A 55,626-nucleotide genomic window follows, 5' to 3' on the forward strand; every position below is an offset into this window, starting at 1 on the left:
GCGCGTTCTCAGTACTCCCGCCGATCCGGCTTGATCTCCTGCAGGATCGTGGTCGCGATCTCCTCGATCGACTTGGTGGTCGAGGACAGCCAGCGGATGCCTTCGCGCTTCATCATCAGTTCCGCTTCGTTGACCTCGTAGCGACAATTCTCGATCGACGCATATTTACTGCCGGCGCGGCGCTCGTTGCGGATCTCGGCCAGGCGCTCGGGGGTGATGGTCAGGCCGAAGAGCTTGTGCTTGAACGGCGGCAGCGAGGAGGGCAGCTTGCCGCGTTCGAAGTCGTCGGGAATCAGGGGATAGTTGGCTGCCTTGATCCCGTACTGCATCGCGAGATACAGCGAGGTCGGGGTCTTGCCCGAGCGCGATACGCCGACCAGGATGACGTCGGCCTCGGCCAGGTTCTTGTGCGACTGGCCGTCGTCGTGGGCCAGCGAGAAGTTGATGGCCTCGATGCGATTCTTGTATTCCTCGGAGTCCACGACATTGTGGATGCGGCCGATCGTGTGGGTCGATTTCACGCCCAGTTCCATTTCCAGCGGTGCGACGAAGGTCTGGAACAGGTCCATGTGCATGCCGTTGGAAGCGCGGATCACGCCCGACAGGTCGTGCTTGACCAGCGTGGAAAACACGATGGGGCGCTGGTTGTCGATGGCGTAGACTTCGTTGATGCGCCGCGCCGCGTCGCGCGCCTTGTCGAGCGTGTCGATGAAGGGAATGCGGATCTGGCGGAAACGCATTTCGAACTGGCTCAGCACTGCGTGGCCGAAGGTTTCGGCCGTGATGCCGGTGCCGTCGGACACGAAGAATACGGTGCGCGTGGGCGGGGGAAGGGTCGGGCGGCTCTCTGCGGTCATGATGAAATTTTCGCTAATGCTGACAAGAATGCAGGTTTGTGCGCTGTAAATCGGGGTCGCACGCGGTAAAATGCTCTGCAACGGATTCGCATTGTGCTGCACGACGCCCAGAATAACAAGAAAACACGCGCCCTCTGCCCAGCGCCTGCCCGACAGATTTCTATCATCAAGTAAGGGTGTTTTACCATGACTAACCTGTCTCAAGCAGCTTCATTGAAGGAACCCGAACAGGGCAATGGCGTCTACGTTGCCTCGTTCGAGAACCTGCGCATGACCGATGTCGAATCGGTCGGCGGCAAGAACGCCTCGCTCGGCGAAATGATCAGCCAGCTCGCCGAAGCCGGCGTGCGCGTGCCGACCGGCTTCGCCACCACGGCCCAGGCCTTCCGCGACTTCCTCGGCCATTCGGTCGACGGCGGTCCGTCGCTGGCCGACCGTATCGCCACGCGCCTGGAAGGCCTGGACATCGACGACGTGCGCTCGCTCGCGGCCGCCGGCCAGGAAATCCGCCAGTGGATCGTCGAGACCCCGTTCCAGCCGCGCCTGGAACAGGAAATCCGTTCGTTCTACGAGCGCCTGGTCGCCGATTCGGAAACCGAAATGTCCTTCGCCGTGCGTTCCTCGGCCACCGCCGAAGACCTGCCGGACGCCTCGTTCGCAGGCCAGCAGGAGACCTTCCTGAACGTGGTCGGCATCGACAACATCCTGGAAGCGATGAAGCACGTCTTCGCCTCGCTCTACAACGACCGCGCGATTTCCTACCGCGTCCATAAAGGCTTCACCCACGCCGAAGTGGCGCTGTCGGCCGGCGTGCAGCGCATGGTCCGTTCGGACACCGGCGCCTCGGGCGTCATGTTCACCATCGATACCGAATCAGGCTTCAAGGATGTGGTCTTCATCACCTCCAGCTACGGCCTGGGCGAAACCGTCGTGCAGGGCGCGGTCAATCCGGACGAGTTCTACGTCCACAAGCCGATGCTCGAGCAGGGCAAGTCGCCTGTCATCCGCCGCAACATCGGCTCGAAACTGATCAAGATGGAGTTCACCGACGAGGCGAAAGCCGGCCGTTCGGTGCGCACCGTCGACGTGCCGATCGAGCTGCGCAACCGTTACTCGCTGACCGACGCCGAAGTCGTCGAGCTGGCGAAGTACGCCGTCATCATCGAGAACCACTACGGCCGTCCGATGGACATCGAGTGGGGCAAGGATGGCCGCGACGGCAAGCTCTACATCCTTCAGGCGCGTCCGGAGACCGTGAAGTCCCAGCAGAAGGCCACCGACGCCCAGCAGCGCTTCTCGCTGAAGGGCACCGGCACCGTATTGACCAGCGGCCGCGCCATCGGCCAGAAGATCGGCGCCGGTCCCGTGCGCGTCATCACCGATCCGTCGGAGATGGAACGCGTGCAGCCGGGCGACGTGCTGGTGGCCGACATGACCGACCCGAACTGGGAACCGGTCATGAAGCGCGCCTCGGCGATCGTCACCAACCGCGGCGGCCGTACCTGCCACGCGGCGATCATCGCCCGCGAACTGGGCGTACCGGCAGTCGTGGGCTGCGGCGACGCGACCGAGGCGCTGAAGGACGGCACCTTCGTCACCGTCTCCTGCGCCGAAGGCGACGAGGGCAAGATCTACGACGGCCTGCTGGAAACCGAGGTCACGGAAGTCTCGCGCGGCGAACTGCCGCCGCTGAAGACCAAGATCATGCTCAACGTCGGCAACCCGCAGCTGGCCTTCGACTTCCAGTCGGTGCCGAACGCCGGCGTCGGCCTGGCGCGCCTGGAATTCATCATCAACAACAACATCGGCGTGCACCCGAAGGCCATTCTCGAGTACCCGAACATCGACGCCGACCTGAAGAAGGCGGTCGAGTCGGTCGCCCGCGGCCATGCTTCGCCGAAGGCCTTCTACGTCGACAAGCTGGCCGAAGGCGTGGCGACGATTGCCGCCGCGTTCTGGCCCAAGCCCGTCATCGTGCGCCTGTCCGACTTCAAGTCGAACGAGTACAAGAAGCTGATCGGCGGTTCGCGCTACGAGCCGGACGAGGAAAACCCGATGCTGGGCTTCCGCGGCGCCGCACGCTACCTGGCCGAGGACTTTGCCGAGTCCTTCGAAATGGAATGCCTGGCGATGAAGCGCGTGCGCGAAGAGATGGGCCTGACCAACGTCGAGCTGATGATCCCGTTCGTGCGCACCCTGGGCCAGGCCGAGAAGGTCATCGAGCTGCTGGCCAAGTACGGCCTGAAGCGCGGCGAGAACGGCCTGCGCGTCATCATGATGTGCGAAGTGCCCTCGAACGCCATCCTGGCCGAACAGTTCCTGCAGCACTTCGACGGCTTCTCGATCGGCTCGAACGACCTGACCCAGCTCACCCTGGGCCTGGACCGCGACTCCGGCATGGAGCTGCTGGCCAAGGACTTCGACGAGCGCGACCCGGCGGTGAAGGCCATGCTCTCGCTGGCAATCAAGGCCTGCCGCGCGCAGGGCAAGTACATCGGCATCTGCGGCCAGGGCCCGTCGGACAATCCGGACTTCGCGGTCTGGCTGATGGAGCAGGGCATCGAATCGATGTCGCTGAACCCTGACTCGGTGATCGAGACCTGGCAGAAGCTGGCGGCCATGTAATTCGGCTCCAGGCTCCAAACAAAAACCCGTCGGCCCATCGGCCGCCGGGTTTTTTTTATTCCTTCACCGGCCGCGCCGACGGAGGCCATGATGGTGCCGATCAAGTGTGGCGGCACTCTATCAGGCACTGGCGCTCGGCTAGCTGGCATCCGGCGCCGCCTTCCGCCCGACAGGTCTGGCGTTCGCTTGCGCAATACTCACGGCACGCGAAATCATCCATATGCCTTGCGCGGGCGGATGCGGCCAGGCCGATGGCGAACAGGAACATGGCGATTTTCTGATTCATTTTTGTCTCCGATAATAAATGGTACGAATCCGGGGATCCGCTCGTTATGGTCATCAGCGATACATCGCCAAATTACCCATTCGGGATGCCGGCCTTGGCATTCGATCCAGCTGCAAGATATGAAATTAGCCGTAAAGCAACAAATTAGTTGACTCGGCTCTGGAAATTGTTAGACTTTTGAAAACCCTCGTCAGCCTGTGCGGCGGCGGGGGTTTTTTCGGTGCGAGAGGAGAATAGAGAATGAAACGCTTGTTGCTTGCCCTGGGTTTGGTTGGCGTCGTTCTGTCGGGCGCCGCTGTTGCCGATGATACTGGTTTGTGCAGGGCCGAATGCAATTCGGCCAGGGCGCAGTGCAAGGCCAATACCGGCAAGGCGTCCGGCGACGACGCGGTGTTGCTCCTGAAGAGCGAGGAAACGAATCCGCTGGCGCGTGCCGCGCAAAGCGCCGTGACCCCGAGCGGGACCCTGGCTCTCGAGCGCAGCGGCCAGCAGAATCGCCGCGCGCAGCAGCTTGGCATCTGCGACGATACGTACCAGCGCTGCACCCGTGCGTGCTCGGCTCAGGATAACAGCGGCTCACCGCTGATCCGCAAGCGCTCCAGCGCGGACTGAGCAAGCAGTGCATGCCGATTGCTTGCCATTGATGAGGAGATGAGATGACGGACTGGGTCAACTGGATGGTCGGCGCCGGCATCCTGGTGGTGGCGGAGCTGTTTACGGGAACGTTTTACCTCTTGATGATCGCCATCGGCCTGGCCTGCGGCGGCCTCGCCGCGCTGCTGGGCTTGTCGGGGCCGGTGCAGACCCTGATCGCGGCGCTCACCGGGCTTGCCGCGACCAGCATCCTGCACCGCAGCCGCTTCGGGCGCCCGGCCAAGACGCAGGCGACGCGCGACCAGAACGTGAACCTCGACATCGGCGGACGCGTCACCGTGCACGCCTGGAACAATGGCCGCGCGCGCGTCATGTACCGCGGCGCCCTGTGGGATGTGGAACTGGGCAGCGGCGCCATTGCCGAGGCCGGCGACTTTCGCATCGTGGAAGTGCAGGGTAACCGCCTGATCGTGGCGAATTCATAAGTAAAGCTGATACAAGATACTCATCTATAAGGGATGCTCATGGAACTGTCCTTCGGTGTAGTGGCGCTGGTCATTTTCGTTATTGCCATCGTGTTCGTGTTCAAGACCATCAACGTGGTGCCCCAGCAGCACGCCTGGGTGGTCGAGCGGCTCGGTAAATTCCACGCGGTGCTGGCGCCGGGCTTGAACATCGTCGTGCCTTTCGTCGACCGCATCGCCTACAAGCACGTGCTGAAGGAAATCCCGCTCGACGTGCCGCCCCAGGTCTGCATCACGCGCGACAACACCCAGCTCCAGGTCGACGGCATCCTCTACTTCCAGGTGACCGACGCGATGCGCGCCTCCTACGGCTCGTCGAACTACATCCAGGCCATCACCCAGCTGGCCCAGACCACGCTGCGCTCGGTGATCGGCAAGATGGAGCTGGACAAGACTTTTGAGGAGCGCGACCACATCAACACCACCATCGTCAACGCCATCGACGAGTCGGCCGCGAACTGGGGCGTGAAGGTGCTGCGCTACGAGATCAAGGACCTGACGCCGCCGGCCGAGATCCTGCACGCGATGCAGCGCGTCTCCCCCCTGGTTTATAACTAGTTATTTAAAATCAATGAGTTAAAATAGTACGCTGTACTAAGTAGTAACTAATTCGCGACTTCTAGCCTCTAGCAAAGCTCTCGCGGTCTGCTGCACCACAGTTACGCGACCTAGACGATTCGCTAACAGTACAAGCCCGCTACGAGGGGGCTGATGCAATGAACGGTAGGTGTGGTCCCTGCCAAAGGTGAAGAGACAACGAACAAGAACATGGAAAATATCGAATCCAGCGCTCAACTTGCTAGTGAGTCGTATGAGTAGGCTAAAGTCCGCTTACTGGGAGTATTCGAGAGACGCACATGCCTTTGCAACCGTACTCTGGACATGAACTGGCAGGTGACCGCTCGACACCCCGGGGCGTCTAGGGGATATCTATGAGCAACCGCAGCGTTGTGAAGACACTGTAAAAGTCAGACAGAAATCGGAATGGTGGAGGCTTTTCTGCGATCGCAAACTGGCTTTCCCCTAGCCACCTGTTTCGCCTTATCAAATTGGGCCTAGCATTGAATCTATGGAGAGGAGCGCCGTAGTTTGTTTAACAAAGCTTTATGGAATTCGCTAATTCGTTTCATCTCGATAGACGACTACCCTAAACTACCCTGTCCAAATTGCAGTACCGTAGCGCTTGAGTTGGACGGGCACACTTTCGAATATCGTATTTTGCCGCATGGCGCAATCTCCGAAGACTATCTCGCTCGTATGCTTCCGTTGGGCGGGCAAGGATTAAGAGAAATCTATGAGCAAAATAATGTACTAGGGGTGAGCAGGGAAAACGGAAAAAATCGGGCGTTAAGCCTCTGGGAGCTGAGGTACGGGTTTGAGGTATTGGTACAGGGTCTCCCGACTGATGCCGAACTCTCGAGCAAGCGTGGCTTTTGGCTCGCCGGCACCCGCGCGGCGGCGCAGCTCGACAACTTGGTCATCCACCAGGGCTTTCTTACGCCCGCGGTATGCGCCGCGCTGCTTGGCCAGCGCGATCCCCTCTCTCTGCCGCTCCCGGATCAGCGCCCGCTCGAATTCGGCAAAAGCCCCCATCACCGATAGCAGCAGGTTCGCCATCGGCGAATCCTCGCCAGTGAAGGTCAGGCACTCCTTCACGAACTCGATGCGGATGCCTCGCTTGGTGAAATGCTGCACTAGGCGGCGCAGGTCGTCCAGATTGCGGGCCAACCGGTCCATGCTGTGCACCACCACCGTATCTCCCTCGCGCACGAATGACAGCATGGCATCGAGCTGCGGCCGCAGAGTATCCTTTCCCGACGCCTTGTCGATGAACTGCCTATCCACCTGGACGTTATCCAGTTGGCGTTCCGGATTTTGGTCGAAACTGCTGACCCTGATGTAGCCGATACGTTGACCATGCAAGATAGGTCTCCAAGTGGCGAAAGTGTCAGGGCAACTCTATGACCCTTCGCAGCACCTGTCAAGAAATTAAGAATCGCACTCTATCCTGACTAAGCCATTTAGGCTGGCCTGACATCAGGTTAGGGTATAGCTCATCCTGACGGCGGCAACTCGCAAACGTTCGGCGGTCGGCATGGCAGCAAGCTGCGCGTCTAGGGCAGCCAGCGCCTCGCGCCGGCGTTCACCGAGCTGACGCAACACGGCAAGCTGCGCGGCGGCTTGGTCGCCGTCCGCCGCATCGAGCGCCCGGCACAGCCGCGCCAGGACGTCCAGACCGATACCGGCTTCAAAAGCGGCGCGCACGAAGCACAGGCGCTGCAAGGCGGCAGTGTCGAACAACCCATAGCCGCCCGTGGTGCAGGCCACCGGCCGCACTAAGCCACGCACCAGGTAGTCGCGCACGGCATGCACGCTCACCCCGGCGTCATGGGCCAGTTGCGACACCGTGTAGGCACTCATCGCACACCTCCATGTCGTCACCCGGCGCAGCAAGAAAGCTGCTTTACATCCTTGTTGAACGTCTGCGCCGCCAGCTTCAGCCCTTCGACCATCGTCAGGTACGGGAACAACTGGTCGGCCAGATCCTGCACCGTCATGCGGTTGCGAATCGCCAGCACTGCCGTCTGGATCAGCTCGCCCGCTTCCGGTGCGACCGCCTGCACGCCAATCAAGCGCCCGCTGCTGGCATCGGCCACCAGCTTGATGAAGCCGCGGGTGTCGAAGTTGGCGAGTGCCCGCGGCACGTTGTCCAGTGTCAGGGTGCGGCTGTCGGTCTCGATGCCGTCGTGGTGCGCTTCCGCCTCGCTGTAGCCCACGGTCGCCACTTGCGGGTCGGTGAACACCACGGCCGGCATCGCGGTCAGGTTCAGGGTAGCGTCGCCACCGGTCATGTTGATCGCGGCGCGGGTGCCGGCTGCTGCCGCCACATAGACGAACTGCGGCTGGTCGGTGCAGTCGCCGGCAGCGTAGATGTCGGGTGCGCTGGTGCGCATGCCTGAGTCGATGACGATAGCGCCTTGCGGGTTGACCGTGATACCCGCTGCGTCCAGCGTCAGGCCGCGCGTGTTGGGCGTGCGGCCGGTGGCAATCAGTAGCTGGTCGGCGCGCAGTTCGGCGTGCGCCGTGGTGAGCACGAATTCGCCATCCGCATAGGCGACCTGGCTGGCCTGCGTGTGGTCCAGCACCTCGATACCCTCCATGCGGAACGCGGCAGTGACGGCTTCGCCGATGGCCGGGTCTTCGCGGAAGAACAGCGTGCTGCGCGCCAGGATTGTCACCTTGCTGCCCAGCCGGGCGAAGGCTTGCGCCAGTTCCAGGGCGACCACCGACGAACCGATCACGGCCAGCCGCTCGGGAATCTTGTCGCTGACCAGTGCTTCGGTGGAAGTCCAGTAGGGTGTGTCCTTCAAGCCGGGAATGGGTGGAATCGCCGGGCTGGCACCGGTAGCGACCAAGCAGCGATCAAACGTCACTTCGCGCTCGCCGCCATCCGCCAGGCGCACCGTTAGGGCGTGCCCGTCCTTAAAACGAGCATCGCCGCGCAATACGGTGATGGCAGGATTGCCGTCCAGGATGCCTTCGTATTTGGCATGGCGCAGTTCATCGACGCGCGCTTGCTGTTGGGCCAGCAGCCGCTCGCGCAGGATCGCCGGAGGTGTGGCGGCGATGCCGCCATCGAACGGGCTTTCCCTGCGCAGATGGGCAATGTGGGCGGCGCGAATCATGATTTTGGACGGCACGCAGCCGATATTGACGCAGGTGCCGCCGATGGTGCCGCGCTCGATCAGGGTCACGTGCGCGCCTTGTTCAACGGCCTTGAGCGCCGCCGCCATTGCGGCCCCGCCGCTACCGATCACTGCGACATGCAGTGCATTGTTATCGCCGCTCGCCTTGTCGTCGCTGCTCAGCCACTCGCGCATCTTGCCGAGTAACCCGCCGGGCGTCGAAGTGGGCGGGGCATCGGCAAGCGTGGCCCGGTAGCCGAGTCCTGCTACGGCGGCGGTCAGCGCATCCGGTGATGTGCCCGACAGGGTGGCAAGTTGCGCCGTGCCCTTCGGATAGGACACCAACGCCGACTGCACGCCAGGCACTTTTTCCAGCGCTTCCTTGACATGCACCGCGCACGAGTCGCAGGTCATGCCGGTGATCTTCAAGTAAGTCATGAATTCATTCCTTTTCTATATTGGCTGCCGGCTCACGCCGTCAGCCTTGTTTAGCGGGGAGTTCGCAGCCGTCCGGGTCGCAACGGCGATGCGCCGGCGACACAAAATCCCAAATCGACACCCCGACCATGAAGGCTAGGCCAACGTAAAGCAAAGGCGCGGTCGGCAGGCCGTAGAACCGCATCAAAATCGCTGCGAGCAACGCGAGCAGCGGCCCGATGGCGCCAAGCGCGGTGCGCTGCCACTGCCGGTGACTCCACCAGCCCAGCGTATTGGCCAGCAACGCCAGCGCAGCAAACAGCGGCAACAGTGTTGTAATGAACAGGTGCTCGTACTGGCTCAAGAAGCCCAGCCCGATGGCTGCGCCAAAGCTGGCGAGCGCCGGAAAACAGGCCGTGCAGCCCATCGCGGAAACGACCGTGCCTAGTGCGCCGGCCTTGTCGCCAATACGTGTTATCAGTCCCATAATGTTGTGCCCTGGTCCGGTTCAGAGGATCATTACTTGACGCTGGACCGATAGCCCGCGTCCTCGGTCGCCTTGGTCAGCCTCTGCACACTGGTCTTGGTGTCGTCAAAGGTGACGACCGCTTCACGTTTCTCGAAGGTCACGTCAACTTTGCTGACACCTTCAACCTTGGAAATTGCCTTCTTGACGGTGATCGGGCAGGTGGAGCAGGTCATGCCAGGGACGGACAGCGTGACGGTCTGAGTGGCGGCCCATACGGGGGCAACAACAGCAGCGAGGACGAGGGAGGCAAACAGTTTTTTCATGATGAACTCCGGTGATTAATAGAAAAATGGCATGACGTAGGGAAATCCGAGCGCGACCAGAACCAGCGCGGCCACGATCCAGAAAATGAGCTTGTAAGTAGCTCGCACTTGGGGAATCGCACACACATCCCCTGGTTTGCAGGCTTGCGTCGGTCGGTAAATGCGCCGCCAGGCGAAGAAAAGCGCCACCAGCGCCACGCCGATAAAGATGGGGCGATAGGGTTCCAACACCGTCAAGTTGCCGATCCAAGCGCCGCTGAACCCCAAGGTGATCAGAACCAGCGGCCCCAGGCAGCAGGCCGAGGCGAGGATGGCGGCCAGTCCGCCGGCGAAGAGTGCGCCGCGCCCGTTTTGTGGTTCAGACATACGCTTGTCCTTTCGAATCTAAACTGGATAGGGTAAGCTTACTTCCGTAGTTATGTACGGAGTCAAGCGAAATGGAAAGCAATTTGGAGAATTTGACCATTGGCGTTTTTGCCAGGGCGGCTGGGGTCAACGTGGAAACGATCCGGTTTTATCAGCGCAAGGGCTTGTTGCCCGAGCCGGACAAGCCCTATGGCAGCATTCGCCGCTATGGCGAGGCGGATGTAACGCGGGTTCGGTTCGTGAAATCGGCCCAGCGACTGGGCTTCAGCCTGGACGAGATTGCCGAGCTGCTGCGGCTGGACGATGGCACCCACTGCGAGGAGGCCAGCAGCCTGGCCGAGCACAAACTTCAGGATGTGCGGGAGAAGATGGTCGACCTGGCGCGCATGGAGGCCGTGCTATCCGAGCTCGTGTGCGCCTGCCACGCGCGGCAAGGGAACGTTTCCTGTCCGCTGATCGCGTCGCTGCAAGGGGATAAAGAACCACGCAGTACCGACGCTGAGTAGCCGAGAGTAGCTGCACGCCTTAGCGTGCTTTATTTTCCGTTTTCTGAGGCGACCCCACGAAGAACGCAATGCTCAGTCGCCTGCCCTGGAAAACTGCCGCCGGCAATACCCAGGGCTCAATCTGGCCACACCAGGCTGGCAGGGCTTGGTTTATTTAGAGAAGCTAAGAATCTTACGTGAGGGGCGGGGAAATCGATTCACGCAGCCGCGAACTGAATCTTCCCTTTTCTAGAATATTTCCTACTCTTGGGGCTTGCGCAGCTCCCTGAACCCGCCTTCGGCTATACGCTGCTGGCGCCACACATAGTCCCCGGTCAGGTTGATGTGCTCCCAGCCCAGCGGTGACAAAAATTGCAGCATACCGTCGTCTGGCAACTTGCCTTTCTCACGTAAGGCCTGCGTCGCCCGCTCCAGGTAGACCGTGTTCCACAGTACGATTGCGGCCGTCACCAAATTCAGGCCGCTGGCGCGGTACCGCTGCTGCTCAAACGACCTGTCGCGGATCTCGCCCAGCCGGTGGATGAATACCGCCCTGGCCAGCGCATTGCGCGCTTCGCCTTTGTTCAAACCGGCGTGTACGCGTCGGCGCAGCTCGACGTTCTGGAGCCAGTCCAGGATAAACAGCGTGCGCTCGATCCGCCCCAGCTCGCGCAGCGCGATCGCCAGGCCGTTCTGGCGCGGGTAGCTGCCTAACTTGCGCAGCATGAGCGACGCTGTGACGGTGCCGTGCTTGATCGAGGCGGCCAAGCGCAGCACGTCGTCCCAGTGTGCGCGCAGATGCTTGACGTTCAGGCTGCCGCCGATCATCGAGCGCAAGGCGGGGTGATCGCCCACTTTGGCCGGCACGTACAGCTTGGTGTCTCCCACATCGCGGATGCGCGGCGCGAAGCGGAAACCCAGCAGGTGCATTAGCGCGAACACGTGGTCGGTGAAGCCGGCGGTGTCGGTATAGTGCTCCTCAATGCGAAGGTCCGATTCGTGGTACAGCAGGCCGTCGAGCACATAGGTCGAGTCGCGCACGCCGACGTTGACCACTCTGGTGCTGAACGGCGCGTACTGATCGGAAATATGGGTGTAGAACAGCTTGCCGGGCTCGGCGCCGTACTTGGGGGTTGATGTGGCCCGTGCTCTCGGCCCGGCCGCCCGCGCGGAAGCGCTGGCCGTCCGACGACGACGTTGTGCCGTCGCCCCAGTGCGCAGCGAAGGCGTGCTTGAACTGGGCGTTGACCAGTTCAGCCAGGCCGGCCGAATAGGTTTCGTCCCGGATGTGCCAGGCCTGCAACCAGGACAGTTTCGCGTAAGTGGCGCCGGGACTCGATTCCGCCATCTTGGTCAGGCCGAGGTTGATGGCGTCGGCCAGGATCGCGGACATGAGGAACGTCCGGTCCTTGGCCTGCTCCCCGCTCTTAAGATGGACAAAGTGGCGCGTGAAACCGGTCCAGTCGTCCACGTCCATCAGCAGTTCGGTGATCTTGATCCGGGGAAGCATGCCGCTGGCGAAGTCAATCAGCGCCTGGGCCTCGTCCGGCACGACGGCGTCCTGTGGGATGATCCTCAGTCCTGTCTCAGTAATGATCGCATTGGGCAGTTCGTTCGTCAGCGCGAGCCGGTTGGCGGTGGCCAGTTGCTGTTCGAGCAAGAGCAAGCGGTCGTGCAGGTACTGGTCGCAGTCCTGGTTGACCGCGATCGGCAGCTCGCGCGCTGATTTCATCGCCCAGAACTTTTCCGTGGGTAGCAGGTATTCCTCGAAGTCCCGGAACTGGCGCGAACCCTGCACCCAGATGTCGCCCGACCGCAACGAATTCTTCAGCTCCGACAAGACGCAAATCTCGTAGAAGCGGCGGTCAAGACCGTCGTCGGTGATGACCAGGGGCTTCCACCGCGCCTTCACGAACGCGATCGGCGCATCGTCCGGCACCTTGCGCGCCCCGGTCATGTTCATCTCGCGCAGGACGTCGATCGCGTCCAGCACCGCTTGCGCCGCTGGCGCAGCTTTAAGCCGAAGCACATCGAGGAACTCAGGCGTATAGCGCCGCAGGGTGCTGTACTGCTCTCCCACCAGGTGCAGGTGGTCGAACGTCTCGGGCTGGGCCAGTTCTGCCGCCTCGGTCACGCTTTGCGTGAAGTCTGTCCACGGCAGCACGGCCTCGATCGCGGCATACGGGTCCATGCCGGATTCCTTGGCCTCGACCAGCGCGCGCCCGATTCGGCTGTACAGGCGCACCTTGTCGTTGATGGCCTTGCCCTGCTTCTGGAAGTCCTGCTGATGCTTGTTCTTGGCCGCGCTGAACAGCTTGATCATGATGCGGTCGTGCAGGTCGACCAGTTCGTCCGTCACGGTGGCCATGCCTTCGATGGCCAGCGCCGCCAGTGTCGCATAGCGCCGCTCATCCTCGAACTTCGCCAGGTCGCGCGGCGTCATCTGCGCACCCTCGCGCGCCATCTTCAGCAGGCGATTCTGGTGGATCTGGCGGCCAAGCCCCTCCGGCAGTGCCAGAGACTGAAACACCTTGAGCCTTTCGATGTGTTCGCGCATGTAGCGGGAATTGGGCTTGAGCGGAGACTGGCGCAGCCACACAAGCCAGGTGATGCTCATGTCAGGCGCCACGTTGAGCAGGTTGTCAAGCGAGCGCTTGTGGTGCCGCTCCAGCGGATCGATCAGCGCGCGGTAAATGCGCCGGTTGGCCCGCGTCACGGCCTCGGCGCAGGCCCGCTCGATGACAGTGAGCGCCGGCAGGATGATGCGCTTCTGGCGCAGCGTTTCAAGGGAATGCGCGGCGAGGACCATCGCCTTGTCGGTCTGCATAGCGAGGTCGGCCAGGCTGTCCACCAGCTTGCGGAAGTCCGGCAGGCCGAAGACTGACAGTCCCAGGTAGGCGCGCAGCTCGTGCAGGTGTTCGTTGCGCGTCTTCTCCCGCTCGCCGTATTCCGGCCAGGCGCCGGCGTCGCTGCGCACCTGCTTGGCGATCCAGTGCAACACCGAATCCGGCAGCGCGGTGTCGCTGGCAAGCGCGTAGCCGGGATAGCGCAACAGGCACATCTGGACCGCAAACCCAAGGCGATTCGCTGCCCCGCGCCGCTGCCGGATCAACGCCAGGTCGGCATCCGTGAAGCTGTATTGCTGAATCAAATCATCCTGACTTTGTGGCAATACCAATAAGCTGTCGCGTTCGGTATCGGACAGCAGTGAGCGGCGTGGCATTCGGTCCGATCCTTCGCTGAAAGGTTTGTGTGGTGCGCCGGTAGAAGGATCGCCCTGACAATGGTTCGCATCATTCGAACCCATTAAATTTAAAAAGGTAAAGCGCTTTACGTTTTTGTCTTCCGTGTTTTCGGACTGGCTCCGGCGGGTTTCTTTTTCAAATCCGCGTTCTCGCCCTCCAGCTCGCTAACGCGAGCCTCCAGCCGCTCATTCGCCTGGTGGGCATGCTCCAGGCGTTCCACCACCATTTCCAGTTCAAACTGCCTGCTGCTAGCTAACTCGCGCGTCGCCGTCAGTCCTTCCGTGGCCTCGTACAGCTTGCGGGCTTGCTCCCTGGCCGCGTCTCGCTGCTCGTGCAATGTGTGTTCCAGCTGGGCCTTCTCGCTCCGCAGCACGGCCAGCGCCTCGCGGCCGTCCTGGAAGTTGGCGCGCAGCGTGGCCGCCTCCTGTTCGGCGCGGGCAATCCGCGTTTCGTAGGCGTGCTTGTCATCCTGCCGCTGGGCCGCGCTCGCCTCCTGGAAGTGCTCGAACTGGCGCCGCGCCTGCGCCAGCTGGTCCGCCAGCTCCCGGACCTCGGCCGTGCGGTCGGCCAGGCGCTGGGCCTGCCCCGCCTTTTCTGATTCTAGGGCGGCGATCGCCACCGCATCTTGATGCCGGGCAGCCTGCTCGCGCGCGAACGCCGCCATTACGCTGTGCAGTTCGGCTTTCAGGGCTTCGCGCTCTATGCCAAGCTGGCGCACCTCTTCGCGCAGCGCCTCCGCCGCTTGTGCGACTTTATGTGCCGCCAGCTGGTGCTCAATGCGCAGCTGCTCGACCTGAACCTGCGCGCCTACCTGCACCCGGTCGTAGACGCCCTTGATCGCCTCCAGCAGATCGGCCGGCACGCCCGCGCCCGCCGCCGCGACCTCGCCTTCGTGCTGCGCCTTCCATTGTTTAAGCATTGGCGCGATCGTGCTCTTGCTGCCGGTGCCGCCCAAGGCCTCGCGCACGGTGTCGACGGTGGCGTTCTTGCCGGCGGCGGTCAGCTGGGCGGCCGCCTTGGCGACGTGGGAGTACAGGATACCGGCTCTGGCCATGATCGCTCCTTGGATAAGATAACGTGCGGTGTAATACGTAATGGTACGTTATATTACGATATAAAATCGATCCGAAATGATTCAGTAATTAGGCTCGATAATGTAGATTATCGACACCGATGCCGATCCGCAGCGTGCTATCCTGCGTAACCCCCGTTACAAGCCCGACCGCGAGCAACACAGCCATGGCCACCCCCGAACCCGCCGACAACGGCGCCGAAAATAACGATGCACACCCAGCGTCGGCGCTGCACTCTGCCGTTACAGCTGTGGACGCCGTGCTCGCAGCCCAGCACCGCGCCGTCCTGGCCGCCGCCACGGCCGACAACACGCGCCGGGCGTACCGGTCCGCCGTAAACCACTACCTGACGTGGGGCGGCGTGTTGCCGGCCGACGAAGCGGCGATCATCCGATACCTGCTCACCTACGCGCCGACCCTCAATCCCCGCACCTTGGCGTTGCGCCTGACGGCACTGTCGCAGTGGCACGTCCACCAGGGCTTCCCCAATCCGGCTTCGACACCGACCGTACGCAAGACACTGACGGGGATCGCACGCACGCACGGCCGCCCGAAGAAGAGGGCCAAGGCCCTTCCAATCGAGGACCTGGAACGTATCGTGGTGCAGCTGGTCAGCGCCGGCACGTTGAAGGCGACGCGCGACAACGCACTTTTGCAGATCGGTTTTTTCGGCGGATTGCGGCGCAGCGAGCTGGTCGCCATCGAGGTCGGACATATTGGCTGGACACCCGAGGGCATCGAGATCATGCTGCCGCGCTCGAAGACTGACCAACTGGGCGAAGGGATCATCAAGGCGATCCCGTACAGCGACGGCCCTTGCTGCCCGGCGGCGGCGTTGCGCGCCTGGCTCGACGCCGCCGACATCATGGCCGGACCGGTGTTTCGGTCTATCAGCAAGTGGGGGACGGTGGCCAGCGCCGCTCTGGGCGTGGGCAGCGTGAATACGATCCTGGAGGATTGCGCGACACTGGTCAAACTCGACTACGTGCTAGACCTGTCTAGTCACAGTCTGCGGCGTGGCATGGCCACCAGCGCGCACCGCGCCGGCGCCGACTTCCGCGACATCAAGAAGCAAGGAGGCTGGCGCCACGACGGCACGGTCCATGGCTACATTGAGGAGGCCAGCCGGTTCGAGGATAACGCGGCCGGCAGTCTGTTGCGTAAGCGGGTCAAACCGGCCTGATTTGTCTCAGCGCCCGCTTGCCCGTTGTTGAAAAGCAGCACCGGCCGGCCCCCGACTGTGCCGGGGCGAGCGACGGCATGGCGCGAAGCACGTCCCCGGCGGGCATGCTCAGTAAAGGCGTCTACAGGAAGGGGATGGCATCAAATTCATTGCGCCAGGACATAATGCGCCAAGGCCATCGCTTCGCCCTCGCTCAGTTGGGGGAAAGCTGGCATCGGTACAGGCCCCCATTTGCCAGCGCCGCCCGCTCGAATATTCCTCGCCACCAGTGATACCGCGTCTGCCTTGCCCTTGTACTTTGCCACCACTTCCTTGAATGCCGGCCCGACGACCTTTTTGTCGATCGAATGACATCCCATGCAAGCATTTGCGGCAAGCAACGCTTTCGTATCGATTGCTGCGGTGGCGCCGGCCTTCGGTGCAACTGCAGCTGGCTTTATCGCCGCGTTCGCAATCGGCACTGCGTTACTGCGTTCGGCACCGTAGGTCTTGACCAGGTAATCGACCATGTCCGGGATATCCGCGTCTGAGAATTGCGCACCGAACGGTTTCTTCATCTTTCTCACGGTGGCATCCCAGTAGCCGCGCGGCGATGTCGTGGGCTGCGACTGGATGTAATGGACCGAGTGACATGTCATGCAGTTGCGCTGGGCCAGCGCATATCCCGGCAACTCGCTGGGTTTGAAGACAGCAGTTTCAGGCGGAAGCTGAATGTCGAGGGCGAAAGCTGGGGCCGCAGCCATCAGACTGATGGTGAACAGAGAGCAAATCAGTGGATGTTTCAATGTGGTTCCCCTTATACCGCGACGACGCGCGTCGATTCGACCACATTGCGCATGTAGCCGGCAGGGTTCCACAGGGCGCTCGCGGGTTGGCCTTGACCGATCCGGTTGCCCGCCCGAACCAGCAGTTCGTGGTTTCCTTTTTGTTTCGGCGTGAACGCCGCGCTCCACTCTCGAAAAGAGTAGCGCCCCAGGTCCTTGCCCAGTTGTGCGGCTTGCCAGTTCTTGCCACCGTCGGACGAAAACGCCACCTCATTCACGCCGTAGCCGCCGTCGAACGCAATCCCGCGCACCACCGTCTGGCGCCCGACCTTGACGTGCATGCCGTCGGTCAGGCTGGTCACGAACGAGCGCACGTTGAGGCGATTGATCGGGACGGTCTTGGTCGGCGCCTTTCCCGGCTCGGTACAGGCGCACTGATTGTCGGGGATGCGATAGGCCGTGCTCATCCAAAATCCGTCGAATACCTTGTCGGTCACGGTAATGTCGGACAGATGCTTGACCCAATAGGTGCCGTAGTAGCCGGGCACCACCAGGCGCAGTGGGTAGCCATTCAACATCGGCAGATCGGCACCGTTCATTTGCCAGGCCAGCATGACTTCGCCGTCGAGCGCATGGTCGATATTGAGCGCCTTCATGAAATCGGGCCCGTCGCCAACGGGCGGCGTGTCAAGGCCGTTGAACGAGACCTGTACCGACCCGGCCTTGACGCCGGCCTTTTCCAGCACCTTGCGTAGCGGCACGCCAGTCCAGCGTGCGTTGCCCATGGCACCATTCGATAGCTGGCCGCCGTTGGCGCGCGGCGACAGGTGGCCGCGGCTGTTACCGGAACACTGGTTCACGGCAACCAGTTCGGTGGCGTCAGCCATTTGTTTGAGGTCGGCGAGCGAGAGCTCCAGCGGCGTATTAACATTGCCGCCGACTTTGAGACGGTATGTTTGCGCATCGATCGCGGTGGGAATGCCGCTCCAGTGATATCGGACGAAAAACGCATCGTTCGGCGTAATCACCGATTCGTTGAACACACTGAACGGAGTTTCCAGCTGCGGCGGACGGGCGGTCAGCAGGATCAGCGGCCGCTTTTGAGGATACACGACCAGTTCGCGCTCGCCGTTTTCAAACGGCAGCGTGACGTGGCCTGCCTCCGCCGCGAGCGCGCTCAATACCGGACTGCCGAACACGCCGGCGGCACCGAGCGTGCCGGCCTGCCTCATAAAGGAACGGCGCCGCAACGCCTCCGCCGTCAATATCAACGAGTTCTTCGCCATACTGGTCTCCGTTATTATTGTGAAATCGGCTAGCTCGATACTGCCACAGTATTGTCGTGATTTGCTTACTGCACGCTACTCAATACGGCTTTTTGTGGATCGACGGCCACGTCCCCTTCCATCACCAGGATGCGACTCGCCGTCGCGGCCTTGTCGTTGAGGCTGTTGCTCACGGCGCGCATCGGTCCGATCGCAGTGCCGTTCGCCATCCCCATCGGATTCGTCTTGAAACTGGCCACCGGCGCGGCTTGGCCGGTGACGTACACGCTGTACGCGGTCTGCGGCTTGAGTTTGAACAGCGACACTTCCAGCGCGTCCACCACGCCCAGGTTACGGGCCACAACGAATCCCTTGGCCTCGCCGGCAGCGGGTTTAAGCGCAATGTTGATTGGCTCGCTGTTGGCGCGCGGGACCAGGTTGGTCATGCCGTCGCCGTGCGGCACGGCGTTCGAAACGTACACCAGTGCCTGCGGCGCCTGGCCGACCGGTGCGCGCGCAATCACCTTGTTGGTGGCGCTGTCGATGACATCGACCGCGTCGCCGTTTTCAAGTCCCACATACAGACGTGTGCCGTCGTCGGAGGTCCAGATGCCGTGGGGCAACGCGCCGGTAGGGATCGTCGCAACCAGCGTCGGCGTGGCGTCGGTGGTGTACACCTTGACGACATTCTCACCGCCGATCGTTACGTAAGCACGGGTGCCAGCCGCAGTCTTCGCGAACGCCAAGTGGTTGGTAATGAAGCCGGTATCGATGACGCCCTTTACTTCCAGGCTGGCAGTATCGATGCGCGTCACTTTGCCGGCATCCTTGTGCGTCATCCACATTTCCTTGAAATCAGGGGTGAACTGAAGGAACGGCGAGAACGGGCTGACGACCTTAATGTGCTTGATGACCTTGTGCGACTTCATGTCGATCACGTCGACCACGGGATTGAAGCTGGAGACGACGAACGCCAGCTTGCCGTTCGGCAGGAACTGCACCATGCCGGGGCCGGCGGTCGTCTCGATCCGCTTTTTCTCCTTGAAGGTGACCGGGTCGATCACCGAGATGTAGTCTTCGCCGCGCACCACCGCCCAGACTTCGCGGCCGTCGGCAGTGAAAAACCCTTCATGGGGCGAGCGACCGATATAGGTGATTCCTTTGACCTTGTTGGTCGCCGTGTCGATGAATGCCACCGAGTTAGAGCCGTTTGAAATGGCAATCAGGGTCTTGTGGTCGGGCGAAAAGCCCAGGCCGTGCACATTGATCTCGCCCTTGTATAGCGGCGACAACACGTCCGGACGCTGGTTGCCCAGTTTGATCTGGCCGAGCAGCAAATTGGTCGCCGGGTTGATCACTGAAACGGTATTGGTATTCTGGTCAGCGGTGTAGACGCGGTCTTGCGCGCCAGGAGCGGCAAACGCGGAGGCGGTGAGCAGGCTGCTGACGGTCAACGAGAAAACGCAGTGACGGAGTTGCATGATTTATTCTTTCTTGGTGGTCGAAGTGGGAGCAACTTTTGCCTGAGCCGATTGGTAGCGCTGCAACCAGGCCCGCATAATGTTGATTTCGTTTTGCTGTTCCGTGATGATGCCTTGGGCGACGTTGCGCAATTCAGGATCCTTGGTGGTGAGCAGGAGCGCTTTCGCCATGTCGATGGCGCCCTGGTGGTGCGGAATCATCATCGTCACGAAATCATGTTCCGCAACGCCATTCATTGGCGCGCGCTTCATGCCGTCATCCATGACGGCCATGGCATCGTCCGTCAGCGCGGCAAACGGCTTGGCCGTGCTGGCGATAAATACGGGGGGCTTTGCCGCTGGCGATTGGCCATGATGGTGGGCCATGGCCTGTCCGAGAGCACTAGCGCCAATCAGGGCGGCAACGGCGAAAGTGGCCAAGCGTCGAAGGTACAAGGGACGGTTCATTAAGGTCATGACGGTTTCTCCAGTTGGTCGTACACGGCGGTGGCAACGCGCGCCAGTTCGCCCTTGTTAATTCCAGCCGACAGCGCATAGCCGAATTTGCCGTCGATCCAATAAAACACATTCACCGGTCCCTCCTGGGCGAAGCGAAAACCTGTGTCCTTGTTGTGCGCCTGGTCGGTCGACACGTACAAGGTGAGGCGCTGCCCGGTCGCGTCGTGGTACATGAACTGCGCCACCGCGCCTTGGGCGCCAGGGAGCAGGCGACCACCGATCAGCTCGTAGCCGAGTTTGCCCAGCCGGGGTGGCCGAATTGCCGTGCCGAGGCGTTTGGACAGCCATGCCACTAGCTGCTCTTCCTGGTCAGCCCCGATTTCCACCGGCCGCTTGACATCCGGGCTATAGACAACGTGGGCGATTGCGGCCTGATGGGCCAAGCCGGCAACGTACAGCGCCGGCCTGGCCTGCATGGAATCACCTTGGGCGTACTGAATCTCGCCTGCCTGCTGGCCATGCAGCAGCCACCCTGTCGTGCCGCTGAACAGGGCGATGGCAAGACCGGCTACCAGCCGCTGCCATTGCCACTGGCGCGGTCGCGCTGCGCTTAAGCGCTCCGGCACCGCTTCGTCGAGCACGGGATTGAAAAGCGCGCGCAGTTCATCGTTTTGCGCTGTATAGGCGCGCAGCCGCTCCGCCTCTTCCGGGCGCTGCTCCAGATAGGCGTCGACCTCGAGTCGGCGCGCGGCAGGCAGCTTGCCGTCGACGAAGGCGTGCAAGTCGGCTTCCGTGATGGGTAGGGTATTCATTTGACCACCTTCAAGGGTGCGATGTACGCTCTCCCTTCCATATTCGCGCGCATTTTTTCACGCGCGCGCGACAGGCGCGACATGACCGTACCGATGGGAATCTTGAGCGTTTGCGCGACGTCGTCGTAACTCATTTCTTCCAAGGCCACCAGCAGCAGGATTTCACGCTGTTCCTCTGGCAGCGCACGCAAGGCCGTTTCCATGTCGCGCAGTTCGAGTCCGCTTGAAGGACTGCCAGGTGCTAGTGCCATCGATGTCTCCTCGTTGAGCGCTTCCGTCGGCACTGAAGGCCGCCGCGCCTGGTCGATACGCACGTTGTGCATGATGCTGAACAACCATGCGCGCATATCGCTACCACCCTCCCATGACGCCAGTCTCCCCCATCCGCGCTCGACCGTGTCCTGCACCAGGTCGTCGGCGCCGGCCCGATCGCCGACCAATGCCCGCGCATAGCGGCGCAGACGGGGAATACAGGCCAGCAGCTGGTCGCGCGAATTGGGCATGGATGTCACTGGAGTATCGGTCGATTAATCAATAAGCTGCTGCGGTCAGTTTCGGATCGATCTGCCAGGTTTCGTTGACCAGCTTGCCATCGCGGTAGGTCAGCACATAGCGCACATTGACCTGTGCCTTGCCTTCGAACTGCACCTTGGCGACGATCGTCGCGCCCTTTGGGTTCGCCGATTCCTCCAGAGCAAGCACAGTCACGCGCGCCGGCCCGACAGCCTTGCCGAACTTTTCCCAGGTGGCGCGAATGGCATCGGAACCGGCGTACATGCCGTCAAGCGGCCCGCCGACCCATGTCAGCTGGGCGTTGTCGGCATAGCCACGCATGATGACGGACGTGTCACCGGCGCCAATGGCGCTAAAGTGAATCTGCGCGGCATCGCTCATCGGGCTGGCGACAGCGCTGCCGATCGAAGCACTAGCGAGGATGACGGCGAAGATCGCTTGTTTCATGAAATTCTCCCTGGTTGGGTCAGTCGGACGGAAAAAACCGGTGTTATCGAGGTGAACGGATCTGCGGATGATTTATTCCATCTATTTCAAATTAATTTTCGCAGGCGTTTCGTCGCGCGCTATTTGGGAGAGGCGGATCATCGCTTCCAGCGCCAGAGATGCCTTTGTCTTGTACCGTTCGGGATGGCGCAACATGTAGAACGCGCGCTCCGGCAAGTCGATGTTTGCTTTCGCCAGCAAACCTGCCCGCAGATGCGAGGCTACTACCAGTTCCGACATGGCGGTGGCGAACTTGCCGGCCATCACAGCGGAGCGGACCGCTTCGTTGGACGGCAATGTGAGTGCGATATCTAGTGCATCGAAGTCGACATGCATCGCCTGAAGTGCGCACTCGAGCGCCGAGCGCGTGCCGGACCCCTTTTCGCGCAAGATCCACTGTGCCTCAAGAAGATCCGCGTGCAGCAGCCTCCTCCCTGAAGCCCATGGATGGTGCGCTGCGACTACAGCGACGATCTGGTCGGATGCGATGGCATCGACCGATAGTGTCGGCTCGTCGATGACGCCCTCGACAAAGCCAAGGTCGGCGCCCCCCTGAAGCACTGCTTGGGCGACATTATGGGTGTTATCGATGGTCACGCTCAGTGCGATCGCCGGATGCGCTTGGCGAAATTGCACGAGGTACTCGGGTAGCCAATAGCTGGCGATAGTCTGACTCGCATGAATGGTCAGCGTGCCACGTTTCATTCCACCCAGCTCGGCCAATGTCAATTCGGCGGCGCGCGCGCTGGCGATCGTGCGGCGTGCTTCTATCAGGAAAATACGGCCCGCTTCGCTGATCTCGATGCCGCGGCCGACGCGATTGAATAGGGCAGTACCATAGCGTTCTTCCAGCACCTTGATCGAAGCACTTACCGCTGAAGGGGTGAGCGCCAACACTGCGGCGGCCTGGGTCAAATGCTGTCGCTCGGCGACTTCAACAAAAATCCGCAATTGTTCTAGTGTCATCTGATTGTTCAATTCTATTGAACGATATATTCGATATTGTAAGATGGACATAACAATCTGTCGACTTGATAATCGTTCTATTGAATTCGAGAATCAGGAGCGGCAAATGGTCAAGCAACCACTAAAACTCGTTCGCAACGCGCTGCCAGGCTTGGCACTTTGCGCTGTGGTTACTGCGATAGCTTACGCAATGGAAAACATCGAAAGCGCTTTATTTGGCCACGCATGGCTCGAAAGCCTGGTGCTGGCCATTCTTCTAGGCACCGCCGTGCGGACGGTGCATCGGCTCGATACTCGCTTCGAAGACGGCATCCAAGTCGGTGCGAAATTATTGCTGGAAATCGCGGTCGTGCTGCTGGGCGCTTCGGTCAGCGCCGGTGCGCTGCTCGAAAACGGCATCGGTCTGATGAGCGGCATCGCGGCAGTGGTCGCCATCGCGATTGCGCTCAGCTTTGCCCTTGGCCGTGCTTTTGGTCTGCCGCGCAAGATGGCCATCTTGATTGCCTGCGGCAATTCGATTTGCGGTAACTCTGCCATTGCCGCGGTGGCCCCGGTTATCGATGCGGATGGAAAGGACGTCGCTGCGGCGATCGCCTTCACTGCCGTGCTTGGCGTTGTCGTGGTGCTGGTGCTGCCGCTAATGGTGTCACTGTTGTCGTTTTCACCAACGCAGTTCGGTGTCTTTGCCGGGCTGACCGTCTACGCGGTGCCCCAGGTGCTGGCCGCGACCTCATCGATATCGCTTAGCAGCGTCCACATCGGCACCCTGGTGAAACTGGTGCGGGTGCTGATGCTGGGCCCAGTCGTGCTGGTACTGTCGCTGATTGGTCGGCGCGAAGGTGGTCGTCGTCCTGCGCTGTCGCATATGGTCCCGTGGTTCATCGTCGGCTTTTTGCTACTGCTGACCTTGCGCTCGTTCGGCGCCATTCCAGAGGCGGCAATTGCGCCGATGCACGTGACGGCGAATTTCCTCACCATTATGTCGATGGCCGCACTCGGACTCGGCGTCGATGCGCGCTCAGTCATGCGGGCCGGTTGCCGGGTCGCCGCAGTTGTCGTGTTGTCGCTGCTGGCGTTGGCAGTCATCAGTTTTTTCCTGATAAAAATGCTCGGCATCGTTTGAAGCACTGCCCGATTAGCGGCTACCGTTAGAAATCGAGGATCTGTATTTTTTTAATACGAGAAACTTGGTGGTATTGCAGAAAGTTACAGTCTGATACGCTTGGCAAGCAGTCGCGCAATGCGCTTGCCAGAGCGGTCTTGATTCATCGCTTAGGTGATATGTGCGACCGCGGCTTAAACCTGGTGACGGGCGCCATCGTTCTTTGGCATGCGGTGTTTCTGGAGCGGGCGACACAGGTTGCGCGCGGTCCTGGCAGCACCCCGACGCCAGTATGCTGCAGTTTCGTGTCCTCGTTGGCCTGGGAGCACATCTACGGGACCGGATATTACATTTGAAGGAAGAGCAAGAAGGTTGATGAGAAAAATATCGGCCGCTGCGGACTTCAAGAATCGGTAACAGGGCTTAGCGCCCGATTTTTTCCGTTTTCCCTATTCTCCCCTACTAGGTCTACTGATGGGTGTCGGCGCGGCGCTTGAAATGGCTAAGTTTAGTCCTGCCAAGTTCACATGTTTCCTCGAATGTAAAGCTTGTCAACGACACGTTTCCGCAACAGGTACAGCGGCTATACCGAATCAGCCAAAACGGCACGAACGCCCAAAGATCAAGATCGAGTACTTTTCGCCGACAGTTGACTTATTTCCGCTTCAACGATGGACGCCAGCATCAATTAGTGTCGAATTGCGCCGCGCATTCAGTTATTTCCATTCTGATCTCACCGCTTCTGGCGCAAAGATTCGGCGTGCTGTCGAGCAATTCTGCATAGAACTTGGTTATAGCGAAGGAAATTTGCACAAGCGAATTCAAAAAATGGCAGATCAGTATCCACAGGAGGCTCAATGGCTCCAGAGCTTAAGGTGGTTTGGTAACGAGGCAACGCACGCAGACAATATTAACGAGGCGGATCTGTTGCATTCTTTCGAAATTCTTGAAGAGCTGCTGGACGTTTTCCGGAGGGTTAGCCGATTAGAAGCAGTGCAAGCCGCATCGCTTAAGCTTGAGCAAAAATTCAAAAAGTGAATGTCTGCGGCCTACCTATGGATATTCCATTTCAGCGAATGCTGTAGTATGTGAAAACATGATTATGCGCGAGCTTCTTGGCATTTTTAATCGATAATGCGGTCGGGGCTTGTCGCTCGCAACTCTCGCTAGCCACGATACGACGGAACGAACTCAGAAGTTCCATGACGATACGATTGCCCCACGCAGATTAGCCTAGACAAGTCAGGTTAGGTACTAAGCAGCATACGGCCCGACAAAATTCGCGTATCATGCGGTTAACCGGTGCTGTCGGCCCCGTGTTGTCTTCGCGGCAACGCAGTCCTCCGGATCCGACATAGGCCCGAATGTGATCATTCGGGCCGCCTCCTCGCTAATCTTCCAAAATCGGTATTCAGTACGCCCTATACTCAAGGTGTCGGCATGAGTAAAGAGTGCAATTGCTATCGTTCCAGAGACTTCTAGTTTTTCAGTTGGACTGCGACCGGATCTGCTTCACCGCAGCATGCTTGCCGATTCAGAAAACAGGGCCTCGTCGACACCGCGAGTCCTAGAGTTCCTCATGTAGGTTGCTGTCATAAGGATCGGGTACAAGTACGAATTAGTCGCCTCTGCCGCGACCGTAGCCTTCGACGCGAGATCGGAACAACGTAAGCGCTTTCTGGGCGGCCAGCTCGTCGCCCGATTGGCCGAGAACTCCAAGGACTGAGAGCGCCAAGATCATCTCGACGAAGTGCAGCACCTCCAGTACCTCGCTGCGGCCATAGTGCGGCTCTATACTTCCCTCGGTCAGCCAGCGCTGCACGTGGATGCCGCCAGTGTGGGTGTAGCCACACAAAGAGTTCCACCGCGCCTTCTTAATTCCCGACAGCTGCTTCCCTTCGAAGCCAGCGGTAGACTCCAATGCGTCAATGAGGATCTGAAATTTTGGAAGATCTTTATCGTGCAAAAAGCTTTCGATTTGTACATCGGAAGCACAAGTGCCGAGCCATTCCCCACGCACGTATGACTCGAACATCGGGCGCACTAGTGCGAATGCCGGAGCATAAAGGGAAGCCGACAGTAGCAAAAGAATGCCGTGGTGGTGTTCCTGAGCGATACCAAGACAACTTGCAGAGGCGTTGGACCTCGGAGTAGCCGGCAACTCCTGATTGTGTACCAGCTGACGGAGCGATTCGCCATAAGCGCTTGCGGCCGCGATCTCGGCCGATGTAAGGTGGTTCATTTGCTGTCCTCCGATGCTGGAAGCTCCGTTAAGTGAATCGAGTTTCGAATACCTGCCGTTGAAAATGCACTGTTGCTAAAATTCGTGTGTTTATGGCCGAGAGTGGGGCTCTACAAAGATCGGGTCCTAAGACAAATTTCTGATCTGTCCCTCTTTGCGCTAAGGCCCGGTGAAAACAGGATGGTCCTGGGGGGGCTCAGCGGTCAGCGGATGGGCGCAGAAACTCCACATGTACCTAACGGACTGCCCGGTTAGCTGCTCGAATGATGTATTCCCATCTCCAAGTACCTTATCGAGGAGGATGCTAGTCATCCACGATTCCGTGATCAGTGCGGGGCGCCGCCAAGGATGTATCGGCCTGCTGTTGGCGATGCGGTAATCGAAGTAGCGCCGTATTTGCCCTGGAATCATGTTGTAGACGTGTTGGCGTGCATAAGTCTTTTCTTGCGATAACGCTGCTAGATCCTTAAGAACGTAGTAGATGACGTTCCACACCTGTCCGATTGAAAAGTGGGGCAAATAATCACGCACGGCATCCGCGACTTTTGCAGAGTATATGTCCGGTTTGAGGAAGTGGTACCGATCACACTGCTTTAAGAAGTATTTCCGACATTCGCTTTCGGCCACGAGGAACCAGAGATGTTCTACGGCTTTTGGCTCCGGGTCGTCGAGCCGCGTGAGCAGTAGGGAAAAAACGTCGTTCATCGTACGCCCAGTTGCATCCGGGGCAAGCTTCCAGCTAACGGCCCCAAATGCAAAGTCGGCAGTTCCATCCTCATCGGCCATGTGGAATGTACTCAGGTCGGTCGCGGGGTCAGGGAAAATGATTTTTTGTTCAAACAGTGTCTTGTAGGCGAGCGCCGAGAGGTCTCGTGTGGGCGCGAGCTCTCCAGGATGCGTGTCTGGTCGGGTAAGTCGGTTACCTTGCCACCCAGAATTGGCTGCGACCAACACGCAGTAGAGGAAAAACGATGTTACATAACTGATCGCTGAGTAATCGACCGGAGTGGCGCTTTCTAGGGTACGTGACAGAAACTGTTTGACCTGTACATGCCGGCCCTCCGGTGCCACCGCAGCAGGCTTCTTATGTATCGAAAACGCTATATCGGCGCAAGTTCTGCAACGGTATCTTGAACGATAACGAGTACGGGTAAGGGCACCGCTTACTGGCGAGTAGCTACTCCTATTTTTCACCTCGGCCGGGCGGCCGCATTCGTTGCAGCGAAGGTCAAGCAGGTAGGCATTGCAACTTGACTTTACGATGCCCAGCATATCCCACTTGCCGAGTCCTGACTCTTCAAGCATCACCTCAAATTTCTCAGCCCAGGCGCCATTGCTGACCTTCCAATATCTGCGGCAGAAATCCTGATGTAGGACGTTATCGGTCAAGAAGCACAGGAAGGGGGCAGTGGGTGACATTTTGATCAAGAGAGCGAAAAGCTAGTGCCAGCGGACTTCTGCGCCCAGCTGACGCTGAGAAGCCCACACAAAAGTATGAAAATGATGACTATAGTCCGAAGACGGGATAATACAGTAGCGACATGATTTCTCCTACGTAACAGGAGAAATCTTTGGATCCAGGGCTAGCTTTTGGCAAGGTACTACGTGCGGTGCGAAAGGAGGCCGGCCTCACGCAGGAAGAACTAGGTCTCGCAGCGGAAATAGATCGAACGTTTGTCAGCATGATGGAGCGTGGCGAGCGGCAGCCAACCGTACGCGTACTTTTCAGGCTGTCCGCTGCTTTAAAGTTGCCGCCAGCGCGACTAATCGAACTTACTCAAGAACAGGTGGAGCGGTCCTCTCCGTAAGAACTGTCGGAGATGCGCTGCAGCCGGATATTACACAGTTAGGCGCAGGACGGTGCAGTCGGCCGATCGTAGGGTAGCTCAGGCAGCCCGATGTCGGCATGATCGCAATGTTCATTCCTCTTCGCCGCCGCCGGGATTGTTCGCCTGTTCGGCACGCATCATCCTGTGAAAGCCCTGAAGAACCAGTGCGAGGATCAGCCACCAGGCGTACGCCTACATTATGTCCATTCCCGCAGTTGGCGGCCTGGCGCACAGCTCTGCTATCGATTTGGCATAACAGTGCTGCCGGCTGATGCTCGAGCCATCCTTGTCTGCTTGGGCGATCCAACTCTTGGCTACGAGGATTTGTGCGGCTGCGCGTTGCTCGTTATCGCGCGCGCGGCTGAACCAAAACTGCGCGCACTCGATGATTTGCAACGTGCTGAACGGATCTCCATCGTGCAGCTGCCGTAGGGCGATTTCCCCGAGCGCGGATGAAATTAACTTCGTTCTTGACCAACCTTTCAGCCTGTAGCGGTCGAAGGTAACGCAGCGCGCTTCCCTGTTCGTCTGCGTCGACGATGCGGCGGTAACTTGTGCCAACTGGTCACCATGCGAGATGGATTCGATTTAACGAATCATCGGTATCGTTTCACGCTTGCGTTACAAAAAGTTGCTTGTTCGTAAATTTCCATTGTGTATAGTTATCTCGACTGCGCGATCACACGATTTCAGCTGCAGTGAGAACGACAACAACATACTGGGGATGCAAGCATGGCGACGGCGAAAAGAGCGGCAAACGTTGAACAAGAAACTGCACCACGAGCGCGCCTACACAGACTGACCATATCGAACTTCCGGGGCATCGGACAGATTCCCGTAACGATCGAACTAGACGAAATTGTCGTCCTGGTGGGGCCAAACAACGCAGGGAAAAGCTCCATTCTCAGGGCCTACGAGGTAGTGATGCAAAGTGGGAGCCAGGGACATCTGGAGCTCGACGATTTTCCGAATGGCGTCCTGCCTGATGCAGAGTCGGAAGTGGTTCCCACCATCGAGCTCGAAACGGTTCTGTACGCGGAAAGCAAGCCGCCTGCTGCGCATTGGATCGCCGAAAAGCCATCCGGCGAGCGTCACGTGCGAGAACGGTGGACGTGGAAGAAGCCTGGTGCGCCGAAAAAAGTAGGTTTTAATGTCGAAAAAGATTGTTGGGATGACGAACACGGGCCATGGGGAGCTGCAGGTGTGGCCCAAGTCAACCGGCCGGAACCTCATCGAATCGAAGCGTTCGATAATCCGGCCACACAGGCTGCGGCAATCATCAGTCTGCTCGAGGAAGCCATCAAGCAAAAGGTGAAGGAGGTCACCGGCTCGAAGAGCGAGGAAGGACAAGAAAAAAGCTCTTACGAGAAGCTCCTGGATTCCGTGAAGACCTTACGGAAGGAGGTAGCCGAAGATGCTGCAACTGCAATCGACGACGTCAGAAAGAGCCTGAATGAATCGCTGGCTGAGGTATTCCCTGGCTATGCGATCGCTCTGGATGCCAAGGCGGAGGATGACGTCGAAAAAACTATCTCCTTGTTCAAGATTGCGCCGTCACTCCGGATGGGGCCAAATGACGGCTATCAGTCGTCGCTTGAACGGCAGGGAAGTGGCGCACGCCGGACCCTGCTCTGGACAGCACTGCGCATTCTAGCTGAGCATAAAAGGGCGCCCGCCAAGAAGGACGGTGCCGCGTCCGAACGGCCGCACCTGCTCTTGCTGGACGAACCAGAAATGTGCCTGCATCCGAACGCCATCCGCGATGCATGCAACGTCTTGTACTCCCTGCCATCAACGAAGAAGTGGCAGGTGATGGTTACGACCCACTCGCCCGTCTTCATCGACCTCTCTCGTGACAACACATCGATTGTGCGAGTCGAGCGCGCGACGGGAGGCAACGTAACCGGGACAACGATCTATCGTCCAACCAAGGCGAAGTTGAGTCCCGACGAAAAGGAGGAACTCAAGTTGCTCAACATGTACGATCCCCATGTGGCCGAGTTCTTTTTCGGCGGGCGTACGGTCGTCGTCGAGGGCGATACCGAGCATTCGGCATTCAAGGAGATTATTCAGGCCAACAAGGAACGATTCAAGGACGTGCACGTTGTGCGGGCTCGCGGCAAGTATACGATCATCGCGCTGTGCAAGATTTTGAACCAGTTCGGCAATCCCTACGCCGTTCTTCACGATGCCGATACCCCGACAATCACCACCAAAAAAGGGGAGGCAAAAAACCCGGCCTGGGCGGCAAATCAGCAGATCAAGGACATCGCAGGGGAAGCTCCATGTGGCGCAGTCGTCGTTGCGTCGCTTCCCAACTTCGAGTGCGCCATGTTCGGGAAGCCGGCAAAGGGCGAGAAGCCTTACGCAGCGTGGGAGAAGGTCAGGAAGAGCGAGCAAGGCAGGGCAAAGGTAACCCAGCTGCTGTCGTGTCTGGTGGAGGGGACAGGCGAACTACCGGCAGGTACAGTTAAGTGGGGAACGCTGGATGAGCTCAAGACTGCAGTTTCGGTGTATTCGAAGAAGTTGGATGTCATGGATGCCGCAGCAGCCGTCGAAGCTGCTGTCGCTGCGGCTATTGAAGACGTAGCGAAGTTGCAGGACTAATAACGGTCCAGGAGAGATGATGAAGCACTTCATTGGTTTGGTAGTTGTCGCGTTCGCACTGGTCGGATGCGGCAACAAAGCACCGGAAGTCGCGGCCGACAGCGGCGATAGTGGTGAGGACAGCGTCGCAAAGTGTACCGAGCGCGGTGTCGCATACTTTAAAGAGATCGGTTCTTATCCGACGTTGACGAGCGCACCAAATGCTGGCCGTGCGGCGGAAGATGTGGCAATGGAACGTTGCCAGCGCACGCTAACCGCATTTAGGTGATAAAACTCGTCCTTCAGCCGGCAAGGTTGAAGGACGCTCGGCTTCCTCTCATCGCTATGCTCAACAAGAGGGAACGATTGCTCGCCCAGCAGGAAAATTTCCTTGAGCAGCGAGCGTCCACCGAGCTGAAGCGCTCGTCACCCAGCCTCAGGTTTGCAACGTCCGTGGCCGTGCCATCCATTCCCTCCCTTTGAGCATGCACTCCCAGTACAGTGACGGAAGGATGTCCTTCTTCAGGTGCCAGGCCAGGCGCGACGGCTTGGTGCCGTCGATCAACCAGAGCGGGAAGCTCGGCGAAAGCTTGCCGCCATAGGTAAATTCGGCCAGGACGATCTTGCCCCGTTCCACAGTCAGTGGGCAGGAACCGTAGCCGTCGTAACTCGCCGTTCCCTTAGCCTTGCCCATCTGGGCGAGCAGGTTGTGCGCCACCACCGGTGCCTGCTTGCGTGCGGCAGCGGCAGTCTTGGCGTTGGTGGTATTGCATGCATCGCCAAGCGCAAATATGTTGTCGTAGCGCTTGTGCCGCAAGCTGGCAGGATCGACATCGACCCATCCGGCAGCGTCGGCCAGGGGGCTGTTGCGGATGAAGTCCGGCGGGACCTGGGGCGGCACCACATGGATCAGGTCGAAGTCTCTGACTACGGTCTGCTTGACACCGTCAGCCCCTGTGCGGGTAAAAGTGGCGCGCTTTCGCTCGCCGTCGATCGCGGTCAGGGTTTCGTCGAAGTTGAGCCCGATGCCGTAGGCCTGCACATATTCCATGAGTGACGGAACATAGTCCGCGACACCGAACAAGACCGCGCCAGCGGAGCAGAAGCCGATATCGATATCGTCCAGGACACCGGCACGCTTCCAGTGGTCGGCCGAGAGATACATCGCTTTCTGGGGCGCTCCGGCGCACTTGATTGGCATAGCCGGTTGGGTGAACAGGACGCGACCGCGTCGCATCTGCTGCACGAGGTTCCAGGTGTAGGGCGCCAGGTCGAAGCGGTAGTTCGACGTGACGCCATTGTGGCCAAGCGCATCGGCCAGGCCCTCGATGCCTTGCCAGTCGAGCTTCAAGCCCGGGCACACCACGAGGCTGCGGTAGGCTACTTCGCTGCCGTCGGCAAGCACCACGGCGTTACGTTCCGGTGCAAACTCGGCAGCCGCGGCCTTAATCCAGCGAACGTCACGCGGCATGACCGAGGCCATGTCGTGCACGGTATCGCCGGCCTTGAAAATTCCGGCCCCGACCATGGTCCAGCCGGGCTGGTAGAAGTGGGAGGCGGCAGGTTCGATAATGGCGATGTCGAGGCCGGGCAGCCGCGCCTGCAGGCTGGCCGCTACCGCGATTCCGGCCGCGCCGCCACCGACGATGAGAACCTCATGTGATGGGGACATGTCGACTCCGTCTATTTTTTCTCAAGGCGCGGCGCAAGTGCGCCGAGATCGTACCCGGCCTGCGACGCCGCCTCCAACAGCCTGGAGGGGGATTCCTCGCCCGCCCGGGAAAGTGCCCACATCGACGTCGAGCGCCGTCCGGTGCGGCAATAGCCGAGTACCGGCTTCGGCAACTCGGCCATCAATTGCTTGAACGCGGCTGAATGGGCATCGGTGACATTATCCGGCGCCGCCGGCAGATACCGTGCTTCCATTCCGAAGCGGGTAGCTTCCCGTTCGATCTCGTTGAAAGCAGGTTGGTCCGGTCCTTCGCCGTCCGGCCGGTTGCAGATGATCGAACGAAAACCGTCCTGTGCCAAGGCGGGGATGTCCTCGAGTTGAATTTGTTGAGAGACCGCGAGGTCCGGGCTGAGCTGTTTGAATTTCATGGGATCTCCTGGATGGTTGAGTTTGCCGGCTGACCAAAACGCTTACAAGTTCAAGACCGACAGAAGGAACGCTGCTGCCTGGCCATGCGGATGAGGGTGCGTTATCAGCTATCAAGTGAGCAATTCACCTGCAGCGATTCAGGCGCCATGTCAAAGCATACGTCTGACTCCCAACCCGGCACGCGCACACGATGTCGCGGGTCACCGACATAGGTAACAATATACTTGAAAATAGTTTGAGATGCGATATACTATGAAAACGTATTTTGATGGGTGGCCAAGATGTTAAAGAAAGATGAAGAAGCGGGGCTGTGTCCTGCCGATGGCATCGATATCGAGTCGATGCGCCGTGCAGCAGAGCAGGCCTCAGGCCTGTTAAAGGCACTGGGCAATATCGACCGCCTGCTGCTGCTTTGCCAGATGACACAAGGAGAGTTTTGTGTCAGCGAGCTGGAAGCCTTGACCGGCATTCGTCAGCCCACACTCTCGCAACAGCTTGGCGTGCTGCGCGACGAGCAGCTGGTCCATACCCGCCGCGAGGGCAAGCAGATCTATTACAGCATAGCGAGCAGGGAAGCGATGGCCGTGATGGAAGTTTTGTACGGGCTGTACTGTAAACCGATGAAGGAGAGTAAATCATGACCATCAACTGGAGCGAATTTACGCCGTGGGCGTCACTGTCCGGCGGCTTGCTGATCGGTCTATCGGCTGCGTTGTTTGTACTGTTCAACGGCCGGATTGCCGGCATTAGCGGCGTGCTTGGCGGTTTACTGCGTCCGCTGCGCGGCGACATTGCTTGGCGTATCGCATTTCTGGCGGGACTGCTCGGTGCGCCTTTGGTGTACGGGATGTTTGCTACCTTGCCTGAGGCCCGCATCGAAGCCGGCACCGGGACCCTGGTTGTCGCCGGATTGCTGGTCGGGCTGGGCACGCGTTATGGGGCCGGCTGCACCAGCGGCCACGGCGTATGCGGACTGTCGCGACGTTCGCCGCGTTCCCTGGTCGCCACGGCGAGCTTCATGCTGGCTGGCTTCGTCACCGTGTATGTCGTACGCCACCTGATGGCTTAAGGAGGGAATTCTCATGCAGATCGTAATGGCATTGATCGTCGGGCTTATCTTTGGTATCGGGCTGCTCGTATCGGGCATGGCCGACCCGGCGAAAGTCTTGAATTTTCTCGACCTGGCGGGTAGCTGGGATCCTTCCCTGGCATTCGTCATGGGTGGCGCGATCGCAGTTGGCGTGATCGCATTCCACTTTGCCGCCGGGCGCAAAAAATCGCTGCTCGGCGATGCGATGCGCTTGCCGACCGCCACGCAGATCGACCGGCGGCTGGTGTTCGGCGGTTTGACCTTCGGGGTAGGCTGGGGCCTGGCGGGCTACTGCCCGGGGCCGGCGCTGGTGTCGCTGGTCGGCGGTGGCGAGAAACCGCTCATTTTCACTGGCGCACTACTGGTCGGAATGGCGATCTTCGAACTGCTGGAGCGCCTGCCCACTGCCACTGGGAAGCAGCATGCGTAATCGCAGCGCCAAGGCGGGGGCGACGTCATGCTGATCAGCCTGGGACTGGGCCTGGTAGTCGGCGTGGTGCTCGCGTTGACCGGTGCCGGCGGCGGCATCCTTGCCGTGCCGCTCCTCGTCTTCGGCATGCAGATGGGAGTTGCCCAGGCCGGTCCGATCGGCCTGATGGCGGTCGGCATGGCGGCGGCCCTTGGTGCCATCCTCGGCTTGAAGGCCGGAATCGTACGTTATCGGGCCGCGGTCCTGATCTCGGTGACAGGGATGCTGTTGTCGCCGGTCGGCTTATGGCTTGCGAACCGTATCGACAATCGCTGGCTCAGCGTACTGTTTGCACTCGTCCTCTTGTTTGTGGCTTTCAAAACATTTCGGCGCGCTACGGCTAAGCAGGCTGTCCGTCAGGACCCTGTCGACCTCGAGCAGCCGTGCATGCGTGACGGCAGTACGGGCCGCTTTGTCTGGACGGCGCGCTGCGCGCGTTCGCTCGCGCTTTCCGGCACGGTTGCGGGCTTGCTCTCCGGCCTGCTTGGTGTCGGTGGCGGTTTCGTGATGGTGCCGGCGCTGCAGCGTTATACCAACCTGGATATGCAGTCGACCGTGGCGACCTCGCTTGCAGTGATCGCACTGGTGTCGGTGACAGGAGTTGCCTCGAGCGCAATCGCCGGCTCGATGAGCTGGCCGGTGGCACTGCCGTTCGCCGCGGGGGCACTGGCCGGCATGCTGGGCGGCCGTATCGTATCGGACCGCTTGGCCGGGCCCCATCTGCAGATTGGCTTCGCTGCCGTGTCGGCGCTCGTCGCAGTGGGCATGATCGTCAAGGTACTGTACCGATAACCCGAGCCGCCATGCGGCGCTCATCCTATTCCAAGGAGAACCTCCATGAATCTCAAACCGATTCAGTTGTTTGACACCGAGTCTTCGACTTTTACCTACATTCTTGCAACCCAGGCGGGCGGCGAGGCCGTGCTGATCGATCCTGTCGACGAACATTGGGAACGCGACCTGGAGCACTTGCGGCGCCTCGACCTGAAGCTGGCTTACGTCCTCGAGACGCATGCCCATGCGGACCACGTCACGTCCGCCGGCAAACTGCGCGAGCTGACCGGCGCAAAGGCCGCGGTCCCGAGCGGTTGCGGCATTCCGCCCGCCGACGTCCAGTTGAATGACGGCGATGTGATCCGCTTCGGCGGCGAAGAGATCCTCGTATTGCATACGCCTGGCCATACCGCAGGGAGCATGAGCTATGTGTGGCGCAATAACGTGTTCACCGGCGACACGCTCCTGATCAACGGTTGCGGCCGTACCGATTTCCAGAGCGGCAGCGCCGATGCCTTGTTCGACAGCGTGACGAAGAAGCTGTTTTCGCTTCCAGACGACATGTTGATGTGGCCGGGGCACGACTACAAGGGCCAGGTGGTATCGACGATCGGTTGGGAGAAGCAGCACAACGCGCGGCTGGCCAAGTGCAGCCGCGAGGAGTTTGTCCAGTTGATGGCCGAGCTTGACCTGCCCAAGCCGAAGCGGATCGACGTCGCCGTGCCGGCGAACCAGAACCTGGGTTTGCCGCACAGCGCCTGACGCAAGGACACGGATTGCGATGGCGGACGATACAGTGGCAAAGGCGGCAAGCCTGTGGGACCAGCGATACGGCACACCCGAATTTCTCTTCGGGACGGCGCCCAACGACTACCTGGTCAGTCAGGGGCACCTGCTCCGGCCGGGGATGCGGGCACTGGCGGTCGCGGACGGCGAGGGCCGGAATAGTGTCTGGCTCGCACGCCAGGGCCTGAGCGTAGACGCGTTCGATCTCTCACCGGTGGCCGTCGGGAAGGCCAGGCAGCTCGCCAGCGATGCACAGGTAGTGGTTGACTTTCACATTGCCGATTGCGATGCCTGGAGCTGGGAGCCGGCATCTTACGATGTGGTCGCGGCGATCTTCGTTCAGTTTGCCGACCCACGCATGCGGGCCCGACTGTTCGCAAACATCATCGCCACGTTGAAGCCGGGCGGGATCCTGATTTTGCAGGGATATACGCCCAGGCAACTCGAATACAAGACGGGCGGTCCTGGAGTGCTGGAGAACCTTTATACCGAGGAAATACTACGCGCGGAACTCGGCTCACTGAACATCGTCGAGCTCCTGAATTACGAGGCAAACCTGGCCGAGGGAACGCAACATGCGGGGCGTTCGGCACTCATCGGCCTGGTCGGCAGAAAAGCCCTGTAGTCGCGACGTGGGGCAGCCTGCCGGCCTGCGCCCAAAGCGCACTTTTATAAAAACAATTGATGGAGACAAGCATGGAAGCATCCCAACCGAATCCGGGCGCCGTCTACAAGGAGGCGCCCGGCTATTTTCGGCGTCTAACGGGCGTTGACTGGATGTTCGGCGCCGGCCTGTTGGCCGCCGCGCTGTTCGCGCTGAACCGTTATGCCGCTTTCATGGATGGCTACGAGCGCGCGATCTTGTTGCTGACCGCGCCGACGCTGGCCGCGCTCGGCTGGCACTGGAAGCCGGTGCGCTGGCTGTTCCCGCTGTCTGCGCTTCTGTCCTTGTGGGCCGTGTCGCTCTACGACGGTTCACTGGCAGCGGCGGAACAGAATTTCTTCCTCAAATACATGCTGTCGAGCCAGTCGGCCATCCTCTGGATGAGCGTGCTGTTCGTGTTCTCGACCGTCTTCTACTGGATCGGGATGCTGGCGCGCTCGCATGCCAGCAGTGCGCTCGGCTCGCGTTTGTGCTGGGCCGCCGTGGTGCTGGGTTTCACCGGCATGGCGGTGCGCTGGTTCGAGTCCTACCTGATGGGGGCGGATATCGGCCACATTCCGGTGTCGAACCTGTACGAGGTCTTCATCCTGTTCGCGCTGATCACCGCGCTGTTCCACCTGTATTACGAAGAGCGCTACGCCACGCTCCAGTTGGGCGCCTTCGTCCTGCTGATCATCGCCGCCGCGGTCGTCTTCCTCCTCTGGTATACGGTGTCACGCGATGCCGCCCAGATCCAGCCGCTGGTGCCGGCCCTGCAGAGCTGGTGGATGAAGATCCACGTGCCTGCAAACTTCATCGGCTACGGCACCTTCGCGCTGGCCGCAATGGTCGGATGCGCTTACCTGCTGAAATCGCACGGCATCCTGGCCGACCGCCTGCCATCGCTGGACGTGCTGGACGACGTGATGCATAAATCGATCTCGGTCGGATTCGCCTTCTTCACCGTCGCCACCATCCTCGGCGCCCTGTGGGCGGCCGAGGCCTGGGGCGGCTACTGGTCCTGGGACCCGAAGGAAACCTGGGCCCTGATCGTCTGGCTCAACTACGCGGCCTGGCTGCACCTGCGCCTGATGAGCGGACTACGCGGCCGCGTGGCGGCATGGTGGGCGGTGGTGGGTCTTCTGGTGACCACCTTCGCATTCATTGGCGTGAACATGTTCCTGTCGGGGCTGCACTCGTATGGGGAATTGTGACCCGATTTTAGTTGAGTCCAGGATCCAAAGGAGACCATATGAAACTGTTTCGTGCAATCGCCGCCGTGCTGTTCCTGAGCTTTGCCGCGAGCGCCGCCTCCGCTGCCGGACGGCCCGAGAAGGTCGTGTACCACATCAGCGACGCGAGCAATGCCATGCAGGCGCTCGGTAATATTCGTAACCATCTGAACGCCAGTCCGAACGCCAGCATCGTCGTGGTCACGCACGGCGCCGGGATCGATTTCCTGCTCGAGGACGCCAAGGACAAGAACGGCAATCCCTACGACGCCGTCGTGCAGGAACTCTCGAACCGAAAGGTCCAGTTCCGGGTATGCAATAACACCCTGGAAGGACGCAAGATCGATCGCAAGCGGGTGATGCCGGAAGCGAGCATTGTGCCGTCCGGTGTCGCGGAGCTGGCGCGCCTGCAGTCGCAGGAGGGGTACGCCTACATCAAGCCTTGAAGCCCGTGTGTCCATGGTAGCGGACACTGCCCAGTGGCAGGACTGCGTTGCCGGCATGTCCGTACCGCCGGTAACGCTGCCTTAATCGCAGCCCCTTACGATTGGGCAGCGCTCCAGCAAGGGTCTTCCTCGACCTTTGCGCGGGGCAGTCCCACTCAAGGAGCTTCGAATGAAATTGCATAAAGCAGCGATGTTTGCATTCGCCGGCCTGGTCTTCGGCATGGGGGCGCAGGCGAGCGCCTCGGACCGTACGGGCGAGGTAACCCTGATTCACATGGGCGACCTGCATGGCCACCTCGTGCCGCATGCCAGCGTGCGTAGCGACGCGGCGGGAAAAACGGAAGGTGGCGTTGCGCGCATCTACACGCTGGTCGAACGGATCCGCCGCACCCATCCCGAAAAGACCTTGCTGGTGAACACGGGCGACACCTTGCACGGCGGGGCCGAGGCACTGTTCACCAAGGGGGAAGCGATGATCGAGGTGCTCAACGCCTTCCGTTTCGACGCCTATGCGCCCGGCAACTGGGATTACGTGTACGGGGCAGACAGATTCCTGTCGTACTTCACCGGTCCCCAGGCGAAAGCGCGGTGGAACCCTGTGATCGCGAACCTGTACTACGACAACTACCCCGGCCTGGAAGCAAAGAACGGACAGACCGTGGCGCCTCCCTACCTGATCAAGCAGGTCGGCGGCCTGCGGGTTGGCATCATCGGCTTTACTTCGGACCGCGGGCCGCAGGCGGGCGACCAGAAGGTCACGGCAGGCTTGCGTTTCACCGACGGCAAGGAAGAGTATGCGAAGTATGTGAAGCAAGTGCGTGCACAGGATGTCGACCTGGTCGTGGTGATTTCAGAGCTCGGGCTGCACGGCAACCTGACGCTGGCAGATGCCATTCCCGGGGTGGACGTGATCCTGTCATCGGACAAGCATGAAATTACGCCCAGGCCCGTGGTCTCCCGCAATGGCACCCTGATCGTGGAACAGGGTATGGACGGCCAGGTGGTGGGCGAGCTCCAGGTGCGGGTAAACAAGGGCGTGGTCGCCGACAAGCGCTACGTGTCGCACAGGATCACGGAGCAGCTGGCTGAAGACAAGCGTATCGCCGCCATGGTCGCGCAGGTGCGGGCGCCGCTGGTCAGCGGACCGGCGTTCAAGCCGGGCGTCATTGCCAACCCGTTCAGCGGCGCATTGCTGCGCTACCCGATCGACACCGTGGTCGGACAGACGGAAGTACCGCTGCACCGCAGTAACTTCAGCAACGAGCGCATGCCGGCGGTGATCGAGGGTTCCTCGCACGACTTCCTGACCGATGCCTTCCGGCGACAGGGCGGGGCGCAGCTTGGCATGATCACGGGCTTTCGCTATGGCACGGCTGTAGCGCCCGGGCCGATCAAGCTCGAGGATCTGTACCACTTCCTGCCGGTGGGAGCCCAGATCGCGCGCGGCGGGCTGACCGGCATGCAGATCAAGAAGGCACTCGAGGGAAATCCCCAGAACACGCAAGCCCGGCCCGGCGAATGGATCAATGGCTGGACTGCGGGCATCAGCGGACTGACGGCGGACTTCGACCCGCAGGCGCCGCAGGGTTCGCGCGTAAGCAATATGCGCATCAATGGCAAACCGATGCGCATGGATGCGACCTATACCGTGGCCGGGCTTTGGTACGAGAAGATTCCGACCCTCATCAACCGGTTGCCAGCCAAAGGTGTCGTGGTGGTAAAGGACGAGACGGGCGCGCCGCTCGATGGCACCGACGTTGTGAAGATGTACCTCGACACCCTGCCGGGCCAAAGCGTGACGAAGGGCGGCCTGCAGCTGGACCGCATCCGCCTGGTCAAGCCGCTTCCGGCCGGGGAGCACGGCATTGTCGAGGTACAGCCGCTGGGCACTGTCGCCCGGTAAGCAGAAAAGGGCACCATGGATAAGCCCTGCGGGCACGGCCATTTCCCGTCCCGCACGTTAACGTGCAGTTAATCCTGGGTCGCGACACTCGGGCAAGACCATGGAGATAACGATGGCGCGAACATGTGTGTAGATCGGCTGCGCACTGTGCGAAAGTGACGACAGCAATCGCTTCGTCCCGCAGGCATGACTGACTCTCGACGAAAGGAACGGAACCATGTTTTTTCAACGGGTAAAAACGCAGGGACTGGGCCACAACGCCTATGTGCTCGGATGCGGCAACGGGCTTGCAGTGGTCGTCGATCCCCGGAGGGATGTGGCAGAGTACCTGCAACTGGCACGCGACAATGGCTTGAGCATTGCCTACTGCATCGAAACGCATCGCCAAGAGGATTTCGAGTTCGGTTCCGCGAGCCTGGCGGAACTCACCGGTGCCAAGATACTGGCGGGCAAGCACCCCCTGTTCGGCCGCGTCGATGTGCAGGTCGAGGATGGGGAGGAATTCAGGGTGGGGACGACCCGCTTCGTCGCGCTCGCCACCCCGGGACACACGCCCGAAAGCATGTCCTATGCGGTGTATCCCGCTGACGCCGGCGACCGGTGCTGGGGCGTGTTCACCGGAGATGCACTGTTCGTGGGCGATACCGGGCGGACCGATCTGTCGGACCCGGGAAAAACCGCAGAGAACGCGGGCCTGCTCTACGATTCGGTGCACCAGAAACTGGCGCCGCTCGGCGAGCAGGCCATCCTGCTACCGGCACATGGGGCGGGATCTGCATGCGGGGGCAACATCTCCGAGCGCGACGAGTCGACACTGGGCATTGAACGCGCGACCAATCCTGTATTCAAGAAAACCCGTGCGGAATTCATGGCGCAGAAGGCCGGTGAGAATCTGCCGCGGCCTCCGTATTTCTCGCACATGGAAGTGGTCAACCTGGAGGCCGGACGGCCCGCACCCGCGTTTCCCGACGATCGCGTGCTGTTGCCGAAGGTATTCCAGGAGCGCGCCAGCGGCCGGGTCATGATCGATACCCGATCGCCTGATGCCTTCGCAGGTGCACACATCCAGGGCTCGTACAACGTCTGGCTCGAGGGTCTGTCCACCTTCGGCGGTTGGCTCGCAGACGAACAGACACCAGTTTTCCTGATCGTGGAGCAGCCTGCCAAGGCGCCTGTGGCAATCGCACAGCTTGCACGCATCGGCATCGACCGCGTCGAAGGAGTGCTCGTGAACGGGGTCGAGGCATGGCGCGAAGCGGGCCTGCCTATCGAAGCATTGGGCACGACGAGCGCCAGCGAGGCTGCACGCTGGCATGAGGAGGGCGAGCTGACTATCCTGGACGTGCGCGACGACATGGAGTGGAAGGAAAAGCACATACCGGGCGCGCAGCATACCTTCGTCGGCCATCTCGAAGAAAACCTGCCCGCGATTCCCAAGGATCGCCGCATCGTCGCTCACTGCAGCGTGGGACATCGCTCCGGGCTTGCGGTCAGTATTCTTCGGCGTAACGGGTATACGAACGTCTATAACATGCTTGGCGGCATCACGGCATGGGACAAGCTCGGGCTGCCATTGAACAGGAACCAGGTCGAATAAGGCGCGGAGGAGACGGACATGGACACGGCTGGCGGTGCATGGAATCCCTATGTGGTCGGCGCCCTTGTCGGCGTCCTCTCGATGGCGACGTTCTACTTTTCCAGCAAACCGCTGGGCGTGTCGACGGCTTTCGCACGCATGGCGGGCATGCTGGGCTACCTGGTCTCCAGGAAACACACCGATTCCCTGGCGTTCTATCAGGATAAGGTCCCCAAAGTCGAGTGGGAAGTCATGCTCGCTTTCGGCATCGTCGTCGGGGCCTTCTTCGCCGCCTGGTCGGGTGGCGAATTCAATGCCAGCCTGATCCCGCCGCTGTGGGAGGCGCATTTCGGAAATTCGGTAGCACTGCGTATGTCGGTCGCTTTCCTTGGCGGCGTGATCATGGCGTTCGGGGCGCGGCTTGCAGGCGGCTGCACGAGCGGCCATGGAATCAGCGGCGCGCTGCAATTGTCGGTCGGGTCGTGGATTGCGCTGGCCTGCTTCTTCGCGGGCGGCGTCCTGGTGGCGCAGGTGATGTATGGATAGCACATCCGCAAAAGCCGGCGCTGGCCGCGCCACGCCCCCCGGAAACACTGGCGGCGGGGACGAGCAAAGCGACTCGCCAAGGCAGCTCGCATTGGGCCTGTTGTTCGGGATGATCTTCGGCTTCCTGTTGCAGAAAGGCGGCGTTGCCAAGTACGACGTCCTGCTGGGCGCGCTTCTGCTCACCGACTTCACGGTCATGAAGATCATGCTGACAGCGATCCTTGTCGGGATGATCGGCATTTTCGCCATGCATGCTCGTGGGCTGGTCAAGCTGCACCTCAAACCCACGAAGTATGCAGCCAATGTCATTGGCGGCCTGGTCTTTGGAGCAGGGTTTGCCTTGATCGGGTATTGCCCGGGAACCGGCGCAGCAGCCTTGGGACAGGGGAATCTCGACGCCGTCGCCGGGATTGCCGGACTCCTGGCGGGTAGCTATCTGTTTGCCGAATTGTCCAGAAAGCTCGGCACGAATGTGCTGGCCTGGGGTGACCGCGGGTGCATCCAGCTCCCCGACCTGATCGGCGTGCGCACCATGCCGTTCCTGATCGTGTTCGCGCCCTTGCTGGGCGTGGCACTGTGGCTGTTGTACTTGTATTTTCCCTAGTTCGACAAGCATGACCCGGGCTCCCGGGGGCATCGGGGGAATGCAGCGCTTCGACAGGTGACATAGGGCTGGCAGCCGCGGGGCGGGGCCGCGCGGTCCATCGGTATGCCTTGCAAGGCTTTCCGCCCGCGATCAACTTGACTTGAACACCAATGCGCCAACGCGCTGCAACTTGGCGTGGACCACGGGCACGGTGAGCATGGTGCTGGCAACGGCCATCAGGAGCAGGGCCGTGAAGGTTTCGCTGGTGATGATGCCCTTGTCCAGCAGGATGTTGACGAAGATGATCATGATCAGCGCCTTGGTCTGCAGCAGCCAGCCGATGATGGACGCTTCGCCCTCACCCCACCCGAGGATTTTACCGGCGATGTGGGTGCCGGCCAGCTTGCCGCTCACCGAGGCGAGCAGTAGTACCGCGGCGACGAGGAACACCGCCGGGCCTCCCATCGCCCAGTTGGTGCGCAAGCCGGTGGAGAGGAAGAACACTGGCATGATGGCCAGCAGCACGTGATGACGCATCAAATCCATCGTCTTCTGGTCGAACCATTCCGCGTCCATGACCGCACCTGCCAGGAAGGCGCCAACTATGTAGTGCAGTCCGGCCCAGTCGGCCGCGAAGGAACAGGCCGTCAGCCAGATCAGGCTGAGGTACCAGCGGTCGCGTTCCTGTAACTTGACCATCAGTTTACGGAACAACACGGTGGCGAGGGCGAACACCGCCAGGAACCCGAGCTGACGTCCGACCCGATCCCAATCGAGCAGGATCAGGGCCAGCACGCCCCAGATCGCGATATCGTCCAGGCTTGCATAACGCAGGATGCGTTGCCCGATCGGCCGGCGCAGGATCTCCAGTTTCTCCATGAGCAGAATCAGGATCGGCAAGGCCGTGACGGCGCACGCCATGCCGACGCCCAGCACGAATTGCCAACTTGCGGCCTTGGGACCGATCCAGCCGGCGTAGCCCAGCATGCCGAGCGCGGCAACGCAGCCAAACACCAGCGGGGTTCCCAGCGCGAGCGATGCAGTGATCATGCTCTCGCGGCGGTGCGCCCAGGCCGCTTTCAGGTCGAGTTCGATGCCAGCAATCATCACGAAGATCATCACGGCCCACCAGGCAATACCGTTGAGCGACTGGATGACCTCGGGATTGAACACAAAGTCATAGTATTCCGGATATGCCTTACCTAGGATGCCCGGCCCGAGCAGGATGCCGGTGATGATCTGCACCACGACGAGCGGGGCGTAGTAGTCCGTGTCGCCCAAACGCCAGATCAGGTAGGGAATGCTGACAATGATCGCCATGGCGATCAGAAAAATTTCGGTCGTGCCCATTACTGCGTGCATATCGTGTCTGGCTGATGTGGTAATTCGAGTAGGCGAGGGGCGAGTATGGTGTGCTTTTTCAAATCCTGGCAAGAAAAAATTGCGATGGTGTAACGCGACCGCGTCAAGACCCATCAATTACCCGCAGCCCAGCAAATCCTTAATCCTGCCTTAATCCGCAGTGCATAGCATTGCTATCCGCTACAGAAACTTGCTCGTACTAAACATGCGGCCCCGGTCAACATTGGGAGGCCACGCCGCATCCGCAGCGCTCTCTCTGTGCGAACCCGATGAACTTGTCTGCGCCGTACTGGCGCAGTCCATTACGCATTCCAAATCATGCCCATCACTATCGGACTACTGCTCGCGCTGAGCTTTACCGCATCGCTTGCCGCGCTCGGCTTCCTGATCTGGGCCATCGCACGCCGCCAGTTCGCGTTGTCGCAGAGCGATGCCTCCACGATCTTCGAGCCGGGCGAAACCGGCGCCCCCGACGACACCACCGCCTTCGGCCGCGCGCCGGCCGATTCCCATGCCCACCGTTTTGACGTGATCCGCGAGCGCATCGACGTCGCCGGGCGCCGCACCGTCCTCTTGATGGCGGCCGTGGCCGCGTTCTGGCTGGTGCTCGGCTCGATGTTCGGCGTGATCGCCTCGCTCAAGCTGCACCTGCCTGACTGGCTGGTGGACCATGCGCCGCTGACCTTCGGCCGCATGCGCACCATGCACCTGAACCTGGTGGCCTATGGCTGGCTGTCGGTGGCCGGCATCGCCTCGGCGCTGTGGATCGTGCCGCGCATTTTCCATACGCCCCTGCGTTACCCGCGCGTCGCCATGTTCGGCGCCATGGTCTGGACCATCGGCGTCGCCATGGGCGTGACCGCCATCGCCCTCGGCCATACCCAGGGCGTCGAGTGGCTGGAGATTCCCTGGCAGATCGGGCTGCTGCTCGCGGTCGGCGGCGCCTGCCTTGCCTTCCCGCTGGTGATGACGGCGCGCCACCGCAAGTCGCACCACATCTACGTGTCGGGGTGGTATTTCCTGGGCGGCCTGGTATGGTTCCCGGTCCTGTACTTCATTGCGAACCTACCGGGCCTGCACGCCGGCGTCCAGCAGGCCACGGTCAACTGGTGGTTCGCGCACAACGTGCTCGGCCTGTGGCTGACCCCACTCGGCGTGGGGACGGCCTACTACCTGATCCCGAAGATCGTCGGCCAGCCGGTGTATTCGTACAGCTTGTCGCTGCTCGGCTTCTGGGGCCTGGCGCTGTTCTACAGCCAGGTCGGCATCCACCACCTGATCGGCGCCCCGGTGCCGACCTGGCTGGTAACGCTGTCGATCGTCCACAGCGTCATGATGTTCATCCCGGTGATTGCCGTGGCGATCAACCAGCACACCACGGTGGCCCGCAATGCGTGGGCATTGAAGCAGTCGGTGGCGCTGCGCTTCGTGGCGCTGGGCGCGCTGATGTACACGCTGTCCTCGTTCCAGGGCTCGCTGCAGGCGCTGCGTCCGGTGAATTCGATCACCCACTTCACGCACTACACGGTCGGCCATGCCCACCTGGGCGCCTACGGCTTCACCAGCATGGTGCTGTTCGGGGCCTTTTACTACATGCTGCCTTACCTGACCGGCCGCGACTGGCCGTGGCCACGCCTGCTCAAGCTGCACTTCTGGCTGGTGGTGGGCGGCTTCTCGGTGTATTTCTTCGCCGTGTCGATCGGCGGCTGGCTGCAGGGCATGGGCCTGCTCGAACCGGGACGCTCGTTCGAAGCCGTGACGCGCGCCACGATGCCTTACCTGGAGGCGCGCTCGCTCGGCGGCACCCTGATGACCCTGGGCCACCTCGTGTTCGCCTTCCATATCGCCGCCCTCCTGATGGGCAAGGGCACCCAGCGTACGGCCATTGCGGGCCAGACGCCGGAAACCGCCACCGCCGGAGCATGACCATGAACCGCCTCATTCCGATTTTCGTCGGCGCCATCGCCATCCTCGCATTCGCGACCCTGATGCTGGTGGTGATCCCCGGCGCGCAGATCCGCGACCAGGTCCCCGCACCGGGGCTGGCCGACTACACGCCGCAGCAGCTGGCCGGGCGCCAGCAGTACATCAACCAGGGCTGCGTCTACTGCCACAGCCAGCAGCCGCGCGCGGCCGGCCAGACCCTGGCCGACTTGTCGAAAGGCTGGGGCCGGGCCCCGACCTCGGCCGACTTCGCCTATGACCGTCCGCACCAGCTGGGCACCATGCGCACCGGCCCCGACCTGCTCAATGTGGGCGCGCGCCTGCCGAGCCGCGACTGGCACCTGACCCACCTGTACCAGCCGCGCGCGATCTTCGGCTGGAGCATCATGCCGGCCTATCCTTACCTGTTCGAACGCAAGAAGCAGGCGGCGCCGGGCGACGTCGTCGTCAAGCTCCCGCCGGAATACCAGCCGCAGGGGGAGGTGGTGGTGGCGCGCCAGGAAGCGCTCGACCTTGCGGCATACCTTCAAGGTCTCAACCGTACTTATCCGGCAGCGCCGGCGGGCCAGGCCGTCCGTGACGAAGGCTATGCATTGTCGAAGGGAGAACAGCGATGAACAAGAACGATCCGGCCAAGAACCCGGCAGCGCCGCAGGTCGACGAAGCCTTCGACCCATGGGAGCGGACGCGCCCGATTCCCCTGTTCGTGGTCGCGCTGGTGTTCGCGCTGGCATTCTGGGGCTTGCTCACCTACGTGTCGGAGTACCAGGCGCAACGCCGCGGGCAGCAGCAGAACCAGCACAGCGCCACGACGGCGGCGGTGGCCGTTGCAGCGGCGCCGCCAGGCGTGGTGCGCGGCCTGGCCGACGCCGACCCGGCAACCCTGCAGGCGGTGAGCGCCGGCACGGGCCAGGCCTGGAGCTGCGCTTCCTGCCACGGCGCCGCCGGCGAGGGAAGTCTCAGCACGCCGCGCCTGGCCGGCCAGCCCGCCGCCTATCTCGCCAAGCAGCTGGAAGACTTCCGCTCCGGCCTGCGCCACAACGAATCGATGGCCTTCGTGGCGCGCGCCCTGAGCGATGAGGACATCGCCAAGCTGGCGCGCTACTACGCCGGCATCGAACTGCGCGCCACGCTGGCGCCCAGCCTGGGCGGTAACCTGGAACGCGGCAAGCTGATCGCCGAGAAGGGCGACTGGAAATCCAACGTGCCGGCCTGCTTCCAATGCCACGGCATGAACGGCGAGGGCGTCGCGCCCGGCTTTCCCGCGCTGGCGGGCCAGCAGCCCGACTACATCTTCGCCCAGTTGACTGCCTGGCACGCGGGAGAGCGCAAGAACTCGCCGCAAAAGCTGATGGACGACGTCGCGCGACGCATGAATCCGGACGACATGCGCGCCGTGTCGGACTACCTCGGCTCGATGCCGGCACCGGCGATGTCGGCCCGGGCAGGTGCCACTTCCACCCCATCGCTGTGATGGCAATGCGCTCTTGAGACAAGATATGAACGACGCGAAGAAAACCACGACCAAGTCACCGTATACCCTGGGCAGCACGGCCCGCCGCATGGCCGCGGCGGCCGGAGGCGGCCTGGTGCTGTTCGCCTTCGGCGCCCTGGTGGTCCAGACCGGAGCCTGGCAGCGATTCCAGACGATGGCCGGATTCACCCCTGATACGCCGGCGCCGGCGCTCACGCGCGAGGCAGCCGAGGCGAAAGCGCGCCAGGAGATGCTCACCGCACGCGCCGAGCGCAAAAAGGACAAGGAAGGCAAGGTGGCCGCACCACTGCAGCCGACCGGTCCGGACGGCTACTTCGTACCGCCGCTCGAATCCGAAATGCCGGATGGTCCGGAGGGCGACGCGATCCGGCGCGGCCGCGATATCTTCATCCACACGCCGCAGTATGCCCAGCGCTACGTCGGCAACAGCATGGCCTGCGCCCAGTGCCACCTCGACGCAGGCCGCCGCGAGAACTCGGCGCCGATGTGGGCGGCCTACGTGCAGTACCCGAAATACCGGGCCAAGAACAACAAGGTCAACACGCTGGAAGAGCGCATCAACGGCTGCTTCAACTATTCGATGAATGCCCAAGCCTCCGAGGCCGGCAAGGCGCCGCCGCCGGGCGACGACATCTACAAGGACCTGATGATCTACATGTACTGGCTCGCCGACGGCGCACCGAACGGCGAGCAGATGCGCGGCGGGGGCTACATCAAGGTCAAGGAGACCCCGCAGGGCTACGACCATGCGCGCGGCGCCAAGGTCTACGCGCAGAATTGCGCGCTGTGCCACGGCGACGACGGGCAGGGCCGCAAGGACGAGAGCGGCAAGCTGCGTTTCCCGCCGCTGTGGGGGCCGGAAGCCTACAACTGGGGCGCCGGCATGGCACGGATCGACACCGCGGCCGGGTTCATCAAGGCCAACATGCCGCTTGGTAAGCCGTACAGCCTGTCGGACCAGGATGCGTGGGATGCGGCGGCCTACATCAACAGCCATGAGCGGCCGAAGGATCCGCGCCAGACCGGGACCATCGAGGAGGCACGCATGCGTTTCCACAAGGATGAGAAGAGCTACTACGGCAAGGAAGTGAACGGCAAGATCATCGGCGTTGGCGTGGCCCGCGCCACCCCAGTCGCCGCGACGAAGGGCTGAGGCGGTGAACCTGGCCTTCGCCGGCATCGACCGGGATGCGCTGCGCCGCGCCGGCCGCATGGTCGTCAGCATCGACGGCATGTGGTGCGCCAGCTGCGCGCTGGCGGTCGAACGCACGATCGCGCGTTCGCCCGGCGTGACCGCGGCCAGCACCAGCTTTGCCGGCGGCTCGGCGCTGGTGCGCTGGGACCCGGACCGGATCGACCTCGACGAATTGTTTGCCCGGGTCGAACGGCTCGGCTACGGCATTGTCCCGCTGGTCGAGTCCCAGGAGATGGAACGGCAGATCGACGCGCAGGCACGAGCAGTCTGGATGCGGCTGGCGGTGGCCGGCTTCTTCGGGATGTGGAGCATGCTCGGATCGGTGGCGCTGTATCTCGATGCCGAGTTGGCGGCCTCGCAAGCCGGATGGTGGATCGCGCTCACTTCCTGCCTGGCCGCGCTGCCGGTCGTGACCTGGTCGGCTCTGGCCTTCTACCGCGCCGGCTGGCGGACCTTGCGTGCAGGCGTGCCCGGCATGGATGCACTGGTGTCGACGGGCGTGCTGGCGTCCTGCCTTCTGTCCGGATGGTCGCTGCTGCGCGGCAGCGCCGACGTGTATGCGGACACCGCGACAATGCTGGTGAGTTTCCTGCTGTGCGGGCGCCTGATCGAACTGCATGCCCGGCGCCGCAACTCGGTGGCGGTCAATGCGCTACGCCAGGCGGTACCGGAAACGGTGCGCCGCATCGGCGTCAATGGCGTCCCGGCGGAAGAGCCCGCGCACCGGGTCGGTCCCGGAGATCTTGTGCTGGTTCACGCGGGCGAGCGCGTGGCGGTCGACGGCACCGTCGTCGAAGGTGAAGGCGAGGTCGATGCGGCGATCGTGAGCGGCGAGTCGGCCCCCTTGCCGGTGGCGCCCGGCGACAGCATCGTCGCCGGTTCCATCAACCTGTCGTCGCGGCTGGTGCTGCGCGTCGACCAGCCCTGGGGCCAGCGCTTCATCGACCGCATCGGCGTGCGCATGCTTGAGCTGCTCGGCACCAAGAGCGCCGCCGCGATGCAGGCCGAGCGCTTTGCGCGCTGGCTGGTGCCGGCCGCGCTGGTGCTGGCGGCGGCCAGTTTCACGTTTAGCTGGGCCGCCAGCGGCGATCCTGTGCAGGCCGCCCTGCGTGCCCTGTCGGTACTGGTCGCTGCCTGTCCCTGCGCGGTCGGGCTGGCCCTGCCGCTGGCGTATGCCGCCTCGACCGCGAGCGCGGCGCGCCAGGGGATCCTGCTGCGCGACCCTGCGTCGCTCGAAGCCCTGGCCAACGTCCGCGAGATCCTGTTCGACAAGACCGGTACCCTGACCGAAGGCATGCTGGAGGTGCGCGAGGTGCTGGGCTCGCAGCACGCCGTCGCGGCCGAGGTGTTTGCCCTCGCGGCGCGGGCGGAAGCGGACATTGCGCACCCGGTGGCGCGCGCGATCCGCTCGGCGGCCGAAGCTGCAGGCAGCAGCGACAGCGGCGGCGATGGGCTGGTGCAGCGTCATGCGCGGGGCTGCACCTGGCGCAGCCGCGATGGACAGGACACAGTACTGGTGGGCAGTGCAGGCTTCGTCGAAGAGCAGGGCGTGGCCTTGCCGGCAAGTGCACCGGCAAACTGCACCAGGGTTGAAGTCGTGCGTAACGGGATGTGGATCGGGGCCATCCTGTTGCAAGACCGCATACGCGAAGACGCCGCGCGCGCCCTGCGTTCGTTTGCGGAGGCAGGAATAAGCACCCGCCTGGTTACCGGAGACAGTGTGGCTGCTGCGGCTCCGGTCGCAGAAGCGGTCGGCCTTGGGCCGGACCAGGTCCATGCGCATTGTTTGCCCGAGGACAAAGTGAAGGTCCTCGAGCGTGCCAGCAAGCCCGCGGTGTTCGTCGGCGACGGTGTCAATGACGCACTTGCCCTGGCTGCTGCCGAATGTGGCGTCGCAGTGCAGGGCGCCACTCCGGCCGCCGTTGCGACGGCAGGGGTGGTCATCGCGACCGGCGGGGTGGAGCAGGTAGCCGCAGCCTGGCGGCATGCACGCCGAACCGTCGGGGTAGTGCGCCAGAACCTGGCGTTCTCGATGGTGTATAACGTGGCTGTGCTGGCGCTGGCCTCGAGCGGCATGGTGACGCCGGTTGCCGCCGCTTGCGCCATGCTGGCCAGCAGCCTGAGCGTCATGCTGAATTCGGGACGGCTGCTTTCCGGGAGGAGTGCGCGATAGCGCGCCTGAACCAGGACTGCGCTATTCGGCAGGAAAGGCGAGGTGCGCGGCCAGCCCGCCGCCCTCGCGGCGTTCGAGGTTCCAGCTCCCGTCGTAGCGCGCGACGATCGCCTTGACGATCGAGAGGCCCAGGCCACTGCCCTGGCCACTGCCTTTGCGCCAGAAGCGCTCTCCTGCCTTGCCGATCTCCGCCTCGCTCATGCCGCTGCCCTGGTCTTCCACCGCGAAACCCGCCATCCCGCCATGCTGCACGATCCGCAGCACGACCGCCGCCTCGGCATCGCCGTAGCGCAGCGCGTTGTCGAGGATGTTGCGCAGCGCCGTCACGGCCAGGGATGCGGGTATGCGCAGGGCGCGCGCCGCGCCGCCTTCGTCGCGAATGCAAACCCTGGCGACCTGCTGCGCCGGAAGCTGATTGACGACCTGCTCGGCGATTGCACCGGCCTGCAGGCGCTCGTCGTCGTCGAATGACATCGAACCCTCGACGCGCGCCAACATCAGGAGCTGGTTGATGATGCCCTGCAGGCGACTGACTCCACGTTCGGCCTGCTGCAGCGCGACCGCGGTGTCCGGTCCGTCGCCACTCATGCGTGCGACCTGGAGATGGGTTTTCACGGCGGTGAGCGGCGTGCGCAATTCGTGCGCGGCGTCGCCGGTGAAGCGCCGTTCGCGCTCGATGGTGCGTTCGATCCTGGCCAGCAAACCGTTGACGGTGGCTACCAGCGGGGCGAGTTCACGCGGCAAGTCCTGCTCGGGCAGCGGGTGGAGCGCGCCGGGCTCGCGCGATTCGAGGGCAACGCGGATCCGTTCGAGCGGGCGCAGCCCATGGCGGACGGCGAACCATAGCGCGACCAGGGTCGCCCCCATGGCGACCAGGAAGGGCACGAAGGTGGCGAACGCGATATTCCGGAACAGCTGCTGGCGGCGCTCCACCTTGTCCGCGGTCGTGATGCGCATCCCGTTGTGCTCGATGGTGTAGCTGCGCCATGTAACGCCATCGATGACACGGGTGCGGTAGCCGGGCGCCACCAGGCCGAGGCGTTCAGGGCTGTTCTCGGTGCGGCCCACGATGCCGCCCCGCAGCAGCCGGATCTCGCAGGCCACGTTGTCGGTGCGGACCAGGTAGGGGATCGGGCTGGAACCGCGCGAGCCTGGCTTCACCGAAAGATGGGGCGAGTCGGCAATCAGCGCGGCGACCATGCGTGCCGATGCAGCGAGCCGCTCGTCGAGTGCGTCGCGGAACTCGTCGCGCAGGTCGACCAGCGTCCAGACCGAGGACAGGGTCCAGAACAGCGCGAACGAAGCGCCGATCGTGACCAGCAGGCGCAGGCGCAGCGTCTTCATGCGCCCGCCTTGCCGAGCCGGTACCCGAGGCCGCGCACGGTCTCCACGATGTTCGGGCCGAGCTTGCGGCGCAGGTGGTAGATGTGGACGTTCAGGGCATTGCTCTCTACACCATCGCCGAGCCCATACAGGCTGTCCTTGACCTGGTCGGCACTGAGGATGCGCTGGCCGCTGTTGAGGAGGGCCTGGAGCAGCGCCAGCTCGCGCCGCGACAGTTCGACCGGGTTCCCGTCCAGCGTCACTACCTGGGTGCCCGGATCGAAGGCAAGCGGACCATGCTCGATGCGGTCGACGCTGCGGCCGGCACTACGCCGCTGCAGCGCATGCAGCCGTGCGACCAGTTCGTCGAGCTCGAAGGGTTTCACGAGGTAATCGTCGGCGCCGCTGCGCAGGCCGGCCACCTTGTCCTGTACGTCGTCGCGCGCGGTCAGGACCAGCACCGGCCAGTCCTTGCCCGCGCCGCGCCAGCGCTTGAGCAGCGTGAGCCCGTCCGTATCCGGCAGTCCGAGATCGAGGAGGAGGACGTCGAAGCGGCCGGTCTGCACGGCCATTTCCGCTTGCGAGGCATTGGCGACATGGTCGGCTCCGATTCCAGACAGGCGCAAGCCGGCAAGAATGCCGCTGGCGACAAGTTCGTCGTCTTCGATGACGAGTACACGCATGGCTAACCCGGGTAGTAAAAGCAGGAACCGCGATCTTACCGCTTTAGGGTTATGCCGCGATTAACGGAATGCCGGACCGGGTCTCCTGGCGATTCGGCTGATTCGTTAATGTGGTGCTAATCGGCAAGGAATAGGATGAAGCATTCGCCAAGCGCTGTGCGGGCCCATTCGGGCCCGTCCGGGCAGGCACCATGCAAGAAAGCACAACACCATGACTATCACCCTCGGACCGCTCGCCTTGCCCGGGCAACTGCTGGTCATCTTTGCAACGATCATCCTCGGCTCTGCCATCGGCAACCGGGTTGCAGCCGCGCGGGGCGTAAAGGCCGAGGGCTCGCTCTGGCTGATCATCGCCGGCGGGGTACTCGTTGCGCGCATCGCCTTTGTTGCCCGTTACTGGCCGCTCTACGCGGAAGAGCCATGGCGGCTGGCGGACCTGCGCGACGGTGGGCTGGCGCCTGTCGCGGGCTTTACGGCGGCCCTCGTCATCGGCGCCATCCTGGCATGGCGCAGGGTCGACCAGCGTGCGGCGATCGTCAGCGCCGTATGGGCTGGTCTCGTCATCTGGATCGGCGGGAATGGGCTGCTTCGCATGACCACCGAGCGCCAGGTCTTGCCCGAGGTGACACTGACCGATCTCGACGGGCGCGCCGTTCCATTGGCCGCGTTTGCCGGCAAGCCCATGGTTGTCAACCTGTGGGCGAGCTGGTGTCCCCCATGTAGGCGAGAAATGCCCGCGCTGGGCAAGGCGCAGCGAGAAGCGAGCGACCTGAATTTCGTGTTCGTCAATCAGGGCGAGGATAGTGCTGCGGTACGGGCCTACCTGAAGACCGAGGGCCTGCCGTTGCGAAACGTGGTGCTCGACCCCGGCGGAGAACTTGCCAAGGCAGCTGGCGCCCCGGGTCTGCCGACCACGCTGTTCTTCGACGCGAACGGAATACTCGTCGACAAGCGAATGGGCGAGGTATCGAGCGCCACGCTGGCCGAACACCTGACCGTCCTGCGCGGCAAGCGCTGAACCGAAAAGCGTGCGATAGCGACATCAACAAACGACAGGAGAAAGCGTATGGTTTTCTTATCCCGGACGGTATTTGGATTTCACCAGTGGCTGCGTGCGCTGCTGCTGGCCCAGCTTGCCGCGGTGCTACTTGCAGCCTCCGGCAGCGCGGCGGCGGCCGACGATGATTTCCTGCCCCCTGAGCAGGCATTCCGCTTCGCCGCCTACATGGTCGACGGACAGACAGCTGAAGTGCGCTTCGACATCGCGCCGGGCTACTACATGTACCGCGAGCGCTTCGCATTCGAAGCCGGGCAGACCCGGCTTGGACAGCCTGCCTTCCCGGCCGGCGAGAAGCACTTCGACGAGACCTTCCAGAAGGAGATGGAAACCTACCGAGGAATCGTCAAGGTGCGTATTTCCGTGGACGGGAACGGAAGTTTCACCTTGAAGACCACCTCGCAGGGCTGCTCCGACAAGGGCTTGTGCTACCCGCCGATGGCATCGACCGCGGTCCTGGCCGCTGCCGGGCCGGCGGGGTCGTCCTCGACCGCGGCGGCGCAGGCAAGCCCTCAGCCGGCCGCTGCCGCGCCGGACAGCACGCTATCGAATGACGACGATAGCGGACGCATCGAACGTGCATTGAGCAGCCGCGAGCTGGCGGTCATCGTCCCGATGTTCCTGCTGTTGGGCCTTGGCCTGTCGTTCACGCCCTGCGTCCTGCCGATGTTGCCGATCCTTTCCTCGATCATCGTCGGTGACAAGGGTTCCGCGTCGCGTGTGCGTGGCCTGGCACTGTCGGTGTCGTATTCGCTCGGCATGGCAATCGTGTACACCGCGATGGGCGTGGCGGCGGGGCTGGCGGGCGAAGGACTGGCGGCGGCACTGCAGAATGCCTGGGTGCTGGGCGCGTTCGCCCTCCTGATGGTCGTGCTGGCCTTGCCGATGTTCGGCGTGTTCGAGCTGCAGATGCCGGCGGTGATCCAGTCGCGCCTGGCGGGGGCGTCCAACCGGCAAGGGGCGGGCACCCACGCCGGTGTGTTCGCAATGGGCGCCATCTCGGCGCTGATCGTCGGGCCCTGCGTCGCCGCCCCGCTCGCGGGCGCGCTCGTGTACATCAGCCAGACCAAGGATGCCTTCATCGGCGGCAGCGCGCTGTTCGCCATGGCTGCCGGCATGAGCGTGCCGCTGCTGCTGGTCGGGGCCTCGGCGGGCACACTGCTCCCGCGCGCCGGTGCCTGGATGGTTGGCGTCAAGCGCTTCTTCGGCGTACTGATGCTCGGTACCGCCTTGTGGATCGCAGCGCCGGTCCTGCCGTCGCGGGCCCTGATGCTGGGATGGGGCCTGCTGGGCGCCGGCTATGCGGCCTCGCTGCTGCTGCCACGACCGCGCCGGCCGTTCGCGGTAGCGGCCGGCCTGGTCGCAGGGGTGCTCGGCCTGACCCAGTTGGCAGGGCTGGCCGCCGGCGGCAGCGATCCATTGGCGCCGTTTGCTACGGCCGAGGCGCATGGAGAGACTCCGTTCCAGCGCGTCCGTTCGGTCGAGGAGCTCGACGCCATCCTGGCCAGGAGTCCCGGCAAGACCGTCATGCTCGACTTCTACGCCGACTGGTGCGTGTCCTGCAAGGAGATGGAGCGTTTCACCTTTTCCGATCCGCGGGTGCAGGAACGCTTCGGCCGGATGCT

At 61.9% G+C, this 55,626-nt stretch carries 53 protein-coding genes and 3 pseudogenes (1 of these 56 running past the window's edge); 31 read left to right on the forward strand and 25 right to left on the reverse strand.

All coding sequences use genetic code 11. From position 1 onward, the window contains the following. Positions 1 to 8: 8 nt before the first annotated feature. Positions 9 to 857: a posphoenolpyruvate synthetase regulatory kinase/phosphorylase PpsR gene (gene ppsR, locus ACSUZJ_RS11120; protein WP_499416069.1), complete on the reverse strand. Its 849-nt coding sequence runs from the start codon at positions 855 to 857 to the stop codon at positions 9 to 11. A 186-nt stretch (positions 858 to 1,043) separates the two neighbouring features. Between ppsR and ppsA the strand changes: the two genes are divergently transcribed. Then, complete coding sequence (gene ppsA / locus ACSUZJ_RS11125; RefSeq protein WP_499416071.1) at positions 1,044 to 3,482, forward strand: phosphoenolpyruvate synthase; 2,439 nt, start codon at positions 1,044 to 1,046, stop codon at positions 3,480 to 3,482. Between the two features lie 100 nt (positions 3,483 to 3,582). Here the strand turns inward: ppsA and ACSUZJ_RS11130 are convergent, their stop codons facing one another. Beyond that, the gene (locus tag ACSUZJ_RS11130; protein WP_499416073.1) at positions 3,583 to 3,768 is read right to left on the reverse strand and encodes a hypothetical protein; all 186 of its coding nucleotides are present in this window, start codon (positions 3,766 to 3,768) and stop codon (positions 3,583 to 3,585) included. 240 nt (positions 3,769 to 4,008) lie between these two features. Between ACSUZJ_RS11130 and ACSUZJ_RS11135 the strand changes: the two genes are divergently transcribed. The 3 genes and pseudogenes from ACSUZJ_RS11135 to ACSUZJ_RS11145 all read left to right on the forward strand — a co-directional run. Continuing rightward, a complete protein-coding gene (locus ACSUZJ_RS11135; RefSeq protein WP_499416075.1) occupies positions 4,009 to 4,380 on the forward strand; it encodes a hypothetical protein in 372 nt (123 codons plus the stop codon). Between the two features lie 44 nt (positions 4,381 to 4,424). Beyond that, the gene (locus ACSUZJ_RS11140) at positions 4,425 to 4,847 is read left to right on the forward strand and encodes an NfeD family protein (protein WP_499416077.1); all 423 of its coding nucleotides are present in this window, start codon (positions 4,425 to 4,427) and stop codon (positions 4,845 to 4,847) included. 39 nt (positions 4,848 to 4,886) lie between these two features. After that, a pseudogene (locus ACSUZJ_RS11145) lies at positions 4,887 to 5,417 on the forward strand (paraslipin); the annotation flags it as partial. Positions 5,418 to 6,233: 816 nt separating this feature from the next. Here ACSUZJ_RS11145 and ACSUZJ_RS11150 read toward each other — a convergent pair. From ACSUZJ_RS11150 to merT, 6 genes are all read right to left on the reverse strand, one after another. Continuing rightward, positions 6,234 to 6,809 carry a recombinase family protein gene (locus tag ACSUZJ_RS11150; RefSeq protein WP_499416079.1) on the reverse strand — a complete coding sequence of 192 codons (576 nt, stop codon included), beginning with the start codon at positions 6,807 to 6,809 and terminating at the stop codon, positions 6,234 to 6,236. A gap of 114 nt (positions 6,810 to 6,923) precedes the next feature. Next, a complete protein-coding gene (merD, locus tag ACSUZJ_RS11155; RefSeq protein WP_499416081.1) occupies positions 6,924 to 7,307 on the reverse strand; it encodes a mercury resistance co-regulator MerD in 384 nt (127 codons plus the stop codon). 17 nt (positions 7,308 to 7,324) lie between these two features. Then, entirely contained in the window at positions 7,325 to 9,010 is a 1,686-nt protein-coding gene (merA, locus tag ACSUZJ_RS11160) for a mercury(II) reductase (protein ID WP_499416083.1), read from the reverse strand. Between the two features lie 40 nt (positions 9,011 to 9,050). Further along, the gene (merC, locus tag ACSUZJ_RS11165; protein ID WP_499416085.1) at positions 9,051 to 9,476 is read right to left on the reverse strand and encodes an organomercurial transporter MerC; all 426 of its coding nucleotides are present in this window, start codon (positions 9,474 to 9,476) and stop codon (positions 9,051 to 9,053) included. Between the two features lie 32 nt (positions 9,477 to 9,508). Further along, positions 9,509 to 9,781, reverse strand: coding sequence for a mercury resistance system periplasmic binding protein MerP (gene merP, locus ACSUZJ_RS11170; RefSeq protein ID WP_499416087.1), 273 nt, complete (start codon positions 9,779 to 9,781; stop codon positions 9,509 to 9,511). 15 nt (positions 9,782 to 9,796) lie between these two features. Next, positions 9,797 to 10,147: a mercuric ion transporter MerT gene (gene merT, locus ACSUZJ_RS11175; protein WP_499416089.1), complete on the reverse strand. Its 351-nt coding sequence runs from the start codon at positions 10,145 to 10,147 to the stop codon at positions 9,797 to 9,799. A gap of 71 nt (positions 10,148 to 10,218) precedes the next feature. Here merT and merR point away from each other — a divergent pair, with 71 nt between their 5' ends. Further along, positions 10,219 to 10,653, forward strand: coding sequence for a mercury resistance transcriptional regulator MerR (gene merR, locus ACSUZJ_RS11180; RefSeq protein WP_499416091.1), 435 nt, complete (start codon positions 10,219 to 10,221; stop codon positions 10,651 to 10,653). A 240-nt stretch (positions 10,654 to 10,893) separates the two neighbouring features. On the opposite strand, the pseudogene ACSUZJ_RS11185 reads toward merR, so the two are convergent. Then, positions 10,894 to 13,855: pseudogene (locus ACSUZJ_RS11185) on the reverse strand (Tn3 family transposase). 107 nt (positions 13,856 to 13,962) lie between these two features. After that, the gene (locus tag ACSUZJ_RS11190; RefSeq protein ID WP_499416093.1) at positions 13,963 to 14,931 is read right to left on the reverse strand and encodes a DNA-binding protein; all 969 of its coding nucleotides are present in this window, start codon (positions 14,929 to 14,931) and stop codon (positions 13,963 to 13,965) included. Positions 14,932 to 15,116: 185 nt separating this feature from the next. Between ACSUZJ_RS11190 and ACSUZJ_RS11195 the strand changes: the two genes are divergently transcribed. Then, positions 15,117 to 16,133: a tyrosine-type recombinase/integrase gene (locus tag ACSUZJ_RS11195; RefSeq protein ID WP_084416635.1), complete on the forward strand. Its 1,017-nt coding sequence runs from the start codon at positions 15,117 to 15,119 to the stop codon at positions 16,131 to 16,133. 146 nt (positions 16,134 to 16,279) lie between these two features. Here the strand turns inward: ACSUZJ_RS11195 and sorB are convergent, their stop codons facing one another. The 8 genes from sorB to ACSUZJ_RS11235 form a co-directional block, all read right to left on the reverse strand. After that, complete coding sequence (sorB, locus tag ACSUZJ_RS11200; RefSeq protein WP_499416096.1) at positions 16,280 to 16,918, reverse strand: SorB family sulfite dehydrogenase c-type cytochrome subunit; 639 nt, start codon at positions 16,916 to 16,918, stop codon at positions 16,280 to 16,282. An 11-nt stretch (positions 16,919 to 16,929) separates the two neighbouring features. Next, positions 16,930 to 18,129 carry a SorA family sulfite dehydrogenase catalytic subunit gene (gene sorA, locus ACSUZJ_RS11205; RefSeq protein WP_370660048.1) on the reverse strand — a complete coding sequence of 400 codons (1,200 nt, stop codon included), beginning with the start codon at positions 18,127 to 18,129 and terminating at the stop codon, positions 16,930 to 16,932. A 119-nt stretch (positions 18,130 to 18,248) separates the two neighbouring features. Beyond that, entirely contained in the window at positions 18,249 to 19,643 is a 1,395-nt protein-coding gene (locus ACSUZJ_RS11210) for a YncE family protein (RefSeq protein WP_091874567.1), read from the reverse strand. Between the two features lie 3 nt (positions 19,644 to 19,646). Next, positions 19,647 to 20,090 (reverse strand): DUF305 domain-containing protein, encoded by a 444-nt coding sequence (locus tag ACSUZJ_RS11215; protein WP_209586991.1) that lies wholly within the window; start codon positions 20,088 to 20,090, stop codon positions 19,647 to 19,649. A gap of 5 nt (positions 20,091 to 20,095) precedes the next feature. Continuing rightward, a complete protein-coding gene (locus ACSUZJ_RS11220) occupies positions 20,096 to 20,893 on the reverse strand; it encodes an anti-sigma factor family protein (RefSeq protein ID WP_209586669.1) in 798 nt (265 codons plus the stop codon). Next, on the reverse strand, positions 20,890 to 21,396 hold the full coding sequence (locus ACSUZJ_RS11225; protein ID WP_027868096.1) for an RNA polymerase sigma factor: 507 nt from the start codon (positions 21,394 to 21,396) through the stop codon (positions 20,890 to 20,892). Before ACSUZJ_RS11225 ends, ACSUZJ_RS11220 begins: the two co-directional genes overlap by 4 nt. A 28-nt stretch (positions 21,397 to 21,424) precedes the next feature. Then, the gene (locus ACSUZJ_RS11230) at positions 21,425 to 21,853 is read right to left on the reverse strand and encodes a nuclear transport factor 2 family protein (protein ID WP_209586670.1); all 429 of its coding nucleotides are present in this window, start codon (positions 21,851 to 21,853) and stop codon (positions 21,425 to 21,427) included. An 81-nt stretch (positions 21,854 to 21,934) separates the two neighbouring features. Then, positions 21,935 to 22,909 carry a LysR family transcriptional regulator gene (locus ACSUZJ_RS11235; protein ID WP_231058072.1) on the reverse strand — a complete coding sequence of 325 codons (975 nt, stop codon included), beginning with the start codon at positions 22,907 to 22,909 and terminating at the stop codon, positions 21,935 to 21,937. A 55-nt stretch (positions 22,910 to 22,964) separates the two neighbouring features. Here ACSUZJ_RS11235 and ACSUZJ_RS11240 point away from each other — a divergent pair, with 55 nt between their 5' ends. The 3 genes from ACSUZJ_RS11240 (at position 22,965) to ACSUZJ_RS11250 (ending at position 24,998) form a co-directional block, all read left to right on the forward strand. Further along, positions 22,965 to 23,981 (forward strand): YeiH family protein, encoded by a 1,017-nt coding sequence (locus tag ACSUZJ_RS11240; protein WP_075791083.1) that lies wholly within the window; start codon positions 22,965 to 22,967, stop codon positions 23,979 to 23,981. 158 nt (positions 23,982 to 24,139) lie between these two features. After that, complete coding sequence (locus ACSUZJ_RS11245) at positions 24,140 to 24,316, forward strand: Tn3 family transposase (RefSeq protein WP_371873468.1); 177 nt, start codon at positions 24,140 to 24,142, stop codon at positions 24,314 to 24,316. 142 nt (positions 24,317 to 24,458) lie between these two features. Further along, positions 24,459 to 24,998 (forward strand): DUF4145 domain-containing protein, encoded by a 540-nt coding sequence (locus ACSUZJ_RS11250; protein ID WP_499416101.1) that lies wholly within the window; start codon positions 24,459 to 24,461, stop codon positions 24,996 to 24,998. Positions 24,999 to 25,578: 580 nt separating this feature from the next. Here ACSUZJ_RS11250 and ACSUZJ_RS11255 read toward each other — a convergent pair. Next, on the reverse strand, positions 25,579 to 26,202 hold the full coding sequence (locus ACSUZJ_RS11255) for a DUF6988 family protein (RefSeq protein ID WP_499416103.1): 624 nt from the start codon (positions 26,200 to 26,202) through the stop codon (positions 25,579 to 25,581). 159 nt (positions 26,203 to 26,361) lie between these two features. Then, positions 26,362 to 27,591, reverse strand: coding sequence for a hypothetical protein (locus tag ACSUZJ_RS11260; protein ID WP_499416105.1), 1,230 nt, complete (start codon positions 27,589 to 27,591; stop codon positions 26,362 to 26,364). A gap of 182 nt (positions 27,592 to 27,773) precedes the next feature. On the opposite strand from ACSUZJ_RS11260, the gene ACSUZJ_RS11265 reads away from it, so the two are divergent. Further along, positions 27,774 to 28,010 (forward strand): helix-turn-helix domain-containing protein, encoded by a 237-nt coding sequence (locus ACSUZJ_RS11265; protein ID WP_499416108.1) that lies wholly within the window; start codon positions 27,774 to 27,776, stop codon positions 28,008 to 28,010. Positions 28,011 to 28,223: 213 nt separating this feature from the next. Here the strand turns inward: ACSUZJ_RS11265 and ACSUZJ_RS11270 are convergent, their stop codons facing one another. After that, entirely contained in the window at positions 28,224 to 28,592 is a 369-nt protein-coding gene (locus tag ACSUZJ_RS11270; protein ID WP_499416110.1) for a hypothetical protein, read from the reverse strand. Between the two features lie 171 nt (positions 28,593 to 28,763). Here ACSUZJ_RS11270 and ACSUZJ_RS11275 point away from each other — a divergent pair, with 171 nt between their 5' ends. Both ACSUZJ_RS11275 and ACSUZJ_RS11280 read left to right on the forward strand, forming a co-directional pair. Beyond that, entirely contained in the window at positions 28,764 to 30,638 is a 1,875-nt protein-coding gene (locus tag ACSUZJ_RS11275) for an ATP-dependent nuclease (RefSeq protein WP_499416112.1), read from the forward strand. A 16-nt stretch (positions 30,639 to 30,654) separates the two neighbouring features. Then, positions 30,655 to 30,906 carry a hypothetical protein gene (locus tag ACSUZJ_RS11280; RefSeq protein WP_499416114.1) on the forward strand — a complete coding sequence of 84 codons (252 nt, stop codon included), beginning with the start codon at positions 30,655 to 30,657 and terminating at the stop codon, positions 30,904 to 30,906. A 147-nt stretch (positions 30,907 to 31,053) separates the two neighbouring features. Here ACSUZJ_RS11280 and ACSUZJ_RS11285 read toward each other — a convergent pair. Then, a pseudogene (locus ACSUZJ_RS11285) lies at positions 31,054 to 32,717 on the reverse strand (bifunctional protein tyrosine phosphatase family protein/NAD(P)/FAD-dependent oxidoreductase). Between the two features lie 342 nt (positions 32,718 to 33,059). Between ACSUZJ_RS11285 and ACSUZJ_RS11290 the strand changes: the two are divergent. The 12 genes from ACSUZJ_RS11290 (at position 33,060) to ACSUZJ_RS11345 (ending at position 42,787) form a co-directional block, all read left to right on the forward strand. Next, complete coding sequence (locus ACSUZJ_RS11290; RefSeq protein WP_083415607.1) at positions 33,060 to 33,359, forward strand: ArsR/SmtB family transcription factor; 300 nt, start codon at positions 33,060 to 33,062, stop codon at positions 33,357 to 33,359. Next, positions 33,356 to 33,787: a YeeE/YedE family protein gene (locus tag ACSUZJ_RS11295; RefSeq protein ID WP_499416116.1), complete on the forward strand. Its 432-nt coding sequence runs from the start codon at positions 33,356 to 33,358 to the stop codon at positions 33,785 to 33,787. The genes ACSUZJ_RS11290 and ACSUZJ_RS11295 overlap by 4 nt, the downstream gene beginning before the upstream one ends. Before the next feature lie 13 nt (positions 33,788 to 33,800). Next, complete coding sequence (locus tag ACSUZJ_RS11300; protein ID WP_369090139.1) at positions 33,801 to 34,238, forward strand: YeeE/YedE family protein; 438 nt, start codon at positions 33,801 to 33,803, stop codon at positions 34,236 to 34,238. A gap of 27 nt (positions 34,239 to 34,265) precedes the next feature. Then, positions 34,266 to 35,069, forward strand: a complete 804-nt coding sequence (locus ACSUZJ_RS11305) for a sulfite exporter TauE/SafE family protein (protein ID WP_499416118.1) — start codon at positions 34,266 to 34,268, stop codon at positions 35,067 to 35,069. A 45-nt stretch (positions 35,070 to 35,114) separates the two neighbouring features. Continuing rightward, a complete protein-coding gene (locus ACSUZJ_RS11310) occupies positions 35,115 to 35,813 on the forward strand; it encodes an MBL fold metallo-hydrolase (protein WP_499416120.1) in 699 nt (232 codons plus the stop codon). A gap of 19 nt (positions 35,814 to 35,832) precedes the next feature. Then, entirely contained in the window at positions 35,833 to 36,462 is a 630-nt protein-coding gene (locus tag ACSUZJ_RS11315; RefSeq protein ID WP_499416122.1) for a class I SAM-dependent methyltransferase, read from the forward strand. 71 nt (positions 36,463 to 36,533) lie between these two features. Beyond that, complete coding sequence (ccsB, locus tag ACSUZJ_RS11320; protein WP_499416124.1) at positions 36,534 to 37,694, forward strand: c-type cytochrome biogenesis protein CcsB; 1,161 nt, start codon at positions 36,534 to 36,536, stop codon at positions 37,692 to 37,694. A 38-nt stretch (positions 37,695 to 37,732) separates the two neighbouring features. Next, entirely contained in the window at positions 37,733 to 38,158 is a 426-nt protein-coding gene (locus ACSUZJ_RS11325) for a DsrE family protein (RefSeq protein ID WP_499416126.1), read from the forward strand. Between the two features lie 169 nt (positions 38,159 to 38,327). After that, entirely contained in the window at positions 38,328 to 40,061 is a 1,734-nt protein-coding gene (locus tag ACSUZJ_RS11330) for a bifunctional metallophosphatase/5'-nucleotidase (RefSeq protein ID WP_499416128.1), read from the forward strand. Positions 40,062 to 40,278: 217 nt separating this feature from the next. Beyond that, the gene (locus ACSUZJ_RS11335; protein WP_499416130.1) at positions 40,279 to 41,658 is read left to right on the forward strand and encodes an MBL fold metallo-hydrolase; all 1,380 of its coding nucleotides are present in this window, start codon (positions 40,279 to 40,281) and stop codon (positions 41,656 to 41,658) included. 18 nt (positions 41,659 to 41,676) lie between these two features. Beyond that, positions 41,677 to 42,183 carry a YeeE/YedE thiosulfate transporter family protein gene (locus ACSUZJ_RS11340; RefSeq protein WP_499416132.1) on the forward strand — a complete coding sequence of 169 codons (507 nt, stop codon included), beginning with the start codon at positions 41,677 to 41,679 and terminating at the stop codon, positions 42,181 to 42,183. Next, complete coding sequence (locus ACSUZJ_RS11345; RefSeq protein WP_499416134.1) at positions 42,176 to 42,787, forward strand: YeeE/YedE thiosulfate transporter family protein; 612 nt, start codon at positions 42,176 to 42,178, stop codon at positions 42,785 to 42,787. Before ACSUZJ_RS11340 ends, ACSUZJ_RS11345 begins: the two co-directional genes overlap by 8 nt. Positions 42,788 to 42,919: 132 nt before the next feature. Here ACSUZJ_RS11345 and ACSUZJ_RS11350 read toward each other — a convergent pair whose 3' ends face one another. Beyond that, complete coding sequence (locus ACSUZJ_RS11350) at positions 42,920 to 44,119, reverse strand: cation:proton antiporter (protein ID WP_499416136.1); 1,200 nt, start codon at positions 44,117 to 44,119, stop codon at positions 42,920 to 42,922. A gap of 330 nt (positions 44,120 to 44,449) precedes the next feature. On the opposite strand from ACSUZJ_RS11350, the gene ACSUZJ_RS11355 reads away from it, so the two are divergent. Genes ACSUZJ_RS11355 through ACSUZJ_RS11375 form a run of 5 tightly spaced genes read left to right on the forward strand, consistent with a single transcriptional unit; the run spans position 44,450 to position 50,938 of the window. Further along, a complete protein-coding gene (locus tag ACSUZJ_RS11355; RefSeq protein ID WP_499416138.1) occupies positions 44,450 to 46,057 on the forward strand; it encodes a cbb3-type cytochrome c oxidase subunit I in 1,608 nt (535 codons plus the stop codon). Positions 46,058 to 46,059: 2 nt separating this feature from the next. Next, complete coding sequence (locus ACSUZJ_RS11360) at positions 46,060 to 46,692, forward strand: cbb3-type cytochrome c oxidase subunit II (protein WP_499416140.1); 633 nt, start codon at positions 46,060 to 46,062, stop codon at positions 46,690 to 46,692. Further along, a complete protein-coding gene (locus ACSUZJ_RS11365; RefSeq protein ID WP_499416142.1) occupies positions 46,689 to 47,549 on the forward strand; it encodes a c-type cytochrome in 861 nt (286 codons plus the stop codon). The genes ACSUZJ_RS11360 and ACSUZJ_RS11365 overlap by 4 nt, the downstream gene beginning before the upstream one ends. Positions 47,550 to 47,574: 25 nt before the next feature. Beyond that, on the forward strand, positions 47,575 to 48,723 hold the full coding sequence (locus ACSUZJ_RS11370; protein WP_499416144.1) for a c-type cytochrome: 1,149 nt from the start codon (positions 47,575 to 47,577) through the stop codon (positions 48,721 to 48,723). Positions 48,724 to 48,727: 4 nt separating this feature from the next. Next, complete coding sequence (locus ACSUZJ_RS11375) at positions 48,728 to 50,938, forward strand: heavy metal translocating P-type ATPase (protein WP_499416146.1); 2,211 nt, start codon at positions 48,728 to 48,730, stop codon at positions 50,936 to 50,938. 21 nt (positions 50,939 to 50,959) lie between these two features. Here the strand turns inward: ACSUZJ_RS11375 and ACSUZJ_RS11380 are convergent, their stop codons facing one another. Both ACSUZJ_RS11380 and ACSUZJ_RS11385 read right to left on the reverse strand, forming a co-directional pair. Continuing rightward, positions 50,960 to 52,282: an ATP-binding protein gene (locus ACSUZJ_RS11380; RefSeq protein ID WP_499416148.1), complete on the reverse strand. Its 1,323-nt coding sequence runs from the start codon at positions 52,280 to 52,282 to the stop codon at positions 50,960 to 50,962. Continuing rightward, complete coding sequence (locus ACSUZJ_RS11385) at positions 52,279 to 52,944, reverse strand: response regulator (RefSeq protein WP_499416149.1); 666 nt, start codon at positions 52,942 to 52,944, stop codon at positions 52,279 to 52,281. The genes ACSUZJ_RS11380 and ACSUZJ_RS11385 overlap by 4 nt, the downstream gene beginning before the upstream one ends. A gap of 211 nt (positions 52,945 to 53,155) precedes the next feature. Between ACSUZJ_RS11385 and ACSUZJ_RS11390 the strand changes: the two genes are divergently transcribed. After that, positions 53,156 to 53,962, forward strand: a complete 807-nt coding sequence (locus ACSUZJ_RS11390; RefSeq protein ID WP_499416151.1) for a redoxin family protein — start codon at positions 53,156 to 53,158, stop codon at positions 53,960 to 53,962. 48 nt (positions 53,963 to 54,010) lie between these two features. Next, positions 54,011 to 55,626: the 5' portion of a protein-disulfide reductase DsbD gene (dsbD, locus tag ACSUZJ_RS11395; protein WP_499416153.1), read on the forward strand. 208 nt of this gene lie beyond the right edge of the window; the window shows 1,616 of its 1,824 coding nt (coding positions 1-1,616); its start codon is at positions 54,011 to 54,013; the stop codon falls past the right edge of the window.

This window comes from Telluria sp. B2 (assembly GCF_051789535.1).
GTDB lineage: Bacteria > Pseudomonadota > Gammaproteobacteria > Burkholderiales > Burkholderiaceae_D > Telluria.

Coding starts and splice junctions, on each gene's coding strand:
- merD (WP_499416081.1), bottom strand. CDS start 7,307: ATGAGTGCCTACACGGTGTCGCAACTGGCCCATGACGCCGGGGTGAGC.
- ACSUZJ_RS11255 (WP_499416103.1), bottom strand. CDS start 26,202: ATGAACCACCTTACATCGGCCGAGATCGCGGCCGCAAGCGCTTATGGC.
- ACSUZJ_RS11360 (WP_499416140.1), top strand. CDS start 46,060: ATGAACCGCCTCATTCCGATTTTCGTCGGCGCCATCGCCATCCTCGCA.
- ACSUZJ_RS11300 (WP_369090139.1), top strand. CDS start 33,801: ATGCAGATCGTAATGGCATTGATCGTCGGGCTTATCTTTGGTATCGGG.
- ACSUZJ_RS11240 (WP_075791083.1), top strand. CDS start 22,965: ATGGTCAAGCAACCACTAAAACTCGTTCGCAACGCGCTGCCAGGCTTG.
- ACSUZJ_RS11345 (WP_499416134.1), top strand. CDS start 42,176: ATGGATAGCACATCCGCAAAAGCCGGCGCTGGCCGCGCCACGCCCCCC.
- ccsB (WP_499416124.1), top strand. CDS start 36,534: ATGGAAGCATCCCAACCGAATCCGGGCGCCGTCTACAAGGAGGCGCCC.
- ppsA (WP_499416071.1), top strand. CDS start 1,044: ATGACTAACCTGTCTCAAGCAGCTTCATTGAAGGAACCCGAACAGGGC.
- ACSUZJ_RS11335 (WP_499416130.1), top strand. CDS start 40,279: ATGTTTTTTCAACGGGTAAAAACGCAGGGACTGGGCCACAACGCCTAT.
- ACSUZJ_RS11305 (WP_499416118.1), top strand. CDS start 34,266: ATGCTGATCAGCCTGGGACTGGGCCTGGTAGTCGGCGTGGTGCTCGCG.
- ACSUZJ_RS11330 (WP_499416128.1), top strand. CDS start 38,328: ATGAAATTGCATAAAGCAGCGATGTTTGCATTCGCCGGCCTGGTCTTC.
- ACSUZJ_RS11350 (WP_499416136.1), bottom strand. CDS start 44,119: ATGGGCACGACCGAAATTTTTCTGATCGCCATGGCGATCATTGTCAGC.
- ACSUZJ_RS11215 (WP_209586991.1), bottom strand. CDS start 20,090: ATGAACCGTCCCTTGTACCTTCGACGCTTGGCCACTTTCGCCGTTGCC.
- ACSUZJ_RS11235 (WP_231058072.1), bottom strand. CDS start 22,909: ATGTCCATCTTACAATATCGAATATATCGTTCAATAGAATTGAACAAT.
- ACSUZJ_RS11390 (WP_499416151.1), top strand. CDS start 53,156: ATGACTATCACCCTCGGACCGCTCGCCTTGCCCGGGCAACTGCTGGTC.
- ACSUZJ_RS11295 (WP_499416116.1), top strand. CDS start 33,356: ATGACCATCAACTGGAGCGAATTTACGCCGTGGGCGTCACTGTCCGGC.
- merC (WP_499416085.1), bottom strand. CDS start 9,476: ATGGGACTGATAACACGTATTGGCGACAAGGCCGGCGCACTAGGCACG.
- ACSUZJ_RS11210 (WP_091874567.1), bottom strand. CDS start 19,643: ATGCAACTCCGTCACTGCGTTTTCTCGTTGACCGTCAGCAGCCTGCTC.
- ACSUZJ_RS11380 (WP_499416148.1), bottom strand. CDS start 52,282: ATGAAGACGCTGCGCCTGCGCCTGCTGGTCACGATCGGCGCTTCGTTC.
- ACSUZJ_RS11290 (WP_083415607.1), top strand. CDS start 33,060: ATGCGCCGTGCAGCAGAGCAGGCCTCAGGCCTGTTAAAGGCACTGGGC.
- merR (WP_499416091.1), top strand. CDS start 10,219: ATGGAAAGCAATTTGGAGAATTTGACCATTGGCGTTTTTGCCAGGGCG.
- ACSUZJ_RS11250 (WP_499416101.1), top strand. CDS start 24,459: ATGGCTAAGTTTAGTCCTGCCAAGTTCACATGTTTCCTCGAATGTAAA.
- ACSUZJ_RS11275 (WP_499416112.1), top strand. CDS start 28,764: ATGGCGACGGCGAAAAGAGCGGCAAACGTTGAACAAGAAACTGCACCA.
- merA (WP_499416083.1), bottom strand. CDS start 9,010: ATGACTTACTTGAAGATCACCGGCATGACCTGCGACTCGTGCGCGGTG.
- merT (WP_499416089.1), bottom strand. CDS start 10,147: ATGTCTGAACCACAAAACGGGCGCGGCGCACTCTTCGCCGGCGGACTG.
- ACSUZJ_RS11225 (WP_027868096.1), bottom strand. CDS start 21,396: ATGCCCAATTCGCGCGACCAGCTGCTGGCCTGTATTCCCCGTCTGCGC.
- sorA (WP_370660048.1), bottom strand. CDS start 18,129: ATGAGGCAGGCCGGCACGCTCGGTGCCGCCGGCGTGTTCGGCAGTCCG.
- ACSUZJ_RS11130 (WP_499416073.1), bottom strand. CDS start 3,768: ATGAATCAGAAAATCGCCATGTTCCTGTTCGCCATCGGCCTGGCCGCA.
- ACSUZJ_RS11370 (WP_499416144.1), top strand. CDS start 47,575: ATGAACGACGCGAAGAAAACCACGACCAAGTCACCGTATACCCTGGGC.
- ppsR (WP_499416069.1), bottom strand. CDS start 857: ATGACCGCAGAGAGCCGCCCGACCCTTCCCCCGCCCACGCGCACCGTA.
- ACSUZJ_RS11195 (WP_084416635.1), top strand. CDS start 15,117: ATGGCCACCCCCGAACCCGCCGACAACGGCGCCGAAAATAACGATGCA.
- ACSUZJ_RS11385 (WP_499416149.1), bottom strand. CDS start 52,944: ATGCGTGTACTCGTCATCGAAGACGACGAACTTGTCGCCAGCGGCATT.
- ACSUZJ_RS11280 (WP_499416114.1), top strand. CDS start 30,655: ATGATGAAGCACTTCATTGGTTTGGTAGTTGTCGCGTTCGCACTGGTC.
- ACSUZJ_RS11325 (WP_499416126.1), top strand. CDS start 37,733: ATGAAACTGTTTCGTGCAATCGCCGCCGTGCTGTTCCTGAGCTTTGCC.
- ACSUZJ_RS11365 (WP_499416142.1), top strand. CDS start 46,689: ATGAACAAGAACGATCCGGCCAAGAACCCGGCAGCGCCGCAGGTCGAC.
- ACSUZJ_RS11245 (WP_371873468.1), top strand. CDS start 24,140: ATGTGCGACCGCGGCTTAAACCTGGTGACGGGCGCCATCGTTCTTTGG.
- merP (WP_499416087.1), bottom strand. CDS start 9,781: ATGAAAAAACTGTTTGCCTCCCTCGTCCTCGCTGCTGTTGTTGCCCCC.
- ACSUZJ_RS11220 (WP_209586669.1), bottom strand. CDS start 20,893: ATGAATACCCTACCCATCACGGAAGCCGACTTGCACGCCTTCGTCGAC.
- ACSUZJ_RS11315 (WP_499416122.1), top strand. CDS start 35,833: ATGGCGGACGATACAGTGGCAAAGGCGGCAAGCCTGTGGGACCAGCGA.
- ACSUZJ_RS11230 (WP_209586670.1), bottom strand. CDS start 21,853: ATGAAACAAGCGATCTTCGCCGTCATCCTCGCTAGTGCTTCGATCGGC.
- ACSUZJ_RS11140 (WP_499416077.1), top strand. CDS start 4,425: ATGACGGACTGGGTCAACTGGATGGTCGGCGCCGGCATCCTGGTGGTG.
- ACSUZJ_RS11190 (WP_499416093.1), bottom strand. CDS start 14,931: ATGGCCAGAGCCGGTATCCTGTACTCCCACGTCGCCAAGGCGGCCGCC.
- ACSUZJ_RS11135 (WP_499416075.1), top strand. CDS start 4,009: ATGAAACGCTTGTTGCTTGCCCTGGGTTTGGTTGGCGTCGTTCTGTCG.
- ACSUZJ_RS11340 (WP_499416132.1), top strand. CDS start 41,677: ATGGACACGGCTGGCGGTGCATGGAATCCCTATGTGGTCGGCGCCCTT.
- ACSUZJ_RS11355 (WP_499416138.1), top strand. CDS start 44,450: ATGCCCATCACTATCGGACTACTGCTCGCGCTGAGCTTTACCGCATCG.
- ACSUZJ_RS11310 (WP_499416120.1), top strand. CDS start 35,115: ATGAATCTCAAACCGATTCAGTTGTTTGACACCGAGTCTTCGACTTTT.